Source organism: Herbidospora yilanensis, from assembly GCF_001570565.1.
GTDB lineage: Bacteria > Actinomycetota > Actinomycetes > Streptosporangiales > Streptosporangiaceae > Herbidospora > Herbidospora yilanensis.
Genome location: NZ_BBXE01000049.1, coordinates 1 through 57009, shown reverse-complemented (window position 1 = coordinate 57009; position 57009 = coordinate 1). Strand labels below are relative to the sequence as shown.

Sequence of the window (57009 nt, the reverse complement as noted above, 5' to 3'; positions counted from 1 at the left end):
CATGGCCGCCACCATCTCGTGGTCGTGCCAGCCGGCGGCCAGTTCGGTGGTGACCCGGCCGTGGAACATCACCAGCACCCGGTCGCAGAGCCGCAGATCGTCCAGTTCGTCGGAGGCGATCACGACGCCGGTGCCCTTCCCGGCGATCTCCTCGACCTTGCCGAGCAGGAACTCCTTCGACCGGACGTCCACGCCCGCCGTCGGGGTGATCAGCACGAGCAGGCGGGGATCGCTCGCCAGGGCGCGGGCCATCACCACCTTCTGCTGGTTGCCGCCGGACAGGCCGTTGACGGGCAGCTCCGGGCCGGGGGTCTTGATGGCCAGATTGGTGATCATTTCGCGGGCGAGGTCGTCGCGGCGGCGGCCGCTCACGAGCCCGGCGGCGCCGAGCCGTTCCGGCACGGTCATCGTCGTGTTGTCGGCGATCGACATCAACGGGATGAGGCCCTGATGGTGCCGGTCGCGGGGGACCAGCCCGACCCCCGCCGCCAGCGAGTCGGGCACGCTCCCGGCGCGCGGACGGCGTCCGGCGACCTCGACCGTGCCCTCGCGGGGCGCCCGGAGCCCCGCGATGGTCTCGGCCAGCTCGGTCTTCCCGCTGCCGCCGAGGCCGGCCAGCCCGACGATCTCGCCCGCCCGCACCCGCAGGTCGACGCCGGCGTAGACGTCGCCGTCGGTCAGCCCGCGGGCGTCCAGGATCACCTCGGCGTCCGGGGGGACGGAGGGGCGGGCCTTCCTCTCCCGAAGGCCCGCCGCCTCCCCGGTCATCGCCGCCACCAGGTCTCCCTGGGGCAGATCCATGACCGGCGCGGTGAGGATGTGCCGGGCGTCGCGGAAGACCGTGACGGTGTCGCAGATCTCGTAGATCTCCTGGAGGTGGTGGCTGATGAACAGGAAGGTGACCCCCTGTTCGCGCATGGCCCGCATCCGGTCGAAGAGGCGGGAGATCGCCGCGCCGTCGAGCTGCGCGGTCGGTTCGTCGAGGATGATGAACCGCGCGCCGAAGGACAACGCCCGCGCGATCTCGACGAACTGCCGCTGCTCCACGCCGAGCTCCTTGGCCGGCAGGCGCACGTCCACGTCCACCGACCAGGCCTCCAGCAGGTCGGCGGCCTTCCGCCACATGCTCTTCCAGCTCACCAGGCGCAGGCCGTTGTGGTCGTGGCGGTTCAGGTAGAGGTTCTCGGCCACGGTCAGCTCGGGGATGATCGTGGACTTCTGGTAGACGCAGGCGACCCGCTCCCGCCAGGCGTTCCGCTCCGACAGGCGCGGCGCGGGCCGCCCGGCGAACCGGATCTCCCCCTCGTCGGGGTCCTGGAGGCCGGTCAGGATGGACACCAGGGTCGACTTGCCCGCGCCGTTGCGCCCGACGAGGGCGTGGGTCTCGCCCGGCATGATCGTGATGTGGGCGCCGTCCAGCGCCACGGTCTCGCCGTATCTCTTGGTGATGCGCTCCGCCTCGGCGACGGGGCCGTTCACGGAGGAAGGGCTCGTGGAAGCGCCCATCGTCGTGCCTCTCAGCTCAGGTTGTTGCCCCAGAGCGACTTGTCGTCGTGCTTCACGCTGGGGATGCCGCCGTAGGTGCCGCCGTCGAGCGTGACGAGCGGCGCGGAGAGCTGGTCTTCGAGCAGGCCCGGCCGGACCTCGATGATGGTGCTGTCGTGGTCGGTCTTCCCGGGGGCGAAGGTCTTGCCCTCGATCGCCGCCTTGGTGTACTCCAGCGCCCACTTGGCGTAGAGGTCGGCGGGCTGGGACACGGTCGCGTCGATGTTGCCCGCCGCGATGTCCTTGAGCTCCTGCGGGATGCCGTCGTTGGAGACCACGAAGACGTGCTTCGGGTCGTCCGGCGGCACCAGCAGGTCGCGCTGCTTGAGCACCTGGAGGGTGCCGGCCAGCGCGAAGCTCGACTGCATGTAGACGCCCTTGACGTCGGGGTTGGCGGTGAGCACCGTCGAGAGCTTCTGCGAGGCGACCGCGCCGTCCCAGTTCGTGGCCTCGCCGAAGACCTTGATGCCGGGGTAGTGCTGCGCCATGCACTCGTTGAAGGCCTCGGTGCGGTCGCGGCCGTTGATGGAGGCCAGGTCGCCCTGGAGCATGACGACCTTGCCGGCCCCCTTGAGCTTCTCGCCGAGGTAGCGGCAGGCCTTCTCGCCGTAGGCGCGGTTGTCGGCGCGCACGACCATGAAGGCGTTGCCCGTGTCGGGCCGGGTGTCCACCAGGACGACGGGGATCTTCTTGCCTTCGAGCTGCTGGAGCGTGGGGGCCACCGCCGCGGTGTCCTGCGGGGCCATGACCAGCCCGCGGATGCCCTGGCTCACCAGGCTCTGCACGTTCGCGGTGAGCTTCGCGATGTCGTTCTGCGAGTTGGTGGTCTTCAGGTCGGCGCCGATCTCACCGGCGAACTTCGGCGCGTAACTGATGTAGGAGTTCCAGAAGTCGGTGTCGGACCGGGGGTAGTCGACCCCGATCACCGGTTTCGCCGGGGCGCCGGCCGCCGGAGCCGGCGTCTCCTCTCCGCCGCACGCCGTCAACAGGCAGGCCGCCATTGACAACGTCACGGCGACGGGTAAGCGTCTGATTCTCATCGTCACTCCTTCGGGTGCCATTGCGGTGAAGCCCGCTTTGAGCGCCGGACATGGGATGTCTTTCTATGACCCAAAGCATGCCGGTGTCTAGAGCTGTCGAACATAAACGCGATCACCTGCGGTTATGCCGGAACGCCGTTAGGAGGTGTTCTCTGAACATCACATGTCTGTCTCGGGTTTCCGGTGAGCGGGCATTGAGGGGCAGGATGCACCTATGTCTCTGACCGAGCAGGCGATCGTCCGCATCCGGCAGCTCATCAAGGATGGGACGCTCCCTCCCGGGGCCCGGCTGCCTCCCGAGCAGGACCTGGCCGCGTCGCTGGGCCTGTCCCGCAACCTCCTCCGCGAGGCCGTGCGCTCCCTGGTCACGACCCGCGTGCTGGAGGTGCGGCGGGGTGACGGCACCTACGTCACCTCACTCGACCCCGCGCTGCTGCTGGAGGGCGTCGGCGTCGCGGTCGAGATGATGCAGGGCGACGACCTCCTGGAGATCACCGAGGTGCGCAGGTTGTTCGAGCCGGTGGCCACCAGCCTGGCGGCCACCCGCATCACGCCGGTCCAGCTCGCCGAGCTCCAGAAGCACCTCGACGCCATGGTCGCCGCCCAGGGCGACGTCGAGCTGCTCACCCACCACGACGACTCCTTCCACCGCGCCGTGTTCGAGGCCACCGGCAACCGGGCGTTGTGCGCCCTGCTCGTGGGGATAGCCAGCCGCACCGTCCGGGCCCGGGTCTGGCGCGGCGTGCTCGAAGGCAACGTGGCCGGCCGCACGATCTCCGAGCACGCCGCCATCTACCGGGCGCTGGAGCGGGGCGACGCGGTGCTCGCCCAGGCGGCCGCGCTCATGCACGTGAGCACGACCGAGACCTGGTTGCGGGAGAACCTGGTGCGGTCCGCCGCCCCCGAACCGGGCGAGCGGGTCACCTGATCACGATCGGGTGCTCGCCGCGCGGCACCAGTTCGCCGATCACCGGGGCGCCGGGCACCTCCCCGGCGATCAGCAGCCCCCCGGAGGTCTGCGCGTCGGCCAGCAGCAGCATCGTCTCCTCGTCGGCCCCGCCCGACAGGTGGGCGGCCACCCAGTCGAGGTTGCGGCGCGAGCCCCCGGGCACGAACCCGTCCCTGACGGCCTCCCGCGCCCCCTCCAGCAGGGGCACCTTCCCGCTGTCCAGCACGGCCGTCACACCCGAGGCCCTGGCCAGCTTGAAGAGGTGACCGAGCAGCCCGAACCCGGTCACGTCGGTCGCGCAGCGCACCCCGGCCCGGACGGCGGCCTCGCTCGCGACGGCGTTGAGCCGCGTCATGACGGCGACCGCCTCCGGGAACACCTCGCCCGTCGCCTTGTGGCGGTTGTTGAGCACGCCGAGGCCGAGCGGCTTGGTGAGCGACAGCGGCAATCCGGCGCGGCCGGCGTCGTTGCGCATCAGGGCGGCGGGATCGGCGAGGCCGGTGACGGCCATGCCGTACTTCGGCTCGGCGTCGACGACGCTGTGGCCGCCCGCCACGTGGCAGCCGGCCGAGGCGGCCACGTCCGCGCCGCCGCGCAGGACCTCGCGGGCCAGGTCGTACGAGAGGGTCTCCCGGGGCCAGCAGAGCAGGTTGAGCGCCATGAGGGGGCGGGCGCCCATGGCGTACACGTCGGACAGGGCGTTGGCGGCGGCGATGCGGCCCCAGTCGTAGGGGTCGTCCACCACCGGGGTGAAGAAGTCGGCGGTGCCGACGACCGCCGTGCCGCCCTCGACGCGGACGACGGCGGCGTCGTCTCCGGTCTCCAGCCCGACCAGCAGTTCTCCGGCGGGGTCCGTGGGGGTGACGCCGAGACCCGCCAGGACGTCTTCGAGTTCGCCGGGCGGGATCTTGCACGCGCAGCCGCCGCCCTGGGCGTATTGGGTCAGTCTCACCATGATCGGGATCATTGCGCGGATCGGCGGATTGGTATATCCCGATCTGTCGTGACCGACCCGCGGCGCCACATCCCCCGCACCGACGCGCTCCTGGACGATCCCCGCCTCGCCCCGTTCGTCGAACGTCTGGGCCGGGGCCGGGTCAAGGGAGCCGTCCAGGCGGCCCAGCGACGGGCGAGAGACGGGGAGATCAGCCCCGCCGACGTGCCGGACGAGGTGGTGCGGTCGCTGCCGGGCGGCGGGCCCCGTCAGGTGATCAACGCCACCGGGGTGCTCCTGCACACCAACCTCGGCCGGGCCCCGCTCTCCGCCCCGGCCCTCGACGCGGTCCGGGACGCCGGCGGGACCACCGACGTCGAGTTCGACCTGGAGACCGGACGCCGGGCCCGGCGCGGCCGCGCGGCGCTGGCCGCGCTCGCGCGGGCCGTCCCGGACGCGGAGGCGGTCCACCTGGTCAACAACAACGCCGCCGCGCTGGTGCTGGCCGCGACCACGCTGGCCCAGGGCCGGGAGATCGTGATCAGCCGGGGGGAACTGGTCGAGATCGGCGACGGCTTCCGGCTGCCCGACCTGCTGGCCTCCACCGGGGCCCGCCTGCGCGAGGTCGGCACCACCAACCGCACCTCGGTGGCCGACTACGCCGGGGCGATCGGGCCCGCGACCGGTTTCGTGCTCAAGGTGCATCCCTCGAACTACCGGATCGAGGGGTTCGCGGCCACGCCGTCCGTCGCCGAACTGACCGGGCTGGGCGTGCCGCTGGTCGCCGACATCGGCTCGGGACTGCTGACGCCCGAGCCGCTGCTGCCGGCCGAGCCCGACGCCGCGACCTGGTTGCGCGCGGGCGCCGACCTGGTCACGGCCAGCGGCGACAAACTGCTCGGCGGCCCGCAGTGCGGCCTGCTGCTCGGGCGGGCCGACGTGGTCGAGCGGCTGCGCCGCCACCCGCTGGCCCGCGCACTGCGGGTGGACAAGCTGACGCTCGCGGCGGTGGAGGCCACGCTCACCCACGCGGCCAACCCGGCCCGCGAGGCCCTGACCGCCGACCCGGCCGTCGTGCGCCGCCGCGCCGACGACCTGGCGCGCCGGCTGGCCGAGGCGGGCGTGCCGGCCGAGGCGCTCGGCACCGGGGCCGCCGTCGGCGGCGGGGGAGCACCCGGCGTCGTGCTGCCCAGCGCGGCGGTGGCGGTGCCCGAGGCGCTGGCCCGGCCGCTGCGGACGGGCGACCCGGCGGTGGTCGGCCGGGTCGAGGGCGGGCGCTGCCTGCTCGACCTGCGGGCGGTCGCGCCGCACCGCGACGACGACCTCTTCCACGCGGTGGTGGCCGCGTGGAGGTGATCGCCTCGACCGCCTCGGCTGGCACCAGAACATTTCTTTGATAGCGTTATCATTGGGGACGTGCAGGTGCCTGGTGGCCCTCCCGGTCTTCAAAACCGGTGGCGCCGAGGACCTCGGCGCGGCGGGTTCGATTCCCGTCCGTCTCCGCTGCTCCCCCCAGAGTCGGCTGGAGTTCCATGAGATTTCTCCTGCTCGGGCACTTCGAAATCCAGCGGCCGGACGGCAGCCGGCTCGCCCTGACCCGGATCAAGCACCGCCAGCTCCTCGCCCTCCTGCTGCTCGACTCGCCCCACACGGTCCCGACCGAGCGCTGCATCGCCGTCCTGTGGGGGGACGGCGCACCGCCGTCGGCGCGGCGGAACCTCCAGACCTACATCGCCGACCTGCGCAAGGGGCTGGCCTGCTCCGGCGTCGAGATCCGGACCGAGCCCGGCGGCTACCGGATGACCGACGTCGAGGGCCGGCTCGACCTGGCCGAGTTCGAGGCCGCGCGGTCGGCCGCGGCCACCGCGCTGGCCGAGCGCGACGACGCCGCGGCGGCCCGCCTGCTCAGGGACGGCCTCGCCCTCTGGCGCGGCGGGGCGCTCCAGGACCTCGCCGACAGCTCCGACGCGCTGCGCAACGCCGCCACCCAGCTCGACGAGCGCCGGACGGCCGCGGTCGGCGACTTCGCCGGCGCGTGCATCCGCTTGGGCGCCTACGAGGAGGCCATCGACCAGCTCCGGGTGGCGGTCGCCCGCGCTCCGCTGCGCGAGGACCTGCGCGCCCGGCTGATGCTCGCCCTGCACAAGAGCGGCCGCCGGGCCGACGCGCTGCTGGTCTACCACGACTGCCGGGCGGCGCTGGTCGAGCACATCGGGGTCGGGCCGTCGACCACGCTGACGGCCCTGCACGACCGCATCCTCCTGGAGGACGCAGGCCTGTGATGTGGCGGCCGTATGGCGGTCGTGTGGCGGCCGTGGACGCGGAGCGCTCACTCTGGTGCCGTGGCGATGTTAGCGCGAACACCAGATGGCCGTACGCTCACCGTCGACGGCAGCCCGCAGCCCTTCACCATGGGCTGGAGCTACCTGCTCTGGGCGCGGAGCGACCGCGGCGCGCAGCGTTTCCACACCGGCGCGGCCGGCGCGCGTGAGCTCATCGCCCGCCACCTCGGCGAGTACGACCGGTTCACCGTCCGCGAGGTGTCGTGGCACGGGGCCCGGCTGGTCTCCCACGAGGACCCGGAGAACGGCGGCACCACGATGCTCTGGATCGGGCCGCACCACGAGGTCTACACCTTCGTCCAGGGGACGAACGTGCCGTTCGAGGCCTTCATCGGGTTGCTCGCCGCCTTCGACGTCCGCGACGCCCCCGACGGGGTCGTGCTGGCTCCCCGGCTCGGGGCGCGGGTGCGCCTCGACGGCCTGCTCGCGGTCAACAGCCTGGAGGGCGTCTGCTCGATCCAGGTCAACCCGGCCGGAGCGCTGCCCACGCCCGGTGGCACCGGCAAACGGGTGCGCGGCGGCGCGTTGTGGAAACGCGACGAGCGGGCCGACGACGGGCGGGTCCTGCGCTCGGCCGTCCTGGTCAACACCTCGACGACCACGATCCTCACCGCGCGGGACGCCGACGACCCCCGGTTCGCGGCCGTCGCCGACGCCCTCACCTGCGGGCTGAGCTGACCGCCGTGCAGAACGTGATCAACTCGCTGGCCGTGTTCGGCTTCCTCGGCATGGTGATCGCCCTGTTCGCGATCTCCGCGCTGCTCAGGATCGTCCGCGAGCTCCAGCAGGCGGTGCTGGCCGTGCCCGCCGCCCCCGGTCCGGACACCGTCCGGAGAGTGACCCGCTTCGCCTCCGCCGACGGGCGGCCGACCTTCGTCCTCGTGGTCTCCGAGCAGTGCCCGAGCTGCCGGGCCCGCGCCGTCCATCTGGCCGGGATGCCGCCCGGCCGGGTGAAGGGCCGGCTGGTCCTGCTCAGTGCGGGGGAGGCGGGCGCGGCCTGGGCCGGACCGGCCCCCCACGTCGAGGCGGTCGTCGACGCCGAGCTGCTCGGTTCGGTCGCGGTCGGCGCGACCCCCTCGCTCGTGAAGTACGCCCCCGACGGCACAGAGGAGTGGCGCCGCGCGGTCGGGTCCGACCCGGACCTCGACCGGCTTCTCGGGGTGGATCTGCCCGAATCGTCGAACGTGAGGTGACAACGACATGACCCGCGACTACTGGTCCGACGTCCCGGCGGCGGACGAGGACGTGGCGGCGCGTCCGCCGGTCCGGGCCCGCGTGTCGCGGCGCACGATGGTCAGGTCGGTCGGCGTGCTCGGCGGCGCGCTGGCGCTGAACGTGGTGGGCGCGCTGCCGCCCGCCCGCGTCAGGACCGCCTCGGCGACCGTGGGCACGGAGTGGTCGGGCTGCTCGAACAGCGGCTACACCGACTTCGACGGCTACCGCGACGGCACCACCCAGCGGGTGTGCGTGGGCGGGTCGTACTCCAGCAGCTACTGCGGCAGCGACGGCTGGTTCCGCACCGACGGCAACGCCTACTCCTACTACACGCCGATCGTCGAGTGCGGCGCGGGCGGGGTCACGAAGAAGAACGCCTGGCGCTGGACGAGCGGCAGCACCCCCTACCGCTGTGCCGACGGCCGCTTCGTGGTGTACGGCGCGGGCAGCACCTTCTACATCTGCTCGCGGGCCAACCCGTGACCCTGCCCGCCACCCGCACGGCCGGGTTCCTCTTCGCCCTGACGGCGCTCGTGGCCGCGGCCGGCGCGGTCTGGCCCGGGAGGCTGGACTTCCTCGCCTGGGCGTTGATGGGCGTGGTCGCCGGGTTCTCGTTGTCCGGCTCGGTTTGAAGCCTCAACTCAGCGGATTTGCTGACCTCGCCGGTCTGGCGGGGACAACTCACGGCCTTCTCGTCCGGGCTGGTGCTGGGCGGGCTGGTGTCGGGCACCGTCGCGGGGGCCTTCGGCGGGTTCGTCTCGGTGGTGCCGGAGGCCGTGCGCACCTGGGCGCTGATCCCGGTGGCGGCGGTGCTGCTCGCCTTCGAGCTGGCCGGACGTCCACTCGCGCTGATCCAGAACCGCAGGCTGGTGCCGCAGGAGATCATTGCGCGCAGCCGGTTCGAGGGGCCCTTCCAGTTCGGCTTCGAGATGGGCACGGGCGTGCGCACGTTCACCCCGACCGCGCTCCCGCACACCCTGGTGCTCGCCGTCGTGCTCGTCGGAGGCCTCCTCCCCGGCGTGCTGGCCGGGCTCGGGTTCGGCCTCGGCCGGGTGCTGATGCCGCTCACCCGCTCCCTGAGCGGCGACCCCTCCGGGTGGGACCGCCACCTGCTGGGGCGGCTCGCCTGGGTGGGCCGGTGGTGCGCGGCCGGGTTCCTGGCCACGCTGACGGTCCTGCTGCTGGCGTGGTGAACGATCGGTGTGGTGAACGATGATCCTGATCGGCGATGTGGCCCTGGCCGGCGCGCTGCTCCTCGTGGCGGCCGGTTTCCTCGGGGCCGGCGAGGTCACCCGGGGCCACGGCCTGCTGCCCTCCCGGGTGATCCGCGCCGCCGCCCTGGCCGGACCGGTGGTCGGCGGCGCGGCGATCGGGTTCTGGGTCTGGGGGGATCCCGGCCGGTACGCCTGGACGGCGGCGGCGGTGTGGCACACCGCCCTGGCCGGGTATCTCCTGGTCCTGCTCGGGGTGCGCGGCCGGGTTCCGTGCGGCTGCCTCGACGCGGTCACCCCCGTGTCCCCGGTGAAAGCGGGCGTCGGCGCCGTGTGGGCCGCCGCGAGCGCCGCGATGGCGGCGGGTGTGGTCCCCGTCCCGGGGTCCCTGTCCGTCCGGCTGCCGCATCTGGCCCTGGCCGGGTTCGCGGCGCTGCTGGCGGTCGTCGCGGCGTCGGTGTGGTCCGTTTCGTCGTCGTCCCCTCGAAGGAGGATCAGATGAGCCGATGGGCGCTCGTCGCCGCGGTAGCGGTGGCCGGGTTGTCCGGCTGCACCGGGGAGGGCGGGCCGGTCGCGGCCGGCCCGGCGGAGCCGCAGGTGCTCCTCGACGCGTCGCAACTGCCCGGCGGCCCCTGGACGAACGGCCCGACCGGCGACACCCGCTGGGCCGACCTGGAGGAGGCGCTGGTGCCGTGCGGGAGACGGAGCATCGCCCCGGGCGACGCCCGGGTGCGGTTCCGGGTGTTCGAGTCGGCCGGCGGGGCGTCGGTCTCGGAGGTCGTGGTGTCCGGCACGGACGTCGTCCAGACCTTCAAGCGCTTCTACGCCGAGTGCTCCTCGGCGGGGAAGGTGGAGGCGCGGCCCGGCCCGGCCAACGTGGTGGAGCGCGGCGGAACGACCGACGTCGCCGTGTTCACCGACGACCATCTGGTCGTCGTCAGCGGCTCGGGAGACGACCTCGCCGCGATCGGCGAGGCCGCCCGTGAGCAGGCGAAGGCGGGGTGACCCCGGGGGGCGGCCGTCACGCGGCCACCCCCCGGGGCACGCTCCGTCAGCGGTAACCGGCGGAGATCACCTCGGCCTGGACGGCGTTCTCGACGGCGTCGGTCGGATAGCCGGCGACCATGGCCCCCTCGTAGAAGGTGCCGGCGCTGAGGTTGGCGCCGCCGTCGGGCTTGCAGCAGTCGCCGCCGCTGCCCAGGATGATGGCCCCCTGCTTCTTCATCGGGCTGTAGCCGTTGGGGAGCGGGCCGTCGTACAGCGTGTAGAGGCCGCCCGACTGGGCGTTGCTGCCCTTGATGGCGAAGCGGGTCGTGCCGTTGTTCTTCAGCGTGGCGGTCACGAACTTGTGCGGGAAGGCCCGCTGGTTGGTGTTCCACGACTGGCTGCCGCCGGGGAACAGGCCCCACTCCAGGTCGGCCTGGACCCACGGGCCGGACCCCTGGCAGCCGCCGAACCAGCACTGGGTGCTGAAGTTGATGGCGTCCATGGCGCCGGCGGCGTCGGCCTTCCTGGTGGTCTCGCTGTTGCCGTAGTCGAAGCAGCAGCCGTTGTTGACGTGGACGCCGCTGGTGACCATGTACATGCCCTCGGGCGCGCTGCCCGTCGGGACGCCGGTCAGGTGGCCGTCCCGCCAGTAGCTGTTGCCGGGGTTGATGTAGAGCGAGTAGGCCTTGTTGCCGCCGACCGTGAGGGACTCGGTGGTGGCGACCGCCGGACGGCTCTGCGGGGAGCCGGGGACCACGCTGGATCCCTGGTACCACAGGTCGTTGCCCCGCCCCGACTGGTCGTAGAGCACCGTGATGACGCACGTGGTGCCGGCGCAGAACGAGTCCTGCGCGGCGGCGTTGGCGACCCCGCCCGCGGTCAGCACGCCGATGTTCCGGGTGGTGTTGTCGGAGGAGCGCCTGACCTGGTAAAGGTTGCCGGCGTAGGCGTTGAAGAGCGCCCGGGTCGTGCTGTGCGCGGCCACACAGGGCGTGCCGCCCGCGCCGTAGATGTCACAGGGCCGGGCGCCGGGCGGCGGCGGGCTGGGGCTCGTGGTGGGCGTGGGCGACGGGCTGGGCTGGGCGCCGGTCGACCACTTCTGGTTGGCGCCGCCGTGGCAGGCCCAGATGTGGACCTTGGTGCCGTTGGCGGTGCCGTAGGCGGACACGTCCAGGCACTTGTTCGCGCCGAGGGCGGTGACACTGCCGTCGGAGTTCAGGCGCCACTTCTGGTTGTTCTGGCCGTTGCAGTCCCAGATGATCACCGCGGTCCCGTCGGCCGTGCCCGCGCCGTTCACGTCGAGGCACTTGCCGCCGTACACGCGCAGCTCACCGGCGGTGGTGGTGGTCCACTGCTGGTTGGCCTGCCCGTTGCAGTCCCAGATCTGCGTCTGCGCGCCGTTGGCCTGGGAGGCCCCCGGGACGTCCAGGCATCTGCCGGACGCGGTGCCCACCAGCGGGGTGGTCGCGGCGGTGGCCGGGGTCCACCACGTCAGGGTGGTGGCCAGGAGGGCGGTCAGCATCACCACGACCGCCGCGACGAGGGCGGGGCGGCCCGGTAAGGGGATGGGCGGACGCTGCATGGTCGAGCTCCTTCGAGAGGGGGAAACGAGAGCGAATCGATTCGATTCGCCGTAAGAGTATGACTGACTCGGTCTATGGGCCATGGCTTGTGCGGGCTCATCTGGGCGACACGCCTGAATGATTCATTCAGATTTCCGGCGCGTATCCCGGCCGCTGAGGTGATATTCGCAGCTCACCGAGGATCGACCACACTTCCGGATCGGCACCCGGTCGGATGGTCGAAGAAATAAGCAGGCTTAAGCCCTTGACGATCAGGGGCCGTCTGAACGTAATAGGTAGCGATGCTCCCGAGGCGGCACACCTCCGGGCACGAGAAGCATGACCCTCCCGGCAACAGCGTGGCGGCGCGCGCCTTGCCCTGACTTCTCCTTTGTCAGGAAGGAACACCGCATGTCCCGACGTCCGTGGCTCAGAATGCTGACCACGATGGCGCTCATCGCGCCGGCGGTCGTCGCGCTCACCGCCTCCCCGGCGAACGCGCTGACCATCTCGCCCTCCGACTACCAGCAGGTGCCGCTCGCCTCCGGCGGCAACGAGCTGGGCGAGGCGATGTCACTGGCCGTGATGCCGAACCGCTCGGTCATCCACACCGCCCGCGACGGCACGGTCCGCGTGACCGACGTCAACGGCAACACCAAGGTGGCCGGCCGGCTCAACGTCTACTCCCACGACGAGGAGGGCCTCCAGGGGGTGGCGGTCGACCCCGGCTTCGCCACCAACCGGTACGTCTGGCTCTACTACTCGCCCCGGCTGAGCACCCCGAGCGGCGACGCGCCCGCCACCGGCACCCAGTCGCAGTTCGACGCGTGGAAGGGTGAACTGTACCTGTCCAGGTTCACCCTCAACTCCGACGACACCCTCAACACCTCCAGCGAGAAGGTGGTCCTGCGGGTCGCCAACGACCGGGGCCAGTGTTGTCACGTCGGCGGCGACATCGACTTCGACGCCCAGGGGAACCTCTACCTGACCACCGGCGACGACACCAACCCGTTCGAGTCGAGCGGCTACTCGCCGCTCGACGAGCGCACCAACCGCAACCCGCAGTACGACGCCCAGCGCTCCGCGGCCAACAGCAACGACCTGCGCGGCAAGCTCCTGCGGATCAAGCCCCAGGCCGACGGCACCTACACGATCCCCAGCGGCAACATGTTCGCGCCGGGGACGGCGAACACCCGGCCCGAGATCTACGCGATGGGCTTCCGCAACCCGTTCCGGATGAGCGTCGACAAGGCGACCGGCGTCGTCTACCTCGGCGACTACGGCCCCGACGCCGGGTCGTCCAACTCCAACCGCGGCCCGAGCGGCCAGGTGGAGTTCAACCGGGTCACCGGCCCCGGCTTCTACGGCTGGCCGTACTGCACGGGAAGCAACTCCACCAGCGAGACCTACAACGAGTGGAACTTCGCCAGCAACAGCACCGGGAGCAAGTACAACTGCTCCGGCGGGGCGACCAACAACTCCTTCCGCAACACCGGCCTGACCACGCTCCCCGCGGCCAAGCCGGCGTGGATCAGGTACGCCGGTGACGCCGGCTCGCCGCCCGAGTTCGGCTCCGGCTCCGAGTCGCCGATGGGCGGCCCGGTCTACCGGTACGACGCGAACCTGAACTCCAGCGTCAAGTTCCCCCAGGCGCTCAACGGCCGCTTCTTCGCCGGCGAGTACGGCCGCCGCTGGATCAAGGCCATCGAGGTGACCTCCTCCGGCGGCTACGGCGAGATCTCCGCGTTCCCCTGGTCGGGCACGCAGGTGATGGACATGGCCTTCGGCCCCGACGGGGCGCTGTACGTGCTCGACTACGGCACCGGCAGCAACAACCAGGCCCTCTACCGGGTCGAGTACATCGGCCAGGCCAACCGCAACCCGATCGCGCGGGCCTCGTCCGACAAGACCTCCGGGGCGGCCCCGCTGACGGTGAACTTCTCCTCGTCGGGCAGCTCCGACCCCGAGGGCGGCGCGCTGACGTACTCGTGGAACTTCGGCGACGGCACCACCTCCACCTCGGCCAACCCGAGCAAGACCTACACCGCCAACGGCGCCTACACCGCGACGCTCACCGTCCGCGACCCGCAGGGCCTGACCGGCAGCGCGAGCGTCAACGTGACGGTCGGCAACACCGCCCCGTCGGTCACGCTCACCACCCCCGGCGACGGCCAGCTCTTCTCCTTCGGCGACACCGTGTCCTACCAGGTCTCGGTCAGCGACCCGGAGGACGGCACGATCGACTGCTCGCGGGTGTCGGTCACCTACTTCCTGGGCCACGACAGCCACGCTCACCAGATCACCTCCAGGACCGGGTGCAGCGGCACCATCGCGGTGCCGGTCGACGGTGAGCACGACTCGGCGGCGAACATCTTCGGCGTCTTCACGGCCTCCTACACCGACAACGGCAGCCTGACCTCGACGAGCACCCGGACGCTCCAGCCGAGGCTCCGCCAGGCCGAGCACTTCGGCGCCCAGCAGGGCGTGCAGACGGCCGACAAGACCGTCGCCGAGGGCGGCAAGACGGTGGGCTTCGTCGACGACGGCGACTGGATCTCCTTCCAGCCGTACAACCTGAGCAACGCCACGACCTTCACCGCGCGGGTCTCCTCGGCGGGCGTGGGCGGCCGGATCGAGGTCCGGGCGGGCTCGGCCACGGGCACGCTGCTGGGCACGGCCACCGTGGCCGCCACCGGAAGCTGGGAGACCTTCGCCAACGTCTCGGCGACCCTCAGCGGCGCGCCGTCCGGGGCCGCGACGCTGTACCTCGTCTTCCGCGGGGCGACCGGGTCGGGCTACCTGTTCGACGTGGACTCCTTCACCTTCGCCACCGGCACCCCCTCGACCGGCTGGACGGGCGCGCTGCGGGGCACCGGATCCAACCGGTGCCTGGACGTCAACGGCGCGTCGACGACCAACGGCGCGCTGGCCCAGATCTGGGACTGCAACGGCCAGACCAACCAGTCGTGGACCAGCAACGCCGCGAGCGAGCTGCGGGTGTACGGCAACAAGTGCCTGGACGTGAGCGGCGCCGGCACGGCCGACGGCACCGCGGTCCTCATCTGGGACTGCAACGGCCAGAACAACCAGAAGTGGCGCCTGAACTCCGACGGCAGCATGACCGCCGTGGGCGCCAACAAGTGCCTTGAGGTGAACGGCACCGCCAACGGCACCAAGGCGCGCATCTGGACCTGCAACGGCGGGTCCAACCAGAAGTGGACCCGCGTCTGAGGCCCTGCGCCCCAGCTCGAAAACCATCGGTGTGACGCCCGGCGCTACCCGCGCCGGGCGTCACGACGGAAGGACACCCCATGCTGCGACATCTGACCTCTGCCGCGCTCGGGCGCCTGGCGGTGACCGCGGTGGCGCTGGCCACCGCGGCCGCCGCGACGGTGATCCCGGCCGTCCCCGCCCAGGCCGCCGCCTTCAAGGTGCTGGTCTTCTCCAAGACGGCCGGTTTCCGGCACGACTCGATCGCCGTCGGAACCCAGGCCATCCGCGACCTCGGCGCGGCCAACGACTTCACCGTCGACTCGACCGAGGACTCCAGCGCCTTCAACAGCTCCAACCTCTCCCAGTACAAGGCGGTGGTGTTCCTCAGCACGACCGGTGACGTGCTGAACGACACCCAGCAGTCGGCCTTCCAGTCCTACGTGGACGGCGGCGGCGGTTACGTCGGCGTCCACGCGGCGGCCGACACCGAGTACAACTGGTCCTACTACGGGCAGCTCGTGGGCGCCTGGTTCAACAGCCACCCCGCGATCCAGCAGGCCACCGTCCGCAACGAGGACCGGGCCCACCCCGCCACCTCCCACCTCGGGACGACCTGGTCGCGTACCGACGAGTGGTACAGCTACCGCAGCAACCCCCGCCCGAACGTGCGCGTCCTGCAGAACCTGGACGAGAGCACCTACAGCGGCGGCGGCATGGGCGACCACCCGATCACCTGGTGCCACCCGCAGCAGGCCGGCCGCGCGTTCTACACCGGCCTGGGGCACACCCAGGAGTCCTACTCCGACTCCAACTTCCGCACGCTGCTGCTGGGCGGCATCAAGTACGCGGCCAAGGCGGCCCACGCCGACTGCCGCCCCGAGACCGGCTACACCGCGCTGTACAACGGCTCGACGACGGGCTGGCAGCAGGCCGGGCCCGGGTCGTTCTCCAACAACCAGGCCACGCTGACCTCCTCGGGCGGCATGGGCATGTTGTGGTACAGCACCAAGCAGTTCGGCTCGTACTCGCTCAAGCTCGACTGGCGGCTGAACGGCGACTCCAACTCCGGCGTCATCGTCGGCTTCCCCGCCACCAGCGACCCGCAGACCGCGCTCAACACCGGGCACGAGGTGCAGATCGACGCCACCGACACCGCCGACAAGACGACCGGCGCGATCTACGGCTTCAAGGCGGCCGACATCGCCGCCCGCGACGCGGCCCTGAACCCGCCGGGCCAGTGGAACACCTACGAGCTGCTGGTGGAAGGCGAGCGGCTGCAGGTGTTCCTGAACGGCACCAAGATCAACGACTTCACCAACACCGATCCGGTCCGCTCGCTCCAGCAGGGGTACATCGGCATCCAGAACCACGGGTCCCCCGACGTGGTGGCGTACCGCAACATCCGCATCAAGGAACTGACCACCGTGACGCCCTCGCCGTCGCCCTCCCCGTCCCCGTCCCCGTCGACCGGCACGACCAGCGCCATCCGGGGCGTGGCGTCGGGCCGGTGCCTGGACATCAGCGGCGCCTCGCAGGCCAACGGCGCGGTGGTGCAGATCTGGGACTGCAACGGCCGCACCAACCAGCAATGGACCTCCACCGCCGCGAGCGAACTGCGGGTCTACGGCAACAAGTGCCTGGACGTGAGCGGCAACGGAACCGCGAACGGGACCGCCGTGAGCATCTGGGACTGCAACGGCCAGAACAACCAGAAGTGGCGCTTCAACTCCGACGGCAGCATCACCGCCATCGGCGCGAACAAGTGCCTGGACGTGGTCGGCTCGGGCACCGCCAACGGCTCCCGGCTGCACATCTGGACCTGCCACGGCGGCGGCAACCAGAAGTGGACCCGCGTCTGATCAACCCGTGAGGCAAACAGTGGAGCCGGCCGCCCGAGGCGACCGGCTCCACTGGTTCGTGCAGTCTCATGACTCTGGTGCCGGCGGGTTCGCCGCTCTCGGACGCGGAGATCAAGCGGGCGCTGGTACGCGAAACGAGCCTGAGCGGCGCCGCCGGTCACGCCAGGGTGCGGGCGCGGTGGCGGCGGACCGCGTCGCGGTTGGCGCACGGCTGGGAGCAGTAGCGCCGGCGGGCGGTGCGGGAGGTGTCGGCGAAGATCTGGTCGCAGCCCTCCACGGCGCACCGGCCGAGCCGGTCCATGCCCCGGTTGACCAGGTGCATCGCCGTGCCCACGGAGATCAGCGCGAACAGCACGGCGCCGAGCGGCTGCCGGTCGTCGCGGTAGTGCAGGTGCCATCCGCGGGCGTGGTCGGTGAGGCGGGGATAGGCGGCCGAGCGGGCCAGCATGTCGTTGACCAGGTCTGCCTTCTCCCGCTCGGTCGGGGCGTCGACGACCCTCGTCCACTGGTCGACGACGGCGCGGGTGCGGTCGAGGTCGGCGGCCTCGACGGGCAGTTCCAGCACCAGCCCGGCCGCGCGGCAGCGGTCGGCGAGCTCCCCGGCGGTGGCCGGAGGGTGGTTGGCCAGGCCCGCGGCGAAATTCACCACGTCCGCGCCGTAAGGGTTGAGGTGCACCAGCTCATTACAGCAGCCTGGACGTCATGGTACGAACGGCAACAAGGCATGACATTCCCGAACTCGTCCGGCTGAGGGCGCTGCTCTTCGACGACCTCGGCGGTGAGTTCTTCTCTCCCGCCGACCCCGCCGACGACTGGCGGGCCGCTCTCGCCCGGGTTTTCGGCCGGAAGCTGGCCGAACCCGACTGCCGGATCCTGGTCGTGGACGCCGACACCGGCCTGGCCGCCTGCGGCATCGGCACCGTCGAGCAGTGGTTCCCCGGCCCCCACTCCCGCAACGGGCGGATCGGCCACGTCATCGGCATGGTCACCGACCCGGCCCACCGGCGGCGCGGGCACAGCCGGGCCATCCTGCTCGGACTGCTCGGCTGGTTCCGCGAACGCGACGCCGTGCGCGTCGACCTGACGGCCTCACGGCAGGCCGAACCCCTCTACCGCGACCTCGGCTTCGCCGACCACCCCGACCCCTTGTTGTGCTGGAAACCGTCGTCGCCGTGAACACCGCCGGAGATGACGAACGGGCGACGGCCGCGCTGGGACCGTCAACGCGGGCCGGGCTCCCAGCACGCGGGTGCGGATTTCCAGCACCGCCTGGGTCTCCCGCTCGGCCTCTTCCAGACGCCGCAACCGCCACGAGATCCCGTTGATGACCTCGTGGTGATCACGCCAGGGCCGTCCCTGCCGTCCGTCGCGGGCAGCAGGGGCTCGATCCGTTGCCGGGCCTTGTCGGTCAGCTCGCCTCGTCGCATCACGGGCGCTCGTCGTTTTGATCCATGCCCGGTCCCTGTTCATGACCGGGGCAGCCTTCAGACGGGGTCGATCGCGAGGTCGGTGACCTGGTCGTCCTTGATGCCGAACACGAACGCGAAGGACAGAGGCCCGCCGGGGAACTCGCCGTCCCCGGAGGCCACCAGACGGTCGCCCGCGAACGAGGTCGGCGTGATCACGATCTTGGGGTTGATCAGGTGCCCCTGGATCCACTCGCGGATCTCGGCCTCGCCGCTGTAGGTCGTCCCGTCATCGCGCACGGTGGCCTCGTCGCCGAAGACCGCGGCCAGCGCGTTCGCGTCGTGCGCGTTGGTGGCCGCGATGAAGTTCGCGACAGCATCGGGAAGGGTGAGGTCGTTCATTTCTGCTCTCCGGTCTTCTCGGGTGCCAGGACGCGGGCGCGTCCTGGCATGTCCCCGCAGCACCTCAGGGGCACGATGACGATGCGCCGCGGTGACCAGCCCGAGGTGCCGAGCAGGGGTCAAGTCGGCATGGACATGCGCGGGGCGCATACTGATGAAGGCTTCGCCGGGTCGGTTGCGTGTGGTGACTCGATCCACTCCGGCGAGGCTCCTCGCGTTCGCGGCAAGGTCGGCTCCCGCGAGTTGGAGACACGACTTCCGGCGACGGGCTTAGAAGTCCGCGCCGCGTGAGAGCTCTTCGTTCGCGCGCAGTTCCGCGAGTGCGTTCTCGTGCATCGCGACGACGACGTCGTAGCCGGAGTTGCCGAGCACGATCCGCTGCGGCGGAACGGGTGCGTTCATCGCGCTGATCACGGCCTGCACTCCGCGTACGGGGTCACCCTCCTGCTTGCCGTCGTGTGCCACGAACGCCGCTTTGACGCCCTCGACCATCGGCACGTAGGCGTCGACGGTTTCGTTGACGGGTTCGTCCTGGAAGCCGGCGTAAGCCTTGGTGCGGAACGCTCCCGGCTCTACGACGAGCACGCGCACACCGAACGGCTCCACTTCCTGGCGCAGTGTCTCCGACAGTCCTTCGAGCGCGAACTTCGCCGCCGAGTAGTAGCCGAACCCCTGTGCGCCGACGAGGCCCGCCACCGACGACATGTTCACGATCCAGCCGTCGCCGCGTGCCCGCATACCCGGCAGGACCGCGCGTATCACCTCGACCACGGCGAACAGGTTGAGGTCGAACGTGCGGCGGATCGTCTCGTCAGGGGCGCCCTCGACCGAGCCGAACCAGCCACGGCCCGCGTTGTTGACGAGTACGTCGATTCCGCCGAACCGCTCCTCGGCCGTCTTGACCGCCGCGCGCACCTGCTCGGCATCGGTGACATCGAGCTGGAGAACCAGCACACGGTCGCCGTGCGGTTCAGCCCATTCCTGCAGTTCAGAGGGCCGACGCGCGGTCACTGCCACCTGATCGCCCTGTTTCAGTGCGGCCTCGGCATAGACCAGGCCGAACCCTCCGGGCGTCCCGCCGGTGATGAACCAAGTCCTCATGGACTTCTCCTCTCGCTATAGCGGGCAATGTAGCGCTACATGAGCTACTATAGCAAGCATGCAGAATGCACGGGATCGACTCCTGCTCGCCGCGGCGGAGTTGCTGGAGGGCGGCGGCACGGTGTCCACGAGGGCGGTGTGCGAACGCGCCGGGGTGCAGGCCCCGACGCTGTACCACCACTTCGGCAGCAAGCAGGGCCTGATCGACGCCGTGGTGAACCACGGCTTCACCCAGTACACGGCGGTCGAGAGCTCTGGCGACCCGCTGGAGGACCTGCGCGAGGGCTGGGACAGGCACGTGCGGTTCGGGCTGGAGCACCCGTCGTTCTACGGGCTGCTTTACGGCCGCGCCGAGCCGGGAAAGCCCTGCGCCGTCACCGCTCCCGCGCACGCCGCGTTGCGCGAGCGGCTGACCGCCGCCGCCGCCCAGGGCCTGCTCAAGGTGCCGGCGGACGACGCCGCCGAACAGGTGCTCGCCGCCAACGTCGGCATCACGCTCACCTTGATCAGCCAGCCGGAGCCGGACTTCGGGCTGTCCGGACGCGTCCGCGAGGCCGCGCTGGCCGGAGTCCTGCACACGCCCTCCGCCGACGCCCCCGCGACCCGTGCGAGCGCCGCGCTGACGTTGCGTGCGCTGGTCGGCGACGACCCGGGCGACCTCACCCCCGGCGAACGCGCGCTGCTCGGCGAACTGCTGGACCGCCTGGCCCGATAGAGCACGCGGTGTTCCTCAGAGCAGCCGCACGACCTCGTCGCTCTGGACGCGCGGCGCCGCCCTGATGCGCCGCTGCGCTACGTGGTCAGGTCCGGCTCGATGTCCTCGAACGCGGTGACCCGCCGCACCTCGATCGACGTCTCCTCGACGCCGGCGAAGGCAGGGCTCCGACAGAGGAGTCGTGGCCGGCCCCGGTTTGGTTCCCGGCGGTCGTGCCGTTCTTTCCGCACTCGCCGGACCGGGGCGTATTGGGAGACGGCCGTACGCCGTGCAATGATGACCGCGCCATGACTAGCGCCACCTCAGCATCGACGCCCTTCCGCGTCGTCCGGGCCGCCGTCTTCGCGACGGTCTCGGTCGTGCTGAGCGTGGGCGCGCACGCCTGGGCGGGCGGGTCGACCACCGCGACGGCGGTGCTGGTGGCGCTGACCCTCTCGTTCCTCGTCGGGGTCGCCCTGGCGGGGCGCGAACGGTCGGCCCGGGTGATCTTCCCGGCGCTGGCGGGCTGCCAGGCCGTGCTGCACCTGCTGTTCTCCTACGCCCACACCGTCGAGCCGATGACGGCCGGGCACCACCACGCGACCACGCTGCTGCCCAGCCTGAGCATGCTGCTCACCCACGCGTGGGCGGCCGGGCTCACGGCCCTGTGGCTGGCGCGCGGCGAGGCGCTCCTGTGGGCGCTGCTGCGCCGGCTCGAAGTCCGCCTCCTGCTGTTGCTGCGCGTGGCGGTCGAGCCCGCCCATCCGCAGGTGGCCGTGCCCGCCGACCGGGTCGTCATCCCGGCGTCGGCGTCCCTCCGACACGAGATCAGCCGCCGGGGGCCTCCCGGCACCGTCAGCCTCCTCGCCGCCTGAACACGAAGTTCAGCGCGGCTCTCTGACGTTGCCGTCTTCCCCGAAGGGTTCTTCTCACCATGTCTTCGCGCATCGCGTCGTCCCTGCTCGCCCTCGCCACCGCCGCCGCCTTGGTCTCCTGCGGCTCGTCCGGCACGCCGACCGCCGCCGCGCCGGTCGCCTCGGCCCCGGCCGAGACCACACCCGCCGCTCCCGCGGCCGCCGCCCTGTCGATCACCGACCCGTGGGTGAAGACCGCCAAGGAGGGCATGACCGCCGCGTTCGGCACCCTGGTCAACAACTCCGGCGCCGACATCACCGTCGTCTCCGGCACCAGCCCGCTGTCGCCGATGATCGAGCTCCACGAGGTCGTCGACAAGGACGGCAAGATGGTCATGCGGCCCAAGCAGGGCGGGTTCGTCGTCCCGGCGGGCGGCAGCCACGAGCTGGCCCCCGGCGGCGACCACATCATGATCATGGACGCCGAGCAGGCCGTCGAGCCCGGCGCCGAGATCCCGTTCACGCTCACCCTCGCCGACGGCGGGACCTTCGAGTTCACCGCGATCGGCAAGGACTTCGCCGGCGCCAAGGAGGACTACCAGCCCGGCTCGCACAATGGCTGACCTGACCCGCCGGGGACTGCTCGCCGGCGGCGTCGTGGCAGGGGTGGCCGCGCTCACCCCTGCCGCGTCGGCCCGCGCCGGGGAGACCGTCGTCCCCTTCCACGGACCCAGGCAGGCCGGCGTCGCCACCGAGCCGCAGGCCCACGCCGTCTTCGTCGCCTTCGACCTGCGCCGCGACACCGACCGCGACGCCCTGGCGCGCATGATGCGGCTGCTCACCGACGACGCCAGGCGGCTCACCCAGGGCCGCCCGGCGCTCGCCGACACCGAGCCCGAACTCGCGACCCCGGCCGCGCGCCTGACCGTGACGTTCGGTTTCGGTCCGGGCCTGTACGCCCATGCGAACCTGACGTCCCCGATCGAGCCCCTTCCCAAGTTCTCCGTCGACAAGCTGGAGAAGAGGTGGAGCGGCGGCGACCTCCTGGTCCAGATCTGCGCCGACGACCCGCTGACCGTCAGCCACGCCCTCCGGATGATCGTCAAGGACGCCCGTTCGTTCGCGACGGTCCGCTGGACCCAGCGCGGATTCCGCCGCGCCGCCGGCACCCAGCCGGGCGGCCAGACCCAGCGCAACGTCATGGGCCAGATGGACGGCACCGCCAACCCGAAGCCCGGCACCCCCGACTTCGACCTCGCCGTCTGGCGGCCCGACGACACGACCCAGCTCGTCGTCCGCAGGATCAGGGCCGAACTGGAGACCTGGGACGCCGCCGACGTCGTGGCCAAGGAGTTCACCATCGGCCGCCGCCTGTCGACCGGCGCGCCCCTGACCGGCACCCGGGAGCAGGACCCGCCCGACTTCGCCGCCAAGGGCGCCCACGGTTTCCCGGTCATCTCCGAGTACGCCCACATCCGCCGCGCCCACGTGGGCGACCCGAGGCTCCGCATCCTGCGGCGCCCGTACAACTACGACGAGGACGTCACCGCGCGGGGCCACGCCGACTCGGGCCTGATCTTCGCCTCCTACCAGGCCGACATCGAGCGCCAGTTCGTGCCGATCCAGCGGCAGCTCGCCGAGGCCGACCTGCTCAACGAGTGGATCACCCCGATCGGGTCGGCGGTGTTCGTCATCCCGCCCGGCTGCGACGAGAAGGGCTGGATCGGCCAGGAGGTCCTGTCATGACACGCCTCCTGGGCTGACCTCTCCGTACCGAATCCCTCCGTACGCGGTACCACCGGCCGGCGATCGTCCGGCCGGTGGTGGCCGTGCGCTTCGGGGACCCGATCATGGCGCGCGTGCTGACCCAGGTCATCGGGGTGCCCTATGCGGAGGCCGCGCGCCCGATCGGCACCGTGCGCTCCCGGGTGGCCCGCGCCCGCACCCAGCTCGTCTCGTCGTGGACGGCGGCCTAGAACGAATCGGGGCGCAACGCGCCGAGGATCAGGTCGAGGCAGGGCTCGAACTCGGCGCCGGGGTCGTAGCCCGCCCCCATCTGGGCGAAGGTCTCCGCGAGGTGGGGGTGGTCGCCGAGCGGCAGCTCGCCCGCCGCCTCCTCGGCCTCGCCGACCGGCATGGTCAGCTCCTGCAGCACGAACCCGTAGAGGTAGCTGTCGATCACGAGGAAGGCGCGGGCCGCCCCGGCCACGGAGAACCCGCCCGCCCGCAGGCTGCCGAGCACCGCGTCGTGGTGGCGCAGGGTCGCCGGGCCGGGGCTCTTGCGGGAGTCCATCAGCCCGACCGCCCAGGGGTGCCGCAGCAGCGCCGCGCGGGCCGACCGGGCGCGGTCGCGCATCGCCCGCCTCCAGTCGGCGTCCTGACCGGGCAGGTCGATCTCGGCGAAGACCAGGTCGATCATGCCGTCGAGGATGTCGTCGCGCCCGCCGACGTGGTTGTAGAGCGACATCGCCTCGACACCGAGGACGGCGGCGACGGCCCGCATGGTGACGCCCGCCTCGCCCTTCTCGTCGGCCAGCGCCGTCGCGGCGGCGATCACGCGCTCCCGGCTGAGCGGCTCGCGGTCGGCTCGCGCACGCCGGATCATCGGGCGGTTCCCTCCTGCCATTGACGGACTTACAGCGTAAGCGTACGTTACTTACACCGTAAGTCTGTAGAGCGGGGAGAGGTCATGGGCAAGGTCTGCGTCGTCGGCGCGTCGGGCAAGCTGGGCAGGTACATGGTCGGGCACCTGCTCGACCGGGGACACGAGGTCGTCGGCGTGTGCCGGGAACGCAGCGTGCCGAAGCTCGCCGCGTACGCCGACCGCATCACGATCGTCCCCGGCCCGACGAACGACCGCGAGGTGATCGGGAAGGCGGTCGCCGGGTGCGACGGCGTGCTGACCGTGCTGGTGCCGTGGGGGGTCAGGCAGTATTCGTCCGGCACGGCCCAGGCGGTGCTCGACCACGCCGAACCCGGCGCGCGGCTGGTCTTCTCGTGCGGCTGGCACATCACCAAGGACGGCCGGGACCGCTACTCGTGGTGGTTCCGGGCGGTCCTGCGGCTCGCGACCGTCGTCGGCCGGCTCCTGCGCGCCGTCGAGGTCGACGACCAGGTGGAGGCGTGCCGCCGCATCTTCGCCAGCGACCGGCGGTGGACGGTGGTGCGCGGCAGCGACCTGGAGGAGGGCGAGAGCCAGGGCCTGCCCGTGTGGAGCCGCCACGTCGGCGACCCGATCCTGGCCAGCAACCTGACCCGGCGCATCGACTTCGCGCTGTTCATGGTCGAGGCGCTCGACGACGACGCGCTCGTCCACGAGGCCCCGGCGATCGTCGGCCGGCTCGCCCCCAGCGCGCGGGCGCACTGAGGAGATCGGGTCTAGGCGGCTCGCCGCTTCTGTCCCTACAATCAGCGCCGACACATGGTTATCATCACCACTTTCATTGAAGTGCGGGAGCGTCGGCGCATGTCTGAACGGGTCGGGGTCGAGGTCTCCGAGGAGGTGCCGCCGCCCGAGTGGGGACGGCGGCAGCCGTTGGGCGCCGTCAGTCCGTGGATCTTCGTCGTGGTCGTCGGCCTGCTGCTGCTCGGACGGCTGGTGTTCGCGCCCTACCTGACGGCCCCGGCGTTGCAGGCCTGGGCGACGATCTTCGTGGCGATCTGCGTCCAGGCGCTGCCCTTCCTGGCCTTCGGGGTGCTGCTGTCGGCGGCGATCACCGCGTTCGTGCCCGCCTCGTTCTGGACCCGGGCGCTGCCGAGGCGGCCCTTCCTCGCGGTGCCGGTGGCGGGGGCGGCCGGGGCGGTGCTCCCCGGGTGTGAGTGCGCGTCGGTGCCGGTCGCGTCCGGGCTGATGGCGCGGGGCGTGACGCCCGCCGCCGCGCTGGCGTTCCTGCTGGCCTCACCGGCGATCAACCCGGTGGTCATCGTCGCCACCGTGGTGGCCTTCCCCGGCGAGCCGATGATGGCGGTGGCCCGGTTCGGGGCCTCGCTCACCGTCGCGGTCGTGGCCGGGTGGGTGTGGTTGCGGTTCGGCCGCGCCGGCTGGTTGCGCATCCCCTCGCGGCCGGTCGGCCACGGGCCGAAGTGGCGGTCGTTCGTCGAGGCCATGCGCCACGACTTCCTGCACGCCGGCGGATTCCTCGTCGTCGGCGGCGCGACCGCGGCGACGATGAACGTGGTGGTGCCCCGCGCGTGGCTGGAGTCGGTCGCCGGGATCCCGGTGGTGTCGGTGCTGGTCCTGGCGCTGCTCGCGGTGATCCTCTCGATCTGCTCCGAGGCCGACGCGTTCGTGGCGGCCTCGCTGACGGCCTTCTCGCCCACGGCCAAGCTCGCGTTCCTGGTGGTGGGGCCGATGGTGGACCTGAAGCTGATCGCCCTCCAGACGGGCACCTTCGGGCGGCGGTTCGCCGCCCGCTTCATCCCGCTCACCTTCGTCCTCGCGGTGGCCGTCAGCATGGCGGCCGGGGAGGTCCTGCTGTGAACCGGCTGACCCAGAGCATGATCCTCGTCCTGCTCGGCGGCGCGGTGCTGCGGATCACCACCGTGTCCACCACCTATCTGAACTACGTCAAGCCGGGGTTCCGGCCCTTCCTGATCGCGGCGGGTGTGGTGGTCCTCGCGCTGGGCGTGATCGGGCTCGTCCAGGAGTGGCGCGGGTCCGACCGGGACGACTCGCACACGCCCGGAGTGGCCTGGCTGCTGACGCTTCCCGTCTTCGCCATCTTCCTGATCGCCCCGCCCGCGCTCGGCGCGTTCTCGGCGAAGTCGGAGGAGGCCCAGGCGAAGCCGGTGGCGGCGGCCTACGACGCCCTCCCGGCCGGGACGGTCCATGAGATGACCATCGGCGAGTTCGTCGGCCGGGCCTGGGGCGAGTCGGCCGATTCGCTGGTGGGGCAGCAGGTCAGGCTGACCGGGTTCGCCGTGCCGTCGGAGAAGAAGAAGGACCGCTGGTATCTGGCCCGGATCCAGATCGCCTGCTGCGCCGCCGACGGCGTCGCCCTGAAAGTGGCCGTGCTGGACGCCGACATGCCGCCGGAGAACACCTGGGTGGAGGTGGTCGGCACGTGGCGGCGGCCCCCGTCCGGGCGGCTCGAACCCGGGACCGTCGCCCCCGAACTGACCGCTGCCTCGATCACCCCGATCCCGCAGCCGGTCGAACCCTACGAGTAGCTCCCCGCAGCGACTCCAGCCGGAAAGGGCCGTGCGGCCCCCCGGTCCAGCGCTCCGAGCAGGGTTCGGAGCTGGCCGCGGCCCGCTGGGGGAGTGGCCGAGCAGGACCTCGACACGCCCCCATAGACGACGTCCGCGCAGACGAATCCCCTGGCAGGGCGGCCGGGTTCAGGCCCCGCCGCCCGCCAGGGGCTCGCCCGTCGCGCCGGCAGGGCATGCCCGGGTCCTTTCACGGCGTCCCGGTCTCGGCGGCCGATCTCCCGGCCCCGAAGGCGGCGCGACGTTCCCCCGCCGCGTCACAGGCCGATGTTCGCCTGCGGCCCCGCGTACGTGCGGACCAGGTTCGGCACGTCACTCGCGCTGTTCAGGGTGTAGGAGTAGAACGAGCTCGGCGTGAAGGCGGAGCCGCCCGTCTCCCTCTGGCCCGTGCAGGAGGAGCAGATGCTGCCCGTCTGCCGGAGCTGCGCCGCGTCGTCGTGTAGCAGTTCTCGATCACCATCTTGGTGGCGCCGCGCGCGTAGTTGCCGTACCCGGTGATGTTCTGCAGATAGTTGTTGTACAGGTGCGCGTGCGCCACGTTGTCGGTCGACGGATTGCGGGAGGCGTTGGGGGTCCAGCCGATGCCGGAGGCCTTACGACCCTCCGCGATGATGTTCCACGACACGGTCAGGTAAGTGGTGTCGATCAGGCCGTCGTTCATCCGGGTGATGTGGTTGTGGTCGATCCAGACGTGATGGGCGCCGTGCCGGTTGAGTTGAGGCATTTGCCGCTGGAGGCGTTGGCGAGGGTGTAGACGCCGTTGGTCACCGGGGTGGCCGCCTGGGAGGGCCAGGCCGGCCGGTTCTCGCGACCCCCGCGAAGGCGTCGTCCGTCGGTGGCGGGTGTGGGAATCGAACCCACCCGGAACGGCGTATGAAACCGTCGAGCACACCAGCGCCCTCACCCGCCGGAAAAGAAAGCCGCCCCGGACCCGACCGGTCCGAGACGGCTCACGCGATCGACGCGACCGGCGTCACACGTGAGCCTCACGACGCGAGGGCATTCGGCGTCGCATGGCGCCCCCTCCTGTTCTCCGTCCGGCCGTGTGACCACGAGTATGCAAGATCGCCCCGACCGGACGCGAAAGGTTTTCCGCGGCGAGCACACGCCCGGCGGACCGTGATCGAGGGGCCTGCGCCGGCGCGTCCGGCGGATCCCCGCTTCCCAGGGAGACGACGAGAACGCCGACAGGCGAGTCGCCGGGCGGCGGGCAACGCGTCGACCCCCGCTGTTCGACGACCTGGCCGGCGAACAGGCCGTAGGCGGCGCTGATGAGCCGCTCCCGGCGATCGGCGACCCGGGCGTCGAGCCCCGCCGTTCGACGACCTGGCGGAACGGGCGGAGCTCCGCACCCGGCGTGGAGATCCCCGTGCCGAAGCCGACTCTCGCCAACACGCGGCCGTCCGATCCTGCGGTCTTCGCCTCGGCCGGTCTCACCGGACGGGTGCGCGTGGTCAGAGCGGCAGCCGGAGAACCCGTTCACCCTCGTGGTCGGTCCCGGTGTCCTGGAAGCCCAGCCGCAGGTAGAAGCCCGTCGGGGAGCCGACCTCACCCGGATGCACGCTGGTCAGCAGCTCCGTGGCGCCGGGCCGGGTGCCCAGGTAGTCGCGCAGCGCGGCCATGGCGGCCCGGGCTTCAGGCCCGCGTCGACGGTCGGAAGTTCCCCACGTCAGCGCGTGACCATGAACTCGCCGCCCGCCGCCAGTGCCACCTCGGGCCCGAGGAGCCTGGCCGGGGTGGACGCGCCGGGCCGCCCTTCCCCCTTGGCCAGGCGCAGGGCCACCTCGGTCACGGCCGCGACCGTGAACGTCATCGCCTCGCCGGTCCGCAACCAGCCCTCACGCACCCGGCCGGACGGCCACTCGACGCGGGCCCGCGCCCACGAGGACGGGCGCGGACGCTCCCTGGCCGTGGTCGTCGTGACGCGGGCGAGCCGCCGGACGGCGAACCCGGCCACGCCGGGCAGCCGCAACACGCCGCCGATCACGGGCAGAGCCGCCCGCACGGCGCGATTGGCCGGGACGAGCGCGGAGGCGCCGATCACCGACGGGGCGCCGCTGCCCCGCCAGGCCGCGAAGAGCTCGCCGCTGCCCAGAGAGGCGGTGGTGACCACGTCCCCTTCGGGCGTGGTCAGCCGCTCGGCGGCCCGCCCGGCCCGGGTGCGCGTCAACCGGCCCCGCCGCACCTCCCGGCCGCCGTCGCGCATCGTGTGCACGATGGTGGCGGCCAGCGCCTCGCCGAGGGCGCCGGCCTCGACCGCGACCGACGCGACGGCGTCGATTCTCACCCGCGACGGCGTCTCCTCGCCCGCCAGCAGCCGCAGCAGGATGCTCTCGGTCGCGAGCACGCCGAAGCCCGCTCCGGACACCAGCACGCGCCCGGTCGCCGCCGCCTCCGCGTCCATGGCGTCGAGCAGCTCGAACGCGCTCAGCTCGTTGGCGACGTCGACGTAGTGGGTGCCCGGGGGACAGGCCGCGACGACCCGCGGCGCCGTGACCGCGAACGGCCCCACCGTGTTGATGACGACGGCCGGCGCCTCGGCCGCCAGCCGCGCGCAGACCTCGTCGAGCGATCCGGCCACCGCCCGGACGTCCGGATCGACCCGTGTGAGCCGCTCCCGATCGCGGCCCGCCGCCACCACCTCGACCCCGGCCCGCCGCAGCAGCCCGACCGCCTCCCGGCCGACCCGCCCAGTCGCGCCGAGCACCCAGACCTCACCCGCCATGTTCGCCTCCGCAAGTAATGACACGTCGTGTCATGACTATCGCATGGCATGACACGACATGTCATCAGTAGGATCTGCGGCATGGGCCGATGGCAGCCGGGTGCGCGGGAACGTCTCGAACAGGCCGCGCTCGATCTCTTCCTGGAGCAGGGCTTCACCGAGACCACCGTGCCGCAGATCACGGCCCGCGCCGGGCTCACCACCCGCACGTTCTTCCGCCACTTCGCCGACAAACGCGAGGTCCTGTTCGCCGGCGAGGAGTCGGTGCCCGACCAGGTGGCCCGCCTCATGGCCGGCGCCCCGCCGTCGCTCGGCCCGATGGAAGTGATCGCCGAACGCCTGGCCCCCGCCACGGTCGAGCTCTTCGCGGGCCGCAGCCTCGACTACCTGCTCCGCCGGCGGGCCGCGATCGACGCCGAACCCGCCCTGCACGAGCGTGAGCTGCGCAAATGGGCGCTGATGTCGGAGGCCCTGCAGCGGGGCTTCCGCGACCGCGGCGCCGACGACCTGACCGCCCGGCTGGCGGCCGAGCTCGCGGTGACCACCTTCCGGGTAGCGGTGACCCGCTGGCTCGACCAGCACGGCGACCCCGACCTCCCGGCCGTGATCGACCAGACCCTGACGGCGCTGAGGCGGCTGACGGCCAAGGCGCCGGGGAACGGCTCGACGCCCCCCGCCGACGCCGCCGAGGTTCGTCTCCCGCGGATGGCGTGAGATCGTCATCGGCGGGCAGTGACCTTCATCCGGCCCCGACACCGGAGGACGCCCATGGACGGGATCAGGCACCTCGTCGCGTACCGCCTCGCCGCATGGACGGCGGTGGTCTCATGAGCCGGGAGGAGGGCATCCGCCTGCACCCGTCGCGGCTGCGCTCCCTGTCGGTGCGCGGACTCGCCGTCCGGTTCGCCGTCGGTGCGTTGATCTTCGTGGTCGCCGGTCTGATCGCCGACCGGTGGGGTCCCGTGGTGGGCGGGATCTTCCTGGCCGTCCCCGCCGTCGTGGCCGCCGCGCTGGCCCTGGTCGAGGCCAGGGAACGGCGGGGTCGTCCGGACGTCAAGGGCGCGGCGCTCGGAGCGGCCGGTCTGATCGGGTTCGCCGGATGCGTCTGGGGCCTGGCGGTGACGGTGCCCGCCTGGCTGGCGCTGGTGATCGCCACGGTGGTGTGGGCCGTGATGGCCGACATCCTGTATCCGGTCTTCGGACGCAAGGCCGCGTCCACGCCTTTGTCTTGATGGCGTCGGCATGAGGTTGCGGCACCTTCCCGGGTGCGCGCACAACACAATCGGGAACGGCGGCTGACTCCCTGCTGGGTAACCTCAAGAAGGCAGGGGATGAGGCTTCGGCCGACTCGATGTCATCCCGATCCACGGCCTCGGTGAGGCGGACGTCTCCTCCCGCACTGAGGAGGGTTCTCGTCATGTCCGATCCTTGGGAGATCAGACGCCGGTTGACCGACGCGATCAACGCCCACGATCTGCCCCGGCTGCTCGCGATCTACAGTCCCGACGCCGTTCTCGTCGCCCCGTCGGGCATGGCGGAGGGCCGTGACCAGATCTCCTGGTTCTACGAGCAGGCCTTCGGCGCCTTTCCCGACTATCGCCAGACGGCGTGGCTGGAGGTGCCCGGTGACGATCCCATGGTCAGGGAGTGGGTGTTCACCGGAACCCATCTGGGGCCGTTGCTGTTGCCCGACGGGCGGGAGATCGAGGCGACCGGCCGTCACGTCACCGTCCGGGCGGCGTGCATGACCTACGTGGTCGACGACCTGGTCGTCACGCATCGGGATTACTACGATCAGCTTGAGCTGTACAGTCAGCTCGGCTTCGGCCTGACGGAGCTGCCGCGGGTGGTCGGCCGGGCGCGGTCGTAGGGGCCCGGCGGTTGGCCAGCACGCTGGTGGCCGTGACCGTGGCCAGGATCGCCACGATGACCCCCAGCGAGAGCAGTGTGGGGATCTCCGGCACCCACGCCCAGACGCCGTGGGCCCAGTGCAGGATCAGTTTGACCCCGATGAACGCCAGGATCACGCCGAGGCCGTGGTTGAGGTGCCGGAGCCTCGTCAGGACGTCCATGAGCACGAAGTAGAGCGCGCGCAGGCCCAGCAGGGCGAAGGCGTTGGTGGCGAAGACGAGGAACGGGTCCTGGGTGACGCCGTACACGGCGGGCACCGAGTCGACGGCGAAGACGATGTCGGTGGCGAAGACGGCCACCACGGCCAGCGCCAGCGGGGTCAGCGCGCGCCGGCCGCCCTCGCGCACGACCAGGCGGGAGCCCCGGTAGTCGTCGGTGATGGGCATCAGGCGCCGCAGCAGGCGGACGGTGCGCATGGACGAGATGTCGACCTCGTGCCCGTGCCCGCGTGCCGCGTCCTTGACGATCTTCCCGGCGGCGGCGATCAGGACCGCGCCGAACAGCAGGAACGCCCACGTGCCGCTCTGCAGGACGGCCGCCCCGAGCGCGATGAAGATCGCCCGCAGGGCCAGCGCCCCGACGATGCCCAGCAGCAGGACCCGCTGGGCCAGCACGTCCGGCACCGCGAACGACGACAGCAGCAACATGAACACGAACAGGTTGTCGACCGACAGCGACTTCTCCACCATGTAGCCGGTGTAGAACTCCACCGCGACGCCTGATCCGTGGACCGCCCACACGTACCCACCGAAGATCAGCGGCAGTGCCAGGTAGAAGACCGACCAGCCCACGGCCTCGCGCATCCGCACCTCGTGCGGACGCCGGGTCAGGACGAAGTCGACGGTCAGCAGCACCGCCAGTGCGGCCACGGTGATCGCCCACAGAGCCGGGGTACCGATCGTCTGGAGATCGGCGGGCATGAAACCTCCTCGAACGAGCTGTTCGAGGTCTCCTTCGCCCGTGCGGGCGGCCATCCGGGGACGTGCGTCACGTCCGTCATGACCGGATCGGCTCTTGGGAAGTACTCCCCCCGTCCTCCCAGGTTAGGGGACGCTTCGGGGTGACTCCGGCCATTTGACCAGGTCTGTGCCCGGGACGGAGTGGAGGGGAGTACGTCCTCGCACTGACGGGGGATCTTCATGTCGGGCGCCCTGATGCGCTCGAAGTCCCTCTGGCCGCGACCTGCCCCGGTTAGAGCGGGGTTGTCCGGCGCCCACAGGTCCAGGCTCAGGCTGCTGAGCCGCCACTGCTGGTTGTCGCCGCCGTTCCACGCCGCCTGCCCGATTTGCCGAACCGGCGGAGGCCAGGAGCTCCCGCCGCCATGGAGATCGAGGCCGTGGTCGATTCGGCGCGCGCCCGCTGACGGGAACACCCCGGCCCGGCGGTGCGTGTTCCGCGCCGCCGGGCCGGGGCGTCTGCGTTCATCGGCCCCACAACCGCCAGGTCTGGTTGCGCGGGGTGCTCTGACCCACGGGATTGCAGGTCCACTGGTGGATCAGGGCGCCGGGCGCCGTGGAGACGGTGCTCACGTCGACGCACTTGCCGCTGTGCCGGGCCACGAGCTGGTAGTCGTGCGCGTCGTTGCCCGAGTAGGTGACCTTCCGCAACGTGAACTGCTGGTTCAGCGATCCGGCGGCGCAGGTCCACTGGATCACGGCGGCGCCGTCGGCGGTGGAGACCCCGTTGACGTCCAGGCACTTGCCGGACTGCTGGTTGACGACGGTGTAGGTGTCGGCGACCCCGGAGACGGGGCGCAGGTTCCACAGTTGCCGGTCGTCGCCGTCACAGTGGGTCTGCTGCTGCCGGTTGCCGTCGGACGTGCCGGCGCCGGTGTTGTCCAGGCACTGCTGGGAGTGCTGGGCGACGGCGACCGTCTGGAAGGCGCCGTCGGAGGGGGGCAGCACGGTGACGGTGAAGGCGTCGTCGGCGCTGACGTTCGGCAGGTTCACCGTGGTGGCGTTGCCCGAGAGGGTGACCACGGAGTTCTGCACGGTGACCGGGCCCTGGACCGCGCCGCCGCCGTTGTTCGGGATGCGCTGGGCGACCACCCGCACCTGGTTGTTCTGCACGATCCCGCTCGTGGTGTCGAGCCGTTGCAGGTTGACCGCGATGTTGCCGGTCGTCCGGCCGCCGCCGACGAGGATCTTCGCGCCGCCGCTCGCCTTGGTGGCGAAGGCGTCGTACGACGAACTGGGCGTGACGGAGACGATCTGGCCCGTCTGCGATCCGTAGAAGCGGTAGGCCCACCATTCGCCCTTCGGCTGGTGGGCGCCCGCCGAGTTGCGCACCAGCAGGTTGCCCAGGTCGTTGTGCAGGTTCCCGCTGCTGGCCCAGTTGGCGCGCAGGCCGTCGGCGCCGGCCCGCTCCAGCCGCGCGATGTACCAGGCGCCGTCGCCCGCGTTCTGCTCGTTGGAGGCGCCGTACTCGTTGATCTGGTACGGCCGGGGGTGGGGGATGCCCCGCGGGTTCAGCGTGGCGTCGGCCGCCGCGACGTTGGCGACCGGATCGCCCGGCAGCGAGTGCCAGCTCACGATGTCGGGGATCACGTTGTTGGCGCGGATGTAGTCGAGGTACTGGTTCCACCAGGTGTGGCTGGTGGAGGGCACGCAGGCGCAACTCGGCCCCACGATCAGGTGGCCGGGGAACTCGGCCCTGATCCGCTGGTAGGTGCGTCGCCACAACTCGAAGTACTGGGACTGGGGCCGGTTCCAGAACAGCGTGATGTTGGGCTCGTTCCACAGGTCCCACTGGACGGGGGCGCCGGTCGCCCGCACGTCGGCGATCAGGCGGGTGAGGAAGTTGTCGTAGTCGGTCCAGTTGCCGTTGTCACCCGGGAAACGCGAGATCGGGTAGCCGTCGGCGCCCCACAGGTCGTGGACCAGGAGGATGAACTCGCCGCCCAGGGCGCGGGTGCGGAGCAACTGGGCCCGGGTGGAGTTCCACCGGCGGTCGTACCTGCCCGACACCCAGCCGCCCGGGGCGTCGAGTTGCGCCCCGCCGGCGCGCATGTAGCGGAACTTCACGTCCCGGAAGAAGTGGTCGGCCGGTCCGGAGGCGTTCTCCGTCATGCCGTAGATCCAGCCGGAGGCCCGGTAGGTCGGGCTGCCGCCCGCCGTGGCGAAGTTGACGGTGATCGACTCGTCGGCGGCCTGAGCCGGAGCCGGGGCCGTGACGAGGGGGGTCAGGGCGAGCGCGCCGACGGCTGACAGGACGGCGAGACGCCTACGGAGGGATGTGCTCATTGATGGCTCCTCGGACGGAGGACGGGGGTGCCGCGACAAGATCCCGGGGTCATGAGCGATGGCAATCGAATCGATTCGCGTGAATCGTAAAACCGGTCAAGAAAGCTGTCAATGACATGTTTCCTGGATGTGAAATCCGCGAGCTCAGCAGGGAGAAGAAGAACGTGCCAAACGGCGAAACCGACTCGAATCGATTCGGGGATCAGTCCTGTCGGGTGGTGCGGCGCAGGTGGGCCGCGGACAGGATGAGGTAGGCGCTGGCCGTCCAGGTGTAGGCGCGGTCGCGGAGGCCCGCGCCGGTCCGGGCGTCGAAGTTCTCCGCGAACCCCGACTTCTCGCACAGGGCGCGGAAGCGCGTGCTGATCTCGTCGGCCAGGACGGCGTGGCCGGCGCGGCGCAGCCCGTCCTCGATCAGGATCGTGGAGGGGGCCCAGATGGGACCGCGCCAGTAGCCGTCGTCCTGGTAGTGCGGGGAGGAGGGCAGTTCGGTGGCCAGGCCGAACTCCGTCAGGTGGGTCTTGATCCTGGCCGCCAGGGTCGTGTGGACCCGCTGGGGGAGTTCCTCGCCCAGCACGATCGGCATGAGGTCGAGCAGGCTGGCGCTCGGCCAGACCTCGCCGGAACGTGCGCCCCGGGCGACGAAACGGTCCTCGCGCCAGAGCTCGGCGAGCACCGCCTCGCGCATGCGGTCGGCCTTCCGCGACCATTCGGCCGCCTCGTCGGGCCGGGCCAGCACGGTCGCCAGGCGGGCCAGCGTGCGCATCTGGATGACCAGGAACGAGGCCAGGTCGGCCGTCTCGACGAGGCGTTCGGGCAGGAAGGTGGTCGCGTTGTCCCAGCCGCTGTCGTTGCCGTGCTGGTAGTGCGCCAGTTCCCGGCCGGGCACGCGGCGTGCGTCCAGCCAGAACGTGGTCCATCGTTCGAGCAGGCGATAGGTCTCGGCCAGGTCGTCCGGGGGCGCCGGGGGCAGGTGGCGCAGCGCCCAGCCGTGGATGGGCGGCTTGACGAAGTTGTAGAGGATCTCGGAGTGGGTGACGGAGTCGGGGAGCGCGCCGGCCGGGTCCTGATGGTCGAATGGCAACCGGAACTGGTCCCACGCCAGCGCGGGCAGGCCTTCGGCGAGGGCGATCGCGTTGAAGCAGTGATCCCAGCTCCAGACCTTGCCCATCCAGTGTTTGGACATCAGCACCGCCGGACGGGGCACGAAGCCCGCGGCGCGCACCGAGGCCGACCACAGGACGTAGACGGCGAGTTCGGCGGCGGGCGTGCGTTCGTCCCGCCACGGCGCGACCGCGCCGAGGAACGCCTCGAAGTCCCGCCGCGCCCCGGCGGCCACGTCGTCGAACCCGCGTCCGCTCGTGTACGGGGGGCGCGCGGTCTCGTACTCCTCGACGGCGATCTCCCACTCCTGCTCGTCGCCCGTGACGACGATGCCGCGTTCGGTGGTGCCCAGCGCCTGCGCGCCCAGGTGCTCGGCGATCCGGCCGCGCAGCAGGGTGAGGCGGTAGCGGCGCCCCGTCTGGTAGAGGGTGAAGACCGCGGCGCCGTCGAGGGGGTCCTCGAAGAAGTAGGGGCCGCTGAACGGGGTGAGGACCGGGTCGGCGGCCAGCAGGCGCAGGCCCAGGCCCCGGCCGCGGATCCGCACCGTGTCCACGCTCTCGTAGGCGAGCTCGATCCGGCCCGCGTCGTGGCTCCAGGTGAGCTGATGCGGCGTGCCGGTGACGACGCTCTCGGCACGGGCGGCCCCGGCGACGGGGACCAGCCGCAGAACCGGATGCATCCCGGTCTGGTGGGAGACCAGATGCACGTCTTCGGCGTACACGTTCTCCCCGGTGACGGGCGAGAAACCGAACCAGGACCCGCGGAAACCGAACGGGATCTCCCGCAGGGAGAACACCGGGCCGGGGGCGACGACGGTCATGAAGGGATGGTCCTTTCCATGGGAGGGAGCCCGGTCAGTCCTTGACGGCGCCCGCGGTGACGCCCGCGGTGACGTAACGCTGTGCGATGACGAGCAGAACGGCGGCCGGGATCGACGCGACGACCGCGGTGGCCATGATCGCGTTCCACTGCTGGTTGTTGTTGCCGATGTAGCGGTAGATGCCGAGGGTGATCGGCTGGTGGTCGCCGCCGCCGGCCAGCGTGCTGGCGAAGATGAAGTCCGACCACGCCCACAGGAACGCGAACAGGGACACGGTGATGATCGCGTTACGGCTGACCGGCAGCACGATCGACCAGAAGGTCCGTACGGCGCCGGCCCCGTCGACCCTGGCGGCGTGCAGGAGCTCCTGCGGGACGCCGGACATGAACGCGGTGAGGATGAGCACCGCGAAGGGGACCGCGAGGGTCGAGTCGGCCACGATCAGCCCGGGGAGCGTGTTGAGCACGCCGAGGTTGAGATACATGGCGTAGAAGCCCATCGCCATGATGATCCCCGGGACCATCTGCGCGATCAGCAGCAGGAAGCTCAGCACCCCGCCGCCCGGCGGGCGCAGCCTGGCCAGCGAGTACGCGGCCGGCGCCGCGACCGCCAGGGTCACGGCCACGGTCCCCAGCCCGACCACCAGGCTCGTGCCGAGATAGGGGAGCTGCTGGTCGAGGACCGCGCGGTACCCCTCCAGGGTGGGGTCGGCGGGGAACCAGGACGGCGGGCTCTTGCGCATGTCCCGGTCACGGGTGAACGAGACGTTGACCATCCAGTAGACCGGGAACAGCATCACGGCGGTCAGCGCCGTGCCGACCAGGGTCTTCCACACGCGGCGCGGGGTTCTCACGCGGCCTCCCGCCGTCGCTGGACGCGGACGTAGAGGAGCCCGAAGCCCAGCGCCGTCACGATCAGCAGGTTGCCGACCGCGGCGCCCGGCCCGAACGAGGGCACGAGGTTCCCGAAACCCAGCCGGTAGGACCAGGTGGCGAACGTGGTCGAGGAGCCGCTCGGCCCGCCCTTGGTCATGATCCAGATGATGTCGAACACCTTCAGCGTGTAGACCAGCCCGAGCAGCAGCGTGATCGCCGAGACCGGGCGGAGCAGGGGGAAGGTCACCCGCCAGAACCGCTGCCAGCCCGACGCGCCGTCCAGCGCGGCGGCCTCGTACACGGCCGGGTTGATCGCCTGGAGGCCGGAGTAGAGCACCACCAGGTTGAACGGCACGCCGATCCAGACGTTGGCGATGATCACCGACCAGAGCGACCAGTCGGGGGAGGTCAGCCAGTTGACCGGGCCGAGCCCGACCACGCCGAGGACCGCGTTGACCACGCCGGAGTCGCTGTTCAGCATCCACGCCCAGGTCGAGGCGGACACGATCAGCGGCAGCAGCCAGGGCACCAGGAAGAGCGCCCGCAGAACCGCCGACAACCGGAAGTTGTTGACGAAGAACAGCGCCAGCGCGAGCCCGAGGGAGAACTGGAAGGCCAGCGACACCGCCGTGAACACCGCCGTGTGCCACAGGGCGGGCCAGAAGGTGGCGTCGCCGAAGACCTTCAGGTAGTTCGCGAACCCGGTGAACGGCGCGTCACCCTGGACGAACGAGCGCACGGTGTAGTCGCGCAGGCTCAGCTCCACGTTGCGGTAGAGCGGGTAGGCGTGGAACACCGCCAGATACAGGGTGATCGGCACCAGGAAGCCCCAGGCCGCCCACCGCTCCGGCGCCACCCGCCCGCGGCGGTCCCGTGAGGTCGTCACGGGACCGGCGGCCGCGGGCGTCTGGACGATTCGACTCATGCCGGCGCCTACTGGGTCGCGCTCGCCGCCGCGGTCTGCGCATCGGCCATCGCCTGCTCCGGGCTCTTGGCCCCGCTCAGCGCCGCCTGCACCGCGCCCCACATCGGCTCGGAGATCTTCGGATACTTGGTGCCGAGGTCGTCGCCGGTGCGGCCCTTGGCCGCCTTGACCGCCGCCACCCACACCTCCAGCTCGGGGTTCTCGGCGACCTGGCGGGTCTGCACCGCCTCGGTCGGCGCGATGTACGACAACGTGCCCACCGTGGTGAAGGAGTTGTCGGTGCTGGTCAGGCAGGTGACCAGCTGCTGGGAGGTGGCGTAGCGCGCGGTGTCCCGCTGCACCGGAATGCTGACGAACTCGCCGCCGGTGGGCGCCGGAGCGGTTCCGCCGTTCTTGCCGGGGACCGGGATGATGCCGTACTCGAAGCCGGCCTCCTTGGCGTTGGCGAGCTGCCAGGTGCCGTTCTCGGCGAAGGCGTAGTCACCGCTGGCGAACTCCTGCCAGCTCGTGGTCTGGGTGTTGTTGATGACCGAGTTGGGGGCGTACCCCTTCTTCAGCCAGTCGGTCCACAACGCCACCGCCGACACGCCCTCCGGCGAGTCGAGCTTGGTGAGCTGCGCGCCCGATCCCCAGAACCAGGGCAGGAACTGGAAGCTGCCCTCCTCGGTGCCGATGGCCGAGAAGGTGATGCCCTTCTTCCCCGCCGCCTTGACCCGCTCCAGGGCGGCGGTCAGGGAGGCCCAGTCGGTGACCGAGGTGATCTCCACGCCGGCCTCGTCGAGCACGGCCTTGTTGTAGTACAGCGCCAGGGTGTTGGCGCCGATCGGGACGCCGTAGGTGTTGCCCCCGCTCTGCCCGGCGCCGAGCAGGTTCGGCGAGATCGCCGAGGTGTCGAGCTTGTTCTCGGCGGTCGTGGTCAGCACGCCGGCCTCGGCGAGGGTCGAGATCACGGGGTTGTCGACGACGATCACGTCGGGCGCGTTGCCCTGCTGCGCGGCCAGCAGCGCCTTGTTGGTCAGGTCGCTGGTGTCATAACCGGTGCGCTCGACCGTCACGCCGGCCTGCGTGCCACAGGTCTCCAGCAGTTTCACCCAGGCGGAGCCGCCGTCGTACTGCGGATAGGGATCCCAGATGGTGTACGTCCCGCCACCCGCCTGCTGACTGGGCGCGGCGGCCTCGCCCGAGGGGGCGGCCGAACACGCGGCCAGGCAGCCCGCGGCCACGACGGCCAGGCCCGTGCCGAGCGCGCGCCGGCTCCATCCGGGTGATCCGACTGCTGTCACTGATCCAGCCGCCCTTCGGGGGTGAGGTGGTGTGGGTATCGGTGAGTTCGTTGTCCGCACGGTTCCGGCCTCCGTTGACCGGGCGTTGCACGCCTGTTTCGCTGATGTGTCGAACCGATTCCTCGAATCGGTTCGACCGAACATATGTCGGAGCCTCACCGGCGTCAATGGGTCCGGCGCATCTCGCCGACGGACGCGGCGGTCCGGCGCACGATCGTCCTCGTCACATCGCCGGTCCTCATCGGGAACCGATTCGACCTACTATGAGGCGAGGTCACAGGCGAGCGAGCTGGGGAGTGCCGTTGAACATCGGGGAGATCGCCAAGCGGTCGGGTGTCTCGCGGAGCACGGTGTCGTACGCGCTGAGCGGCAAACGCCCCGTGGCCGAGGAGACCCGGCGGCGCATCCAGGCGGTCATCGACGAGCTCGGTTACCGCCCCAACGCCATGGCCAAAGCCCTCAAGGAGGGCAGGACCCGCACGATCGGCCTGGTCATCCCGCCGGCCAGCCAGCGTCTCACCGACGTCCAGCTCGGTTTCGTGGCCAGCGTGGTCGACGCGGCCGCGCGGGCCGACCTCGACGTGCTGCTCTCCCCGTCCGGGGGAGAGCACGACCGCTCCTTCGAGCGCGTCGTCACCGGCAGGCGCGTGGACGGCGTCGTCCTCATGGAGATACGGCTGGAGGACGACCGCGTCACCCGCCTGCGGCAGGCCGGCCTGCCGTTCGTCGGCATCGGCCACACCCGCCGTCCCGAGGAGATGACCTGGGTGGACATCGACTACGAGACGTTGATCGCCCGGTGCGTGCACCACCTCGCCGACCTCGGCCACCGGCACATCGCCCTGGTCAACCGCTCCGCCGAGCTCGTCGCGGCCGGATACGGCCCGAGCCACCGGGCCCAGCGCGGCTTCACCCGGGCGGTCGCCGAACGGGGGCTCGACGGCGTCGAGGTCTGCTGCGCCGACGACGCCCAGGCGGGCCGGTCGTGCACCGAGCGGCTCCTGGCCGCGCATCCGGAGCTGACCGCCATCGCCACCCTCAACGAGGCGGCCATGCCCGGGATGTACCGCGCGCTGGCGCACGCCCGCCTCGCGGTGCCCGGCGACTTCTCGCTCACCGGGGTCGCCGCCCGGCGCTGGGCGGAGAACCTGCATCCTCCGCTGACCTCGGCCGACATCCTGGCCGACGAGCTGGGGGCCCACGCGGTCGAACTGCTCATCCAGCGCATCGCCGATCCGGCGGTCCCGCATCGGCACCTGCTCGTCGCGCCCCCGATCTCGTTGCGCGAGACGACCGGTCCCGCGCGACCGCGCGGCTGACGTCCGGGGAATCCCAGGTCGCGGGCGCCGCGCCGGGAAACCCGGTTACGCCGAGGTTTCCGATCTCTTGACCATGTGTCGCGGGTATGTCTATTGTCCGGTCGAATCGATTGCTCGAATCGATTCGATACGCCCTGGGAAGTCGCATGATCAATTTTCTGTCCCGGCGAGCACGACGGACCGTCCCCCGCGTCGTCGTCGCGTCCGCACTCACCCTCTCCGCCGTCCAGCTCACCGCCCCGCCCGCGCACGGTGTCGCGCACAGTGTCGCGGACGAGACCCCCAACCTGGTCCTGCACTACGACTTCGAAGGGGACCTGGCCGGCGGCGTCGTCGCCGACCGGTCCTCGTCCGGCCTCACCGGCACGCTGGTCAACGCGGCCTCGGCCGGCACGGCGACCGGCCCCGACGGATCGCGGGCGTTGTCGCTGCCCGGCGGCGCCACCGGCGCCACCACCGCCCCCTACGTGAGCATCCCCGGCGGGCTGTTCCGGAACCTGCACGCCACCACCATCTCGGCCTGGGTGAACTGGGCCGGCGGCGCCGACTTCCAGTGGATCTACAACCTGGGCCGCGACAACAACAACGCCACCTTCGTCACCCCCTCCTTCGGGGGCGACCCGACCACCCGGTCGTCCATCAAACCCGTCAACGGCAACGCCGAGGTCGGCGTGCCGGCCACCGCCAAGCTCCCCACCGGCCGCTGGGCGAACGTGGTCACCGTCATCGACGGCCAGACCATCGGCTACTACGTCAACGGCGCCCTGATCGGGAGCCGGGCGGCGGTGCTGGACCTGGCCGCGGTCATGCACTCCACCACCACCTCCGGCTTCCTCGGCAAGCCGTTCTGGAGCGGCCACCCCTTCCTGGCCGGCGCCCTGGACGACGTCCGCGTCTACGACGGGGCGATGAACGCCGCCCAGGTGGCCGACCTCGCCGGAGACTTCCTGGCCACGCCGACGCAGCTTGAGCAGACCTCCTTCGAGGTGACCACGTTCAAGGGCACCGCCCCGAGCCTGCCGGCGACCGCCGACGCCCGGTTCTCCGACGGCATCCGCCGCGGGGTCCCGATCGCGTGGGAGCCGATCGACCCGGCCGCCTACGCCGACCGCGGCCGCTTCACCGTCAAGGGCTCGGCGCTGGGCGTCCCCGTCGAGGCGACCGTGACCGTCACGCTCAGCAACGAGCTCGTCGTCGACCTCGCGACGACCACGGGCGCCTTCCACGGCGGCGCGTCCGGCACCCTCTACGGCCTGTACGGCGAGGGCATCCCGAGCCGCAACCTCATCGAGGGCATGAAGCTGCGCACGGTGTCGACCAAGGCGCAGGACGGCCCGCAGCACCCGGGCGCCGACGCCCTGGAGGTGGTGCGGCCGCTGGCCGAGAGCACCGACGGCGACGTGTACATCTACATGACCGACATCTACCGGGGCTTCCCCTACCAGTGGCCCGGCAGCACGCCCGAGGCGCGGCTGGACGACTTCAAGGACAAGATCTCCAAGCACGTCGACCAGGTCCTGGAACTCGACCCCGAATACCAGGACAACATCGTCTGGGTGCCGTTCAACGAGCCCGAGGGCAACATGTTCGGCACCGGCACCTGGAGCTATAACCGGATCAGCTGGCTGAACGACCCGCAGTACTACTTCAAGGCCTGGGACGAGGTCTACCGGCTGATCAAGGCCAAGCTCCCCTCGGCCAGGATCGCCGGGCCCAACACCAGCGTCCTCTACGACCAGGTCCAGGGCTACCTGCGGCACACGCTCGCCGCCGGCACCGTGCCCGACGTCATCACCTGGCACGAACTCAGCGACCCCGCGCGCATCCGGACGAACGTGGCGAAGTATCGCTCGTGGGAGAAGACCATCTTCGCCGGAACGCCCTACCAGGGCCGGGAACTGCCGATCAACATCAACGAGTACGCGTACAACTACCACACCTCGGTGCCCGGCCAGATGATCCAGTGGGTCTCGGCGATCGAGGAGTCGAAGGTGGACGCCGACATCGCGTACTGGAACATCGACGGCAACCTCAGCGACTCGGCCGTGCAGGCCAACCGGGGCAACGGGCAGTGGTGGCTGCTGCACGCCTACGGCCAGATGTCCGGCGAGACCGTGAAGGTCACGCCGCCGCGCCCCAACGTGAGCTACACCATCCAGGGCGTCGCCACCCTCGACCCGGCGAAGGCGCAGGCCCAGGTCCTGTTCGGCGGGGCGTCCGGCGACTCCCACGTCCGCTTCGAGAATCTCGACCGGGAGCTGTTCGGCGACTCCGTGCACGCGCTCGTCCGCGAGATCCCGTGGACGGGGCAGATCGGCGACTCCGCCCAGCCCGACGTCCTGGCCGAACTCGACCAGAAGGTGGTCGACGGCACGGTCGCGTTCGACTTCGGCGCGGCGCTGCCCCGGCTCACCGAGTCGTCGGCGTACCAGATCATCCTGACCCCCGGAGGCGACACCACCTCCACCGCGGCGGCCACCAAGCTCTGGCAGGCCAGCTACGAGGCGGAGAACGCCACCCACACCGGCACCGGTTACAGCCGCAACGGCCCCGAAGGCTCGCCGTCGGCCGTCAGCAGGTTCTACACCTCGGGCGCGTACGACGTCGGCGGCCTGCGCACCGGCTCCACCCTGGCGCTGAACTTCGCGGTCTCGGTGCCGGCCGACGGCACGTACGACCTGTCGGTCTTCGCCAACTCCCTCAACACCGCCGCGGCGGTCCAGGAGCAGGGCCCGACCAACGTCTTCCTGCGGGTGGACGGCGCGGCCGAACAGGAGCTCTACCTGCCCCTGGGCTACAAGTGGGTGGTCTGGGACCACGCCGACACCACGGTCGAGCTGACCAAGGGCGACCACGTGATCACCGTCGCCGCCCGGAGCCTGGACGGGACCCGCGCCACCAAGGGCGACGCGCTCCTCGACAAGATCGACCTGACCCTCCGCAACCCCGCGGCGGAGCAGACCGTCTACGAGGCCGAGTACGCCTCACTCACCGGCGCCGTCCTCGACTACACCCGGGAGAAGGTCTCCGGCTCCGGCGTGGCCACCCTGGACAAGGACGACTCGGCCACGTTCTGGGTCTACTCCCGTGACGACGACGAGTCGGTCCTGCGCGTCGACCTCGACGGCGGCGGCACCGGCACGCTGACCGTCAACGGCCAGGACGTTCAGGAGTTCAGCGGTTCGAGCAGGATCAACGCGCTCCTGTCGGGCGGCATCAACAAGATCACGTACACGGCGGGCACCGGCCAGGTGCGCCTGGACCGGCTGACCGTGGAGAAGCCGGCCGTCCGCAAACTGACGCCCGTCTCCTACGAGGCGGAGTCGGCGCAGCCGGCGGGCACGGTGCGGACCGACGATCGGATCCTGGCGAGCGGCGGCAAGGCGGTGACCGGCATCGGCGGCGCTCCCGGCAACCCGAACACCCTCACCTTCACCGTCGCCGCGCCCAAGTCGGGCCGGTACGTGCTGACCGTCCGCTACTCCAACCCCGAGCAGTCTCCGGCGACCCACTACAACCCCGACCCGCTGGCCCGGCGGGCCGACATCTCGGTCAACGGCGCGGCGCCGCGGAAGGTGCTGTTCCCGCACACCTTCCACGCCGGCAACTTCTGGGACCTGTCGGTCCCGGTCATCCTCAAGAAGGGCGGCAACACGATCACGTTCGCCTCCGAGGAGGCGCCGAGTTTCGACGGCGTCACCTACATCTCCGACACCTTCCCCGATGTGCTGCTGCGATCGCGGTTCGCCCCCGACCTCGACAAGATCACGCTGGCGCCCGTCCACCGGTAGCCGGCCCCGTTGTTCCCCGGGCCGGAAAAGGCCCGGGGAACAATCCTTTCAGGCGCTGCCGCCCCGGAATATCTCGGTCGGGACGACCATTCCGGGGCGGCCGGTCGGCCCGCCGTCGATTTCCGCGAGGCACCGGTCGATCAATTCGCGCGCGACCTCGTCGAGCGGTATCCGGACACTGGTGATCGTCGGTTCGGTTATGAGCCCCATCGCCCCGCCGTCGAAGCCGGTGACGGCGACGTCGCGGCCGACGCGCAGCCCGAGGAAATGGCAGACGTTCACCACCACGGCCGCTATCGAATCGCTGCCGGTGACGATCGCGTCGGGCCGGTCGGGCCGGCTCAGAATGTGCCGGACGTGTTCCCGGATCGCGTTTCCGGAGCCCTGGAACACATCGACGGCCGCCGCGCCCGGCGCATGACGCTCAAGGGCCCGCTGAAAACCGTGGAATCGTTCGCGTTTCCAATATTCGTCGCCGTCGGCGCCGGCATAGGCGAAACGGCGATATCCCCGATCCGCGAGATAGTCGACCAGCGTCGCCATTCCGTCGGCGTTGTCGATGTCGACCCACTGCTGGGGCAGGTGGGAGGCGAGCCGGCCGAAAGAGACGAATGGCAGGTCGCGCTGGGAGAGCATGCGCACGCGGGGGTCGTCGACCTGTGACTCGGAGACGATGAGCGCGTCGACGTTGCCCCGGTTGATCAGTTCGGAGAACACCCGCAAGGGGTCTTCGCGGGTGTGCGTGAACACCAGGATCTGGTATTCGCGCCGGGCCGCCGCCTTGATCAGCGCCTGGAGGAAACTGAGGGTGAATCCCTTGACCGTCTCCAGTTCCTCGCCGGACATGTGGTAGCCGATCTGCATGCTGCGCCGGGATCTGAGCGTCTGGGCCGCGCGATTCGGTTTGTAGGAAAGCGTGTCCATGGCGGCCGTCACCCGTGCGTGGGTCTGCGCCGAAAAGTAATCTCTGCGCCCGTTGAGCACATTGGAAACGGTCTGCCGCGATACACCGGCGAGCTTCGCGACATCATCAATGCTGGGGCGGCGGTTCGAGCGACGATCGTTCGTACCGGTCATCTTCTCCCGATCGGCTGTGTCTGACATTCGCACCACTCATCGTGTTGCAGGCGCCCTGACCCAACGCCTCCGGACTCTAGCACGGGGCGAATTCGGGCCCGCCGTGCCGATTCGAGGGCTCCGGCGGGGGGCCGCGCAACCAGGAATGACATCTTGACGTAACGCCGGGGACATGTAAGTCTCAGCGCCATTGAACGATACATGTTACCGGTCACATCGAGCCCGGCCGCTTCGGATGAGAAGGACGTAGAGCGTGGCAATCGTGGAGACCGTCGCCGACGCCGGCGACCCCTACTCCGGCCCGGACGGGGGCCTCGCCGCCCGCCCGGCCGGGCGCGGCGTCGACGGCTTCGTCCATCTCCAGGCGTCGGGAGTGGGGCTGGTGCTCGACTGCCGCGGCGTCCGCCTGCCCCGCGTGCTGCACTGGGGACGGGCGTTGCCGCACACGACCGACGCCGACCTCACGGCGCTGGCCCTGGCGTCGCTGCCGGCGACGGTGCCCAACTCGCTCGACACGCCGGCCCCGGTCACGATTGTCCCGGAATCGGCGACCGGCTGGTTCGGCCTGCCGGGTCTGCGGGGTCACCGCGACGGCCGGCACTGGTCCCCGCTGTTCGAGGTCGAGCACGTCGGCGTCGCCCACCGCGCTCCGGAGGACGGCGGCGAGGTCACGGTCCTCGCCACCGACGCCCGCTGCGGGCTGGCCCTCGAACTCCACCTGGATCTGGCGCGCAGCGGCGTGCTCCGCATGCGCGCCGCGCTCCGCAACACCGCCTCGGAGCGCTACACGCTCGACGGCCTGGTGATGGCCCTGCCCGTCCCGGCGGAGGCGACCGAACTGCTCGACTTCACCGGCCGCTGGAGCCGGGAGCGCATCCCGCAGCGGCGCGTGTTCTCGGCCGGCGCCCACGTCCGCGACGGCCGCCGCGGGCGTACCGGCTCGGACGCTGCCTTCATCCTGGTCACGGGCGAGGAGGGGTTCGGGTTCCGGTCGGGCCAGGTGTGGGGCGTGCACGTCGGCTGGAGCGGCAACCACCGGACCTACGCCGAACGGCTGCCCACCGGCGAGTCGGTCGTCGGGGGAGGGGAGCTGCTGCGGAGCGGCGAGGTCGGCCTCGCGCCCGGGGCGGTGTACGAGACCCCCTGGGTCTACGCCGCCCACGGCGACGGCCTCGACGAGATGGCCGGCCGCTTCCACCGCCAGGTCCGGAGCCGGCGGACGACACCGCGACCGGTGATCGTCAACACCTGGGAGGCGGTCTACTTCGACCACGACCTCGACCGGCTGACGGCCCTGGTGGACGCGGCGGCCGACGTCGGGGCCGAGCGGTTCGTCCTCGACGACGGCTGGTTCCGCGGCCGGCGCGACGACCGGGCCGGGCTGGGCGACTGGTTCGTCGACGAGACCCGCTGGCCGCGCGGACTGCACCCGCTCGTCGAGCGGGTCCGGGCCCGGGGCATGGACTTCGGGTTGTGGGTCGAGCCGGAGATGGTCAACCCCGACTCCGACGTCGCCCGCGCCCATCCCGACTGGATCATGGCGACCATGGGCCGGCTGCCTCCGCCGGTCCGGCACCAGCAGGCGCTCGACCTGCGCCGGCCGGAGGCCTACCAGTACATCCTGGAACGGCTGGACGCCCTCGTGAGCGAATACCGGATCGCGTTCCTGAAGTGGGACCACAACCGCGACCTCGTCGACGCCGACGTGCACGGGCAGACCCGGGCCGTCTACCGGCTGATGGACGAGCTGCGGGCCCGCCACCCGGAACTGGAGATCGAGTCGTGCTCCTCGGGCGGCGCGCGGGTGGACCTCGGCATCCTGGAGCGGACCGACCGCGTCTGGGCCAGCGACTGCATCGACGGCGTGGAACGGCAGGCGATCCAGCGGTGGACGGCGCTGCTGCTCCCGCCGGAGCTGATCGGCTCGCACGTGGGGTCGGCCCGCTCGCACACCACCGGCCGGACGCAGAGCCTGTCACTACGCGCCGGCACGGCGCTGTTCGGCCATTTCGGCATCGAGTGGGACCTGACCGCGGCGACCGACGACGAGCGCGCCGAGTTGCGGCAGTGGGTGTCGCTCTACAAGCGGACACGCGAGTGGACGCACCGAGGGACGGTCGTCCGGGCCGACCATCCCGACCCCGCCCTGTGGGTGCACGGGATCGTCTCCGCCGACCGGGACCAGGCGTTGTTCGCGGTGGTGGCGATGGCCACCGGGGCGCGCACCCAGCCCGGCCGGGTGCGCATCCCGGGCCTGGACCCGCACCGGCGCTACCGCGTCCATCCGCTGGCGCCGGGCGACCGGCCGGGCACGACCGCGGTGGCGCCCAACCCCTGGCTGGCCGAGGGCGTCGTGGTCACCGGCCAGATGCTGGCGGAGGTCGGGTTGTCGGCCCCGCCGCTCCACCCGGAACAACTGCTCCTGCTGCACCTCACGAAGGCATGACGTCATGAAGACCAGCACATTACGGCCGCTCGGGCGGCGGGCGGGCGACCTGCCGGTCGCGATGGTCTTCCTCCTGCCCGCCGCGGTCGGGTTCGCCGTCTTCTACCTGTGGCCGACGCTGCGCACCATGTACCTCAGCTTCACCGAGTACAGCCTGCTCGCCCCGCCGGAGTGGATCGGCGTCGAGAACTACCAGAAGGTGTTCGGCGACCGGCTGTTCTGGAACTCGCTCCAGGTCACGGTCGAGTACGTCGTCATCAACATCGGCATCCAGACGGTCGTCGCCCTCGGGATGGCGGTGCTCATGCACCGGCTGACCCGCTCCGGGCTGATCCGCGGGGTGCTGCTGCTGCCCTACCTGGTCGCCAACGTGGTGGTCGCGCTGATCTGGTACACGATGCTCGACGCCCAGCTCGGCATCGTGAACCAGGCGCTGGAGTGGATCGGCGTCGACCCCGTCGCCTTCTTCGGCGAGACGTCCACGGCCATCCCGACGATCGCCCTGGTCAACGTCTGGCGGCACGTCGGCTACACGGCCCTGCTGATCTTCGCCGGTTTGCAGGCCATCCCGAAGACCTTCTACGAGGCGGCGCAGACCGACGGGGCCTCCGAGATCAGGATGTTCTGGCGCATCACCCTGCCGCTGCTGCGGCCGGCCCTGGCGCTGGTGCTCGTGCTGACGATCATCGGATCGTTCCAGATCTTCGACACGGTGGCGGTCACGACCAAGGGCGGCCCGGTCAACGCGACCCGGGTCATCTACTACTACATCTACGAGCAGGCCTTCCAGCGCTTCAACTTCGGTTACGCCGCCGCCGTCTGCGTCGCCCTCTTCGCGATTCTCGCCACCCTCGCGCTCATGCAGCTCAAGCTGCTGCGCGCCGGCGAGACGGACCTGGACTGAGAGGCAAGCCATGAGCCACGCACCGAACCGGCGGCGGCCGAGCTGGCAGCGGCTGGCGGCCTGGGCGATCCTGGTGCTGTTCGTCCTGATCACGCTGGCGCCGTTCTACTGGATGTTGCGGATCTCGTTGTCCGACAACCGCACCCTGTTCGCCGGCGCGGGCTCCCTGCTGCCGTCGGACTTCACCTTCGGCGCGTTCCGGCGGGTGCTGGGCATCGCCACGCTGGAGGAGGCCGCCGCCCAGGGCGGGTCGGGCGCGAACATCAACTTCTGGCGATACCTGGCCAACTCGGTGGCCACGTCGGCCGTCATCACCGTCTGCCAGGTGTTCTTCAGCGCCATGGCCGCCTACGCGTTCGCCCGGCTGCGGTGGCCCGGACGGGAGCAGGTCTTCTTCGTCTTCCTCACCGCGCTGATGGTGCCGCCGATCTTCACCGCGCTGCCCAACTTCGTGACGGTCAAGGAACTCGGGCTGCTCAACACCTACGCCGGGATCATGCTGCCGTACCTGTTCATGACGCCCTTCGCGGTGTTCTTCCTCCGGCAGTTCTTCCTCAACATCAGCAGGGAGGTGGAGGAGGCGGCGATCGTGGACGGCGCCGGTCACGCCCGGATCTTCTTCCGGCTGATCGTGCCGATGAGCTCGGCGCCGATCGCCACCATCTCCCTGCTCGTCTACATCGGAGCCTGGAACGAGTACTTCTGGCCCCTGCTCGTCGGGCAGGAGGACGACGTGCGGGTGCTCACCGTGGCGTTGGGCATCTTCCGCTCCCAGACCCCGCAGGCGGGACCCGACTGGGCCGGGCTCATGGCCGCGACCCTGCTGGCGGCGCTGCCGATCATCGCCCTGTTCGCCGTCTTCGGCCGATGGATCGTCAACTCCATCCAGTTCTCCGGGATCAAATGACCTCCCCGTGAATCACCACCCCCCATCGCAACAAGGAGATCTGGCATGAGACGGACGACACGCCTCACCGCCGTCGCGACCATACTGTCCCTGGCCCTGGCCGGGTGCGGAGGCGGCGACGACCCCGCTGAGAGCGGCGGCGGCACGGCCGCGGCCCCGACCGAGATCAGCTACTGGTTGTGGGACTCCAACCAGTTGCCCGCCTACCAGGCCTGCGCGGACGCCTTCCACGCCGCCAACCCCGCCGTCACCGTGAAGATCTCACAGTTCGGCTGGGCCGACTACTGGACGGGCCTGACGACCAACCTCGTCTCCGGCACCGCACCGGACGTCTTCACCAACCACCTGAACTACTATCCCGAGTTCGCCGGCAAGCAGCAGATCCAGCCGCTGGACGACTTCATCGCCGCCGACGGCACCAGAACCGACGTCTACGCCCCCGGCCTGGCCGACCTGTGGGTGTCGGCCGACGGCAAGAGGTACGGGCTGCCGAAGGACTTCGACACCATCGCGGTCTTCTACAACAAGAAGATGCTCGCCGACGCCGGCGTCACCGAAGAGCAGATGAAGACGCTCACCTGGAATCCGACCGACGGCGGCACCTACGAGGACGTGATCGCCCGCCTCACCGTCGACGAGAACGGCAAGCGCGGCGACGAGGAGGGCTTCGACAAGTCCAAGGTCGAGGTCTACGGCCTCGGCCTCGACGAGAACAACGGCGCCGGCGTCGGCCAGCAGATGTGGAGCATGTACGCGCTCTCCACGGGCTGGCAGTTCACCGACAAGAACCCGTGGGGCACCTCGTTCAAGTACGACGACCCCCGCTTCCAGGAGACCGTCGCCTGGTGGCGCGGCCTGATCGAGAAGGGCTACATGCCGAGCCTGGCCATCGCCAGGTCGGGCACCAGCGTCAACGACGGCTTCGGCGCCGGCCGGTACGCGTTGTCCACCAACGGCTCCTGGATGATCAACACCTACTACGGCTACGACGGCGTCGAGGTCGGCACCGCGCCCACTCCCATCGGCCCCTCGGGCAAGCGGGCGACCATCTACAACGGCCTGGCCGACTCCATCTACGCCGGCAGCGAGCACAAGGACCAGGCGTGGCAGTGGGTGAAGTACCTGGCCTCCGCCGACTGCCAGAAGACGGTCGGCGACAAGGCCGTCGTCTTCCCCGCGATCCCCGAGGCGCTCACCGTCGCCGAACAGAAGTTCGCCGCGAAGGGCGTCGACATCAGCGCGTTCACCGTGCAGATCCACGAGAACACCACGTCGCTCTACCCGATCACCGATCACGCCAGCGACGTCAGCGCCGTCATGAGCCCCGCCATGGACGCGGTGCTGAGCTTCGAGGCCGAACCGTCGTCGCTCACCAAGGCGAACGAGGAGGTCAACGCGCTGTTCCAGTGATCCTGGGCCAGCCACCCGCACCACCGTTTGAGGGGGACCGACCGCGAACACCCCTGGCCGGGAGCGGTCGGCCACCCCGTGAATCCCCTACCAGGAGAGGCATGTCCAGATTAAGAATACCCCGGCGGACACGGCGAGTCGCCTCGACCGTGACGACCGCCCTCGCCCTGCTCGTCACCGGGCTGACGGCCCTGCCGCCGGCCCATGCCGAGGAGCCCGCGGCCACGCGGCTCCTCGTCGACCTCGGCGAACGCACCGGCGCCTTCCGCGGCGCCGCGAGCGGATCCCTGTACGGGCTCAGTGACGAGGGCGTGCCCAGCGACAACACGCTGGAGCCGCTGCGCCTGACCACCGTCAACCAGAAACCGCCCGCGGGCGCCCAGCACCCGAACGGCGACGCGTTGTCGGTCGCGCCCTCGTTCTTCCGCAACGGCGGGCAGTACATCCAGATCAACGTCCAGGACATGTTCGCCCAGTGGACCTACGAGAACGCGGGCGGCGTCACCCCCTGCAACCAGGTCTGCTTCGACGTCTACATGCAGAAACTGGCCTGGGTGGTCGACCAGGTCTCCAACAGCCCGTACGCCGACCGCATCGTCTACGTGCCGTTCAACGAGCCCGACGGCATCTGGTACGGCACCTCGACCGGCAACGCCGCCCAGTACCAGACGCGGATCAACGCCCTGCTCGCCCACTGGAAGGCCGCCGTCCAGTACATCAGGGCGCACCACCCCGGCGCGCGGGTCATGGGCACCAACGACGCGGTGTTCCGGGCCCGCAACTACGGCGACTTCCTCACCTACGCCCGTGACAACGACGTGCTGCCCGACTTCACCTCGTGGCACCAGCTCGACTCCACCGGCCTCAACCCGCTGAACGGCAACTACTTCCGCACCAACTACCAGACGTACCGGAACCTGGAGCAGGCCCGGGGCATCCCCCCGATCCCCATCAACATCAACGAGTACGGCGGCAACCGCGACCTCACCGTGCCCGGCCAGCTCATCCAGTACGTCGCCATGCTGGAGGAGGCGAAGGTCGACGCGGGCGGCAAGGCCTACTGGACCGCGGCCGGCCTCCTCGGCGGCGACGTCGTGGAGACCAACAAGCCCGGCGGCGGCTGGTGGTTCTACAAGATGTACGCCGACATGGCCGGCAGCGACACCGTCAAGGTCACGCCGCCCGCCGCGACGACGATCGACAAGCTGGAGGCCATCGCCGCCATCGACGACGAACGCCGCCAGGCCCGCATCATCGCCGGTGGCGGCACGGCGACCGACTTCGACGTGGTCGTCGACAACATCGACGAGGACCTGTTCGGCGGCCAGGTCAACGTCACCCTGTCGGCGACCACGTGGAGCGGCCAGAACTCCGACGCCCCGCCGCCGGTCGTGTTGCTCGACACCGACCTCACCCCCGAGGACGGCTCGCTGACCATCCCGGTCCGCGGTCTCGGCTTCACCGGCGACGGCGGCGCGAACGTCGACCTGATGGCGGCGTACGAGATCGTCCTGTCGCCCGGCGGCCAGGGTTCCCGCCAGTCCGTGGAGCAGCCGTGGCGGGCCTCCTACGAGGCGGAGCTCGCCACCGTCACCGCGGGCACGGTCCAGACCTTCGGCACACCGGCGAACTGGAACGCCGCCGCCACCTCCGGCACCCGCCACGTGGGCAACCTCACCCAGGCGACCAGCGCGGTCACCTTCAACGTGGAGGCGCCGGCCGCCGGGGCGTACAAGCTGGGCATCCTGTACGGCAACCAGACCGGCCAGGCCTCCCAGCAGGTGCTCACGGTCAACGGCGCGCAGGCGCGGCTCGTCGACTACCAGGCGACGCTGAACTTCCAGTGGCGCACCCGCAAGGACGTGGTGATCCAGCTCCAGGAGGGCGCCAACCAGATCACCCTGGCCAAGTCGCACCCCGAGCTGGGCACCGCCGTCGGCCAGGCGACGCTGGACCGCATCGACCTGGAGCCGGCCCGCACCGCCCCGGTCACCCGCGACTACGAGGCCGAGCGGTCGCAGACCAAGGGCGAGGTCGCCTACGCCTACGACCAGCCGCAGCAGTCCGGGGCGGGTCACCTGACCCTCGGCGACGGCGGCGAGGCCATGTTCACGGTGTACGCCGAGGAGGACGGATACTACGACCTGGACTTCCGGCACCACGGCACCGGCGAACCCGGCGCGGTCACCGCGACCGTCGAACTCGACCGGCGCCCGGTCGCGGGCGCGGTGCTGCGGGCCGGCTCGGGCGACGGCGCGTTCTGGCGGAGCGACCGGCACCGCCTGTTCCTGTCGGCGGGCGTCAACCGGGTGACCGTGGAGCCCGCCGGCGGCACGCCGGTGGACCTCGACCGGGTGAGCGTGACCCGGGCGACGTCCGGTTCGCAGCCGGTGCGGGTCATCGAGGCCGAGTCGGCCGTCACAGGCGGCACCGCCGTGGTGGCGAGCCACGGCTACGCATCCGGCGGGCAGTACGTCGGCCAGATCGGGCAGGGGCCGCAGAACCGGCTCACCCTCCAGGTCGACGTGGACGTGGCGGGTGACTACATGTTCGTCGTGAGCTACGCCAACGACGAGCGCAAGACCGGCCACGTGTACAACGCCGACATCATCTCGCGGCCGATCGACATCGCCGTCAACGACGCCGCCTCGACCCGGTACTGGTTCAAGAACACCTGGTCGTGGGGGAACTGGTGGGACCGCGGCGTGCCGGTGACCCTCAAGGCCGGCACGAACACGATCACCCTGTACAACGACCCCGCCAACGGCGCGAAGGCCACGGGCTGCCCGGCCCCGTGCATCGCCGAGCTCGACAGCCCGTGGGCTCCCAACCTCGACAGGTTCGCCATCGCGCCGATCAAGGTCGACGACCTCGCGCCCAGCGTGACGATCTCTGGTGTCGAGGACGGCGAGCGCTACGGCGACAGCCGGGACCTGGAGATCGGCTGGGCGGCCGACGACGCCGAGTCCGGGGTCAAGACGGTCGCCGCGACGCTCGACGGGCAGCCGTTCGAGGAGGGCATGCTCGTCCTGTACGAGCTGCCCCTGGGTGAGCACACGCTCGTCGTCACCGCCACCGACAACGCCGGCAACCAGGCCGCCGCGACGGTGACGTTCACCACCGGCACCTCCACCGACGACATCTCCGCCCTGATCGGCCGCTTCCTGAACGCGGGCAAGCTCACCGCCGGCGGCGCGGCCAAACTGGAGGACAAGATCTCCAAGGTCATGGTGTCGGAGGACAAGGGCCGGGAGCGGGACAAGAAGAAGATCGTCAAGAAGCTCGAAAGGTTCGTGGACGCCGTCGACGACCCGAAGATCGTTTCGAACGCCGAGGTGAAGGCCACGCTGCTGCGTGACGCCGAGGCGCTGATCGCCGAGAACGGCGGCACGGCGTAGCACCGGCCGCGGGAGCCGGCCGCCGGGCCCTGGATCGGGCCCGGCGGCCGGCGTCGGTCAGCGGGCGGGCGGGCGTGGCCCGCTGCTCTCCCTGACGATGAGCTCCGGTTCGCTCCACACGGGCACGGCCGCCGGGCCGTCCGGATCGAGCCTGCGGCGCAGGAGGCCGAAGCACGCCCGGCCGAGCCCCTCGAAGTCGAGGCGCACCGTGGTGAGCGAGGGGTTCAGGTAGGCCGACTGCGGTGAGTCGTCGAACCCGACCACGCTGAGGTCGCCGGGGATGCGCCGCCCGGCCTCGCGGGCGGCCCGCATGACGCCCAGGGCGAGGTCGTCGTTGCCGCACAGGATGGCCGTCACCGTCGGGTCGGCCAGCAGAGAGCGCGCGGCGAGATAGCCGGACCGGGGACTCCAGCCACCCTGCAGCGGCTCGGGCACCGGGCGTCCGGCGTCGGTCAGCGTCTCCCGCCATCCGAGGGTCCGCTGCGCCGTCGGACTGGTCGACGAAGGGATGGCGACGTAGTGGACGGTCGAGTGCCCCAGGCTCAGCAGGTAGCGGGTGGCGTGGGCGGCCGCCGCGCGATCGTCCAGCCAGACCTGCCACGCGGCGTCGGCGTGGTCGTCGGGCGGGCGCTCGATGGTCGCGGTCATCGGGATCTCGGGCGGCAGCGCGCCCAGCGTGCGGACCCCGGCCTCATCGAAGGCGATCACCATGACCGCCTGCCCGGACCGGTTGAGCCGCACCGCGGCCTCGGCCGCGTCGAGACTCCGCTCCAGCACGCTGATGCCCACGGAGAAGCCGGCCGCCCTGGCCGCCTGCTCCATGCCCCGCAGGGTGGCGGCGGCGCCGTAGAGCGCGGTGTCGGAGGTCAGCACGGTGACCGACCTGATCGGGCCGCCGGCCAGCGCCTGGGCCAGCCGGTTGGGCCGGAAGTCGAGCTCGTCGATGACCTGGAGGACCTTGGCCCTGGTCGACTCGCTCACCCGGTCTTTGCCGTTGATGACACGGGAGACCGTCTGCTGGGAGACTCCGGCCACCCGGGCGACGTCCCAGATGCTCGCCGACCGGGGCCGTGGGGCTTCCCGTTCGGGAATGTGACCGATAACGCCCATGACTGAAAGCGTACTGGACGGCCTGCGGACCCCGAGCGCGACGCTGGAACCCCGCTCACACTGATCACAGTGCGGCCGAACCGCCCGCGGAACGGGAGGAACAGCCGCTCCGCGGGCCCGGCTCACGCGCCGAGTGAGCCGGTCAGGTCCCGTCCGGGTCCGTCACTGGAAGGAGGCGTCGTCGATGTGGAAGCCGTCGGTGCCGGCGGCCGTCTCGACGTAGAAGGAGGCGTTGGTGAGCGTGCCGGTCCACGAGACCGTCGCGGTGCCGGTGAGCTGGGTCCAGCCGTTCGTGTTGACCGTCTGGGTCGGGGTGAGCTGGAGATAGCTGGTGGTGCCGTTCGCGGTGAGCGCCAGGGTGGCCTTCGCGCTCGGGCTGCCGGTCTGCGAGCGGACCCAGACGCTGGTGGTGTAGCTCTTGCCGTTGGTGAGCTGGGTGGTGACGTTCTGGTTGGGGCCCTGCCAGGCGGCGGTGCGTCCGGTGTTGAGCAGTGATCGGCTGCCCGCGTAGGCGGGGGTCGTGGAGGTGAGGGTGCCGCCGGAGGTGGTCCAGCCGGTGGTGCCGTTCTCCATCGAGCCGTTGGTCAGCAATTCTCCGGTGCCGCCGCCTCCGCCGGTGAACTGCCACCAGTTGAAGTTGAACAGGTAGCCGCTGTTGCCCGCGAAGCGCAGGTAGAGGTCGCGCGTGCCGGTCGCGCCCGAGACGGGGCAGGTGACGGTGGTCCAGTTCTGCCAGCCGCCGGTGCCGGGCACGGTGCAGGTGCCGACGAGCGTGCCGGTGGCCGAGCCGAGCCGGACCTCGATCCGGCCGCCGCCGGCGCCGGAGGCGACCCGGGCGGTGAAGGAGGACGCGCCGGTGCCGAAGGCCACACCCTTGACCTTGAGGTTGTCGCCGTTCTCGATGAAGCCGACGTTCATTCCGCCTTCGGTGGAGGCCTCGGTCTCCACTCCGGTGGCCCAGGCGCTGGTCTCGGCCTCCTGGCGCACGTAGGGGTTGAGGGTGCCGACCTGGGGTGGTCCGGCCGTGGTCATGTTGAACTGCGGGATGGTGCCGTCACTGTTGTAGGTGAACTTCTCCACCGCCACCGACCGGGTGTAACCGCTGCCGCCGGGCAGCGCGCCGTTGTGGTAGAAGAAGTACGACCCGCCCGCGAAGTCGACGACCCCGGCGTGGTTGGTGAAGCTCGCCCCCTGCCGCGGCATGACCGTCCCCCGGTACGTCCACGGCCCGGTGGCACTCGGA

The 57009-nt window shown here is 71.0% G+C and carries 51 protein-coding genes and 2 tRNA genes (1 of these 53 only partly in view); 32 read left to right on the top strand and 21 right to left on the bottom strand.

The genetic code is table 11. The features are described 5' to 3' along the window. Both AW273_RS34165 and AW273_RS34160 read right to left on the bottom strand, forming a co-directional pair. On the bottom strand, nt 1-1479 hold the 5' portion of the coding sequence (locus tag AW273_RS34165; protein WP_198168506.1) for a sugar ABC transporter ATP-binding protein. 24 nt of this gene lie to the left of the window's left edge; only the first 1479 of its 1503 coding nucleotides appear in the window; its start codon is at nt 1477-1479; its stop codon lies off the left edge, out of view. Nucleotides 1480-1517: 38 nt separating this feature from the next. Further along, on the bottom strand, nt 1518-2585 hold the full coding sequence (locus AW273_RS34160) for a sugar ABC transporter substrate-binding protein (RefSeq protein WP_062357551.1): 1068 nt from the start codon (nt 2583-2585) through the stop codon (nt 1518-1520). 214 nt (nt 2586-2799) lie between these two features. Between AW273_RS34160 and AW273_RS34155 the strand changes: the two genes are divergently transcribed. Then, a complete protein-coding gene (locus AW273_RS34155; protein WP_062357548.1) occupies nt 2800-3513 on the top strand; it encodes a FadR/GntR family transcriptional regulator in 714 nt (237 codons plus the stop codon). Here AW273_RS34155 and selD read toward each other — a convergent pair. Further along, nucleotides 3506-4489, bottom strand: coding sequence for a selenide, water dikinase SelD (gene selD, locus AW273_RS34150; RefSeq protein ID WP_198168505.1), 984 nt, complete (start codon nt 4487-4489; stop codon nt 3506-3508). The two genes, AW273_RS34155 and selD, sit on opposite strands and share 8 nt — an antisense overlap. 48 nt (nt 4490-4537) lie before the next feature. On the opposite strand from selD, the gene selA reads away from it, so the two are divergent. From selA to AW273_RS34105, 10 genes are all read left to right on the top strand, one after another. Beyond that, complete coding sequence (gene selA / locus AW273_RS34145) at nt 4538-5824, top strand: L-seryl-tRNA(Sec) selenium transferase (RefSeq protein ID WP_062357544.1); 1287 nt, start codon at nt 4538-4540, stop codon at nt 5822-5824. 54 nt (nt 5825-5878) lie between these two features. Next, a tRNA-Sec gene (locus tag AW273_RS34140) sits at nt 5879-5972 on the top strand. A 28-nt stretch (nt 5973-6000) separates the two neighbouring features. Continuing rightward, nucleotides 6001-6750: an AfsR/SARP family transcriptional regulator gene (locus AW273_RS34135; RefSeq protein WP_062357543.1), complete on the top strand. Its 750-nt coding sequence runs from the start codon at nt 6001-6003 to the stop codon at nt 6748-6750. A gap of 60 nt (nt 6751-6810) precedes the next feature. Then, on the top strand, nt 6811-7488 hold the full coding sequence (locus tag AW273_RS34130) for a hypothetical protein (protein WP_157556445.1): 678 nt from the start codon (nt 6811-6813) through the stop codon (nt 7486-7488). A 5-nt stretch (nt 7489-7493) separates the two neighbouring features. Continuing rightward, nucleotides 7494-8003 (top strand): hypothetical protein, encoded by a 510-nt coding sequence (locus tag AW273_RS34125; protein WP_062357541.1) that lies wholly within the window; start codon nt 7494-7496, stop codon nt 8001-8003. A 7-nt stretch (nt 8004-8010) separates the two neighbouring features. Further along, nucleotides 8011-8508 (top strand): hypothetical protein, encoded by a 498-nt coding sequence (locus AW273_RS34120; protein ID WP_062357539.1) that lies wholly within the window; start codon nt 8011-8013, stop codon nt 8506-8508. After that, nucleotides 8505-8657: a hypothetical protein gene (locus AW273_RS37650; protein WP_157556443.1), complete on the top strand. Its 153-nt coding sequence runs from the start codon at nt 8505-8507 to the stop codon at nt 8655-8657. Before AW273_RS34120 ends, AW273_RS37650 begins: the two co-directional genes overlap by 4 nt. A gap of 18 nt (nt 8658-8675) precedes the next feature. Beyond that, a complete protein-coding gene (locus AW273_RS34115; protein WP_062357536.1) occupies nt 8676-9218 on the top strand; it encodes a hypothetical protein in 543 nt (180 codons plus the stop codon). Nucleotides 9219-9237: 19 nt separating this feature from the next. Beyond that, nucleotides 9238-9738 carry a MauE/DoxX family redox-associated membrane protein gene (locus AW273_RS34110; RefSeq protein WP_062357533.1) on the top strand — a complete coding sequence of 167 codons (501 nt, stop codon included), beginning with the start codon at nt 9238-9240 and terminating at the stop codon, nt 9736-9738. Next, nucleotides 9735-10241 (top strand): hypothetical protein, encoded by a 507-nt coding sequence (locus AW273_RS34105; protein ID WP_062357530.1) that lies wholly within the window; start codon nt 9735-9737, stop codon nt 10239-10241. Before AW273_RS34110 ends, AW273_RS34105 begins: the two co-directional genes overlap by 4 nt. Nucleotides 10242-10287: 46 nt before the next feature. Here AW273_RS34105 and AW273_RS34100 read toward each other — a convergent pair whose 3' ends face one another. After that, nucleotides 10288-11805: an arabinofuranosidase catalytic domain-containing protein gene (locus tag AW273_RS34100; protein WP_062357528.1), complete on the bottom strand. Its 1518-nt coding sequence runs from the start codon at nt 11803-11805 to the stop codon at nt 10288-10290. Nucleotides 11806-12196: 391 nt separating this feature from the next. Between AW273_RS34100 and AW273_RS34095 the strand changes: the two genes are divergently transcribed. Together AW273_RS34095 and AW273_RS34090 are read left to right on the top strand one after the other, a co-directional pair. After that, complete coding sequence (locus AW273_RS34095) at nt 12197-15016, top strand: PQQ-dependent sugar dehydrogenase (protein ID WP_062357526.1); 2820 nt, start codon at nt 12197-12199, stop codon at nt 15014-15016. An 80-nt stretch (nt 15017-15096) separates the two neighbouring features. Beyond that, nucleotides 15097-16857 carry a ThuA domain-containing protein gene (locus AW273_RS34090; protein ID WP_083950268.1) on the top strand — a complete coding sequence of 587 codons (1761 nt, stop codon included), beginning with the start codon at nt 15097-15099 and terminating at the stop codon, nt 16855-16857. Between the two features lie 157 nt (nt 16858-17014). On the opposite strand, the gene AW273_RS34085 is transcribed toward AW273_RS34090, so the two are convergent. Beyond that, nucleotides 17015-17533, bottom strand: coding sequence for a CGNR zinc finger domain-containing protein (locus AW273_RS34085; protein WP_062357524.1), 519 nt, complete (start codon nt 17531-17533; stop codon nt 17015-17017). 26 nt (nt 17534-17559) lie between these two features. Between AW273_RS34085 and AW273_RS34080 the strand changes: the two genes are divergently transcribed. Next, complete coding sequence (locus AW273_RS34080) at nt 17560-18033, top strand: GNAT family N-acetyltransferase (protein ID WP_062357522.1); 474 nt, start codon at nt 17560-17562, stop codon at nt 18031-18033. A 308-nt stretch (nt 18034-18341) separates the two neighbouring features. Here AW273_RS34080 and AW273_RS38270 read toward each other — a convergent pair whose 3' ends face one another. Together AW273_RS38270 and AW273_RS34065 are read right to left on the bottom strand one after the other, a co-directional pair. After that, nucleotides 18342-18665, bottom strand: coding sequence for a nuclear transport factor 2 family protein (locus AW273_RS38270; protein WP_062357520.1), 324 nt, complete (start codon nt 18663-18665; stop codon nt 18342-18344). A 270-nt stretch (nt 18666-18935) separates the two neighbouring features. Beyond that, nucleotides 18936-19766: an SDR family NAD(P)-dependent oxidoreductase gene (locus tag AW273_RS34065; protein ID WP_062357516.1), complete on the bottom strand. Its 831-nt coding sequence runs from the start codon at nt 19764-19766 to the stop codon at nt 18936-18938. Between the two features lie 58 nt (nt 19767-19824). Here AW273_RS34065 and AW273_RS34060 point away from each other — a divergent pair, with 58 nt between their 5' ends. From AW273_RS34060 to AW273_RS36795, 5 genes are all read left to right on the top strand, one after another. After that, the gene (locus tag AW273_RS34060; RefSeq protein WP_062357514.1) at nt 19825-20481 is read left to right on the top strand and encodes a TetR/AcrR family transcriptional regulator; all 657 of its coding nucleotides are present in this window, start codon (nt 19825-19827) and stop codon (nt 20479-20481) included. Nucleotides 20482-20768: 287 nt separating this feature from the next. Next, a complete protein-coding gene (locus AW273_RS34055; RefSeq protein ID WP_062357512.1) occupies nt 20769-21335 on the top strand; it encodes a hypothetical protein in 567 nt (188 codons plus the stop codon). 59 nt (nt 21336-21394) lie between these two features. Then, nucleotides 21395-21937: a copper chaperone PCu(A)C gene (locus tag AW273_RS34050; protein WP_062357509.1), complete on the top strand. Its 543-nt coding sequence runs from the start codon at nt 21395-21397 to the stop codon at nt 21935-21937. Further along, nucleotides 21930-23060: a Dyp-type peroxidase gene (locus AW273_RS34045; protein WP_062357507.1), complete on the top strand. Its 1131-nt coding sequence runs from the start codon at nt 21930-21932 to the stop codon at nt 23058-23060. The genes AW273_RS34050 and AW273_RS34045 overlap by 8 nt, the downstream gene beginning before the upstream one ends. Nucleotides 23061-23164: 104 nt before the next feature. Then, nucleotides 23165-23290, top strand: a complete 126-nt coding sequence (locus AW273_RS36795; RefSeq protein WP_439648651.1) for a hypothetical protein — start codon at nt 23165-23167, stop codon at nt 23288-23290. Here AW273_RS36795 and AW273_RS34040 read toward each other — a convergent pair. Continuing rightward, complete coding sequence (locus AW273_RS34040) at nt 23287-23919, bottom strand: TetR/AcrR family transcriptional regulator (protein ID WP_062357504.1); 633 nt, start codon at nt 23917-23919, stop codon at nt 23287-23289. The genes AW273_RS36795 and AW273_RS34040 overlap by 4 nt on opposite strands. An 84-nt stretch (nt 23920-24003) precedes the next feature. Between AW273_RS34040 and AW273_RS34035 the strand changes: the two genes are divergently transcribed. The 3 genes from AW273_RS34035 to AW273_RS34025 all read left to right on the top strand — a co-directional run bounded on the left by AW273_RS34035 (nt 24004) and on the right by AW273_RS34025 (nt 26483). After that, the gene (locus AW273_RS34035) at nt 24004-24681 is read left to right on the top strand and encodes an NAD(P)-dependent oxidoreductase (RefSeq protein ID WP_062357502.1); all 678 of its coding nucleotides are present in this window, start codon (nt 24004-24006) and stop codon (nt 24679-24681) included. Nucleotides 24682-24780: 99 nt separating this feature from the next. Next, nucleotides 24781-25794 carry a permease gene (locus AW273_RS34030; RefSeq protein WP_232327733.1) on the top strand — a complete coding sequence of 338 codons (1014 nt, stop codon included), beginning with the start codon at nt 24781-24783 and terminating at the stop codon, nt 25792-25794. Beyond that, on the top strand, nt 25791-26483 hold the full coding sequence (locus AW273_RS34025; RefSeq protein WP_062357499.1) for a TIGR03943 family putative permease subunit: 693 nt from the start codon (nt 25791-25793) through the stop codon (nt 26481-26483). The genes AW273_RS34030 and AW273_RS34025 overlap by 4 nt, the downstream gene beginning before the upstream one ends. Before the next feature lie 364 nt (nt 26484-26847). On the opposite strand, the gene AW273_RS36790 is transcribed toward AW273_RS34025, so the two are convergent. The 4 genes from AW273_RS36790 to AW273_RS34015 all read right to left on the bottom strand — a co-directional run bounded on the left by AW273_RS36790 (nt 26848) and on the right by AW273_RS34015 (nt 29247). Then, nucleotides 26848-27246, bottom strand: coding sequence for a hypothetical protein (locus AW273_RS36790; protein WP_198168504.1), 399 nt, complete (start codon nt 27244-27246; stop codon nt 26848-26850). 112 nt (nt 27247-27358) lie between these two features. Then, nucleotides 27359-27431, bottom strand: a tRNA-Met gene (locus AW273_RS34020). Between the two features lie 545 nt (nt 27432-27976). Continuing rightward, on the bottom strand, nt 27977-28144 hold the full coding sequence (locus AW273_RS37645; protein WP_157556440.1) for a hypothetical protein: 168 nt from the start codon (nt 28142-28144) through the stop codon (nt 27977-27979). 47 nt (nt 28145-28191) lie between these two features. Continuing rightward, nucleotides 28192-29247 carry a saccharopine dehydrogenase family protein gene (locus AW273_RS34015; RefSeq protein WP_062357497.1) on the bottom strand — a complete coding sequence of 352 codons (1056 nt, stop codon included), beginning with the start codon at nt 29245-29247 and terminating at the stop codon, nt 28192-28194. A gap of 81 nt (nt 29248-29328) precedes the next feature. Here AW273_RS34015 and AW273_RS34010 point away from each other — a divergent pair, with 81 nt between their 5' ends. The 3 genes from AW273_RS34010 to AW273_RS34000 all read left to right on the top strand — a co-directional run bounded on the left by AW273_RS34010 (nt 29329) and on the right by AW273_RS34000 (nt 31117). After that, complete coding sequence (locus AW273_RS34010; protein WP_083950264.1) at nt 29329-29961, top strand: TetR/AcrR family transcriptional regulator; 633 nt, start codon at nt 29329-29331, stop codon at nt 29959-29961. Between the two features lie 113 nt (nt 29962-30074). Continuing rightward, a complete protein-coding gene (locus AW273_RS34005; RefSeq protein WP_198168503.1) occupies nt 30075-30479 on the top strand; it encodes a DUF3147 family protein in 405 nt (134 codons plus the stop codon). A 185-nt stretch (nt 30480-30664) separates the two neighbouring features. Next, a complete protein-coding gene (locus AW273_RS34000; RefSeq protein ID WP_062357492.1) occupies nt 30665-31117 on the top strand; it encodes an ester cyclase in 453 nt (150 codons plus the stop codon). Here the strand turns inward: AW273_RS34000 and AW273_RS33995 are convergent. The 6 genes from AW273_RS33995 to AW273_RS33970 all read right to left on the bottom strand — a co-directional run bounded on the left by AW273_RS33995 (nt 31020) and on the right by AW273_RS33970 (nt 39404). Beyond that, a complete protein-coding gene (locus AW273_RS33995; RefSeq protein WP_062357489.1) occupies nt 31020-32078 on the bottom strand; it encodes a TerC family protein in 1059 nt (352 codons plus the stop codon). The two genes, AW273_RS34000 and AW273_RS33995, sit on opposite strands and share 98 nt — an antisense overlap. 501 nt (nt 32079-32579) lie before the next feature. After that, a complete protein-coding gene (locus tag AW273_RS33990; protein ID WP_062357486.1) occupies nt 32580-34400 on the bottom strand; it encodes an RICIN domain-containing protein in 1821 nt (606 codons plus the stop codon). 202 nt (nt 34401-34602) lie between these two features. Further along, nucleotides 34603-36321 (bottom strand): amylo-alpha-1,6-glucosidase, encoded by a 1719-nt coding sequence (locus tag AW273_RS33985; RefSeq protein WP_062357484.1) that lies wholly within the window; start codon nt 36319-36321, stop codon nt 34603-34605. A 34-nt stretch (nt 36322-36355) separates the two neighbouring features. Continuing rightward, a complete protein-coding gene (locus tag AW273_RS33980) occupies nt 36356-37174 on the bottom strand; it encodes a carbohydrate ABC transporter permease (protein ID WP_062357481.1) in 819 nt (272 codons plus the stop codon). Then, a complete protein-coding gene (locus tag AW273_RS33975) occupies nt 37171-38121 on the bottom strand; it encodes a carbohydrate ABC transporter permease (protein WP_062357479.1) in 951 nt (316 codons plus the stop codon). Before AW273_RS33975 ends, AW273_RS33980 begins: the two co-directional genes overlap by 4 nt. An 8-nt stretch (nt 38122-38129) precedes the next feature. Beyond that, nucleotides 38130-39404 (bottom strand): sugar ABC transporter substrate-binding protein, encoded by a 1275-nt coding sequence (locus AW273_RS33970; RefSeq protein WP_232327732.1) that lies wholly within the window; start codon nt 39402-39404, stop codon nt 38130-38132. Nucleotides 39405-39706: 302 nt separating this feature from the next. Here AW273_RS33970 and AW273_RS33965 point away from each other — a divergent pair, with 302 nt between their 5' ends. Next, the gene (locus AW273_RS33965) at nt 39707-40723 is read left to right on the top strand and encodes a LacI family DNA-binding transcriptional regulator (protein WP_062357570.1); all 1017 of its coding nucleotides are present in this window, start codon (nt 39707-39709) and stop codon (nt 40721-40723) included. Between the two features lie 146 nt (nt 40724-40869). Continuing rightward, nucleotides 40870-44514 (top strand): LamG-like jellyroll fold domain-containing protein, encoded by a 3645-nt coding sequence (locus tag AW273_RS33960; RefSeq protein WP_083950262.1) that lies wholly within the window; start codon nt 40870-40872, stop codon nt 44512-44514. Between the two features lie 48 nt (nt 44515-44562). On the opposite strand, the gene AW273_RS33955 is transcribed toward AW273_RS33960, so the two are convergent. Further along, nucleotides 44563-45618, bottom strand: a complete 1056-nt coding sequence (locus tag AW273_RS33955) for a LacI family DNA-binding transcriptional regulator (protein ID WP_083950261.1) — start codon at nt 45616-45618, stop codon at nt 44563-44565. Between the two features lie 226 nt (nt 45619-45844). On the opposite strand from AW273_RS33955, the gene AW273_RS33950 reads away from it, so the two are divergent. The 5 genes from AW273_RS33950 (at nt 45845) to AW273_RS33930 (ending at nt 54656) form a co-directional block, all read left to right on the top strand. After that, entirely contained in the window at nt 45845-48037 is a 2193-nt protein-coding gene (locus AW273_RS33950) for an alpha-galactosidase (RefSeq protein ID WP_369409335.1), read from the top strand. 4 nt (nt 48038-48041) lie between these two features. After that, nucleotides 48042-48941, top strand: a complete 900-nt coding sequence (locus tag AW273_RS33945; protein WP_062357473.1) for a carbohydrate ABC transporter permease — start codon at nt 48042-48044, stop codon at nt 48939-48941. Nucleotides 48942-48951: 10 nt separating this feature from the next. Then, nucleotides 48952-49848: a carbohydrate ABC transporter permease gene (locus tag AW273_RS33940; RefSeq protein WP_062357470.1), complete on the top strand. Its 897-nt coding sequence runs from the start codon at nt 48952-48954 to the stop codon at nt 49846-49848. 45 nt (nt 49849-49893) lie between these two features. Then, the gene (locus AW273_RS33935; protein ID WP_062357467.1) at nt 49894-51258 is read left to right on the top strand and encodes an ABC transporter substrate-binding protein; all 1365 of its coding nucleotides are present in this window, start codon (nt 49894-49896) and stop codon (nt 51256-51258) included. Nucleotides 51259-51407: 149 nt separating this feature from the next. Continuing rightward, nucleotides 51408-54656 (top strand): CBM35 domain-containing protein, encoded by a 3249-nt coding sequence (locus tag AW273_RS33930; protein ID WP_062357465.1) that lies wholly within the window; start codon nt 51408-51410, stop codon nt 54654-54656. Between the two features lie 57 nt (nt 54657-54713). Here AW273_RS33930 and AW273_RS33925 read toward each other — a convergent pair whose 3' ends face one another. Together AW273_RS33925 and AW273_RS33920 are read right to left on the bottom strand one after the other, a co-directional pair. After that, the gene (locus AW273_RS33925) at nt 54714-55766 is read right to left on the bottom strand and encodes a LacI family DNA-binding transcriptional regulator (protein WP_062357462.1); all 1053 of its coding nucleotides are present in this window, start codon (nt 55764-55766) and stop codon (nt 54714-54716) included. A 162-nt stretch (nt 55767-55928) separates the two neighbouring features. Continuing rightward, a partial coding sequence (locus AW273_RS33920; RefSeq protein WP_157556438.1) for a carbohydrate-binding protein occupies nt 55929-57009 on the bottom strand: 1081 nt, incomplete at its 5' end.

Bases quoted from the DNA above. Each gene is read 5' to 3' on its own strand.
- AW273_RS34160 (WP_062357551.1), bottom strand. From the start codon at position 2,585: ATGAGAATCAGACGCTTACCCGTCGCCGTGACGTTGTCAATGGCGGCC.
- AW273_RS34155 (WP_062357548.1), top strand. From the start codon at position 2,800: ATGTCTCTGACCGAGCAGGCGATCGTCCGCATCCGGCAGCTCATCAAG.
- selD (WP_198168505.1), bottom strand. From the start codon at position 4,489: ATGGTGAGACTGACCCAATACGCCCAGGGCGGCGGCTGCGCGTGCAAG.
- AW273_RS34135 (WP_062357543.1), top strand. From the start codon at position 6,001: ATGAGATTTCTCCTGCTCGGGCACTTCGAAATCCAGCGGCCGGACGGC.
- AW273_RS34120 (WP_062357539.1), top strand. From the start codon at position 8,011: ATGACCCGCGACTACTGGTCCGACGTCCCGGCGGCGGACGAGGACGTG.
- AW273_RS34110 (WP_062357533.1), top strand. From the start codon at position 9,238: ATGATCCTGATCGGCGATGTGGCCCTGGCCGGCGCGCTGCTCCTCGTG.
- AW273_RS34105 (WP_062357530.1), top strand. From the start codon at position 9,735: ATGAGCCGATGGGCGCTCGTCGCCGCGGTAGCGGTGGCCGGGTTGTCC.
- AW273_RS34100 (WP_062357528.1), bottom strand. From the start codon at position 11,805: ATGCAGCGTCCGCCCATCCCCTTACCGGGCCGCCCCGCCCTCGTCGCG.
- AW273_RS34095 (WP_062357526.1), top strand. From the start codon at position 12,197: ATGTCCCGACGTCCGTGGCTCAGAATGCTGACCACGATGGCGCTCATC.
- AW273_RS34090 (WP_083950268.1), top strand. From the start codon at position 15,097: ATGCTGCGACATCTGACCTCTGCCGCGCTCGGGCGCCTGGCGGTGACC.
- AW273_RS34080 (WP_062357522.1), top strand. From the start codon at position 17,560: ATGGTACGAACGGCAACAAGGCATGACATTCCCGAACTCGTCCGGCTG.
- AW273_RS38270 (WP_062357520.1), bottom strand. From the start codon at position 18,665: ATGAACGACCTCACCCTTCCCGATGCTGTCGCGAACTTCATCGCGGCC.
- AW273_RS34065 (WP_062357516.1), bottom strand. From the start codon at position 19,766: ATGAGGACTTGGTTCATCACCGGCGGGACGCCCGGAGGGTTCGGCCTG.
- AW273_RS34060 (WP_062357514.1), top strand. From the start codon at position 19,825: ATGCAGAATGCACGGGATCGACTCCTGCTCGCCGCGGCGGAGTTGCTG.
- AW273_RS34055 (WP_062357512.1), top strand. From the start codon at position 20,769: ATGACTAGCGCCACCTCAGCATCGACGCCCTTCCGCGTCGTCCGGGCC.
- AW273_RS34050 (WP_062357509.1), top strand. From the start codon at position 21,395: ATGTCTTCGCGCATCGCGTCGTCCCTGCTCGCCCTCGCCACCGCCGCC.
- AW273_RS34045 (WP_062357507.1), top strand. From the start codon at position 21,930: ATGGCTGACCTGACCCGCCGGGGACTGCTCGCCGGCGGCGTCGTGGCA.
- AW273_RS36795 (WP_439648651.1), top strand. From the start codon at position 23,165: ATGGCGCGCGTGCTGACCCAGGTCATCGGGGTGCCCTATGCGGAGGCC.
- AW273_RS34040 (WP_062357504.1), bottom strand. From the start codon at position 23,919: ATGATCCGGCGTGCGCGAGCCGACCGCGAGCCGCTCAGCCGGGAGCGC.
- AW273_RS34035 (WP_062357502.1), top strand. From the start codon at position 24,004: ATGGGCAAGGTCTGCGTCGTCGGCGCGTCGGGCAAGCTGGGCAGGTAC.
- AW273_RS34030 (WP_232327733.1), top strand. From the start codon at position 24,781: ATGTCTGAACGGGTCGGGGTCGAGGTCTCCGAGGAGGTGCCGCCGCCC.
- AW273_RS36790 (WP_198168504.1), bottom strand. From the start codon at position 27,246: ATGCCTCAACTCAACCGGCACGGCGCCCATCACGTCTGGATCGACCAC.
- AW273_RS37645 (WP_157556440.1), bottom strand. From the start codon at position 28,144: ATGGCCGCGCTGCGCGACTACCTGGGCACCCGGCCCGGCGCCACGGAG.
- AW273_RS34015 (WP_062357497.1), bottom strand. From the start codon at position 29,247: ATGGCGGGTGAGGTCTGGGTGCTCGGCGCGACTGGGCGGGTCGGCCGG.
- AW273_RS34010 (WP_083950264.1), top strand. From the start codon at position 29,329: ATGGGCCGATGGCAGCCGGGTGCGCGGGAACGTCTCGAACAGGCCGCG.
- AW273_RS34005 (WP_198168503.1), top strand. From the start codon at position 30,075: ATGAGCCGGGAGGAGGGCATCCGCCTGCACCCGTCGCGGCTGCGCTCC.
- AW273_RS34000 (WP_062357492.1), top strand. From the start codon at position 30,665: ATGTCCGATCCTTGGGAGATCAGACGCCGGTTGACCGACGCGATCAAC.
- AW273_RS33995 (WP_062357489.1), bottom strand. From the start codon at position 32,078: ATGCCCGCCGATCTCCAGACGATCGGTACCCCGGCTCTGTGGGCGATC.
- AW273_RS33990 (WP_062357486.1), bottom strand. From the start codon at position 34,400: ATGAGCACATCCCTCCGTAGGCGTCTCGCCGTCCTGTCAGCCGTCGGC.
- AW273_RS33985 (WP_062357484.1), bottom strand. From the start codon at position 36,321: ATGACCGTCGTCGCCCCCGGCCCGGTGTTCTCCCTGCGGGAGATCCCG.
- AW273_RS33975 (WP_062357479.1), bottom strand. From the start codon at position 38,121: ATGAGTCGAATCGTCCAGACGCCCGCGGCCGCCGGTCCCGTGACGACC.
- AW273_RS33960 (WP_083950262.1), top strand. From the start codon at position 40,870: ATGATCAATTTTCTGTCCCGGCGAGCACGACGGACCGTCCCCCGCGTC.
- AW273_RS33955 (WP_083950261.1), bottom strand. From the start codon at position 45,618: ATGTCAGACACAGCCGATCGGGAGAAGATGACCGGTACGAACGATCGT.
- AW273_RS33945 (WP_062357473.1), top strand. From the start codon at position 48,042: ATGAAGACCAGCACATTACGGCCGCTCGGGCGGCGGGCGGGCGACCTG.
- AW273_RS33940 (WP_062357470.1), top strand. From the start codon at position 48,952: ATGAGCCACGCACCGAACCGGCGGCGGCCGAGCTGGCAGCGGCTGGCG.
- AW273_RS33935 (WP_062357467.1), top strand. From the start codon at position 49,894: ATGAGACGGACGACACGCCTCACCGCCGTCGCGACCATACTGTCCCTG.
- AW273_RS33925 (WP_062357462.1), bottom strand. From the start codon at position 55,766: ATGGGCGTTATCGGTCACATTCCCGAACGGGAAGCCCCACGGCCCCGG.